The organism is Nocardia sp. NPDC049190 (assembly GCF_040648115.1).
Lineage (GTDB): Bacteria > Actinomycetota > Actinomycetes > Mycobacteriales > Mycobacteriaceae > Nocardia.
This window is the reverse complement of record NZ_JBEZDE010000034.1, coordinates 1-57,126: the sequence shown is the minus strand read 5'-3', so window position 1 is coordinate 57,126 and position 57,126 is coordinate 1. Positions and strand designations below refer to the sequence as shown.

Sequence of the window (57,126 nt, the reverse complement as noted above, 5' to 3'; positions counted from 1 at the left end):
GACCTACTTCCTGGCGACCTCGCAGCAGTGTTGGTAAAGGGGAAGACTGCGATTTGGCCGGCCTGGCACCGGCGCGTCACACTATAGCGTCGCACGCTATAGTGGGGCTATGTCCAGCCGGAGTGATGTGCTGCGCGACGTGATGCGCAAAACGGGCACCACCCAGTCCCAGCTGTCGCGGGTGAGTGGCGTCCGCCAGTCCAGTATCAGCCAGGCCCTGTCCGGCAAGCTGAATCTCAGCGATGAGCAGCTCGATCGGTTGCTGTCCTGCATGGGTTATCGCCTCGAGGTCGTGCGGCGCCCCGTCGTCGCCGAGTTGACCCGCTCCGAGCGCCGCTCATGGCAGTTGCACAGCCGACTTTCGATGCACGTGACCCGGTCGAGCCTCGAGTCGTGGCTGCCACGCGTCGAACGCAATCTGCAGCGGCTTCGTGATGGGGTGTCCGGTCAACCGCATGTGCGCAATCTCGATCGCTGGCAGTCGCTGATCGAGCACCGTGACGTGCTAGGACTCCACCGTGTCCTCACGGGTCTCGACCGCGACTCGATCGAGATGCGCGAGGTTTCCCCGATGGGTGGGCTGCTCCCGCAAGACGAGCGCGCCGATGTACTGAACCTCGCGGGCTGATGCGACGCGATCAAATGGAGCACGCTATCCGCACGGCGTGCCAGATCATCGGCCGACCCGAGGTGATCGTGGTCGGTTCCCAATCGATCCTCGGCACCTTCGACGAAGCTCGGCTTCCCGCGGATGCCACGATGTCGCTGGAGGTCGATATCCTCCCGATCGCAGACGACAACGCCGAGACCGCGCGACTGGCGGACCTCATCGAAGGTGTGGCCGGCGAGTTCTCACCGTTCGAGGACCTGCATGGTTACAGCATCGACGGTGTCGACATGACGACCTCCGCACTGCCGGACGGGTGGCGAAGCCGACTGGTCAAGGTACAGAACGCCAATACGGCCGCACCGTCGGGCAAACCCCAGTTCACCGGTTGGTGCCTGGACAAGGAAGATCTGTGCGTGGCGAAGCTGTGCGCCTTCCGCGAGAAGGACCAGAACTTCGTGGCCGCACTGCTCGATGCGGGGCTTGTCGCTCCGGCTGTGATCGCTGAACGCTTACCCGCCGTTCCGGACACCTACAAACCCGCGGCCGAACGCGCACTCGGGTGGATCAACTCCTGGCGGTAGACGCCGCGGCAGCGTTGGCTGCGTCTGTCAGGGATCGAGGCGCGGATGCTCGCCCTGTGGTCGGGCGCCCGTGGTCGCCGCTCGACAACGCCACGCGGGCAGCAAGGGCTGTTCGATGTGTGATCGTCGAACCGTCGGCGCACATGGTCCCGCGCATCTCCATCAACCGCGAATTCGGTTCGGCCAAAGAAATTTCCATCGTCCCCGACGACGAAGCGAACGCGGCGTTCGGACTCCATCGCGGCATCCGGGGATCGAAGTCCCGGAACCGAACAAAATTTTGTCATAGGCTGAGAACCGTGGCAGGCAAGAGGTCATGGTTGGAATCGGGGCTGGCGATCCTAGGTCCGACCCGCTATCTGCTGCTCGGGGCGGGCGACAAGCTGCCCCCGGTTCCGCCGGGCGAACTGCGCGAACTGGCGAGATGGGTGGTGGCGTGACCGCCCGCGATCCGGTCGGGTCGACGGGGCCGCCACGCGACGACCTCGGCACACCCGTGGATATTTGCACACCGCCACGCCGAGTGGTCTCCCTCGTTCCCTCGCTGACCGAAACAGTGGCCTCGACCTGCCCGGAAATCCTTGTCGCGGCGACGCAGTGGTGCACCCACCCGGCCGAACTGGACGTCGAACGTGTCCGCGGCACCAAGAACCCGAATGTACGGCGCGTCATCGAGCTGGCCCCCGACCTGGTGCTGTGCAACAAGGAGGAGAACCGCCGCATCGACGTCGACCGCCTCCGCGCGGCGGGCATCCCCGTGTGGGTGACCAGGATCGAAACTGTCGAGCAAGCCATGGTCTCGCTCGCTCGGCTCTGCACGGAGGCGCTCGGAGTCGGTGTCCCGTCCTGGCTCACCGCGGCCGAATCCGTCTGGGCTCCAGCACCACCCGTAACGGAACGCGCCGCCGTCATCCCGATTTGGCGCAACCCGTGGATGGTGGTCGGCCGGGACACCTTCACCGGCGATCTCGCCCGCCGCCTCGGCCTACGGCTGGTGCATGCCGATCGCGCGGACCGCTATCCCCGTCTTACCGTGGCGGAGCTGACGGAGGGGGTGGATATCGCGGTGTTGCCCGACGAGCCCTATCGCTTCACCGAGTCCGATGGCCCCGACGCTTTTCCGGGCATTCCGGTCGCCCTGGTGGAGGGTCGCGCGCTCACCTGGTACGGGCCTTCGCTGGCTACGGCCCGCGCCACCCTCACGGCGCAGTTGGCCCGGGCTCGTCGACCCGATCAGCCGAGTTCGTAGTCGAACCAGAGGTGGTGGGCGCCGTCGGCGTCCACACAGAGCCCACGGCCGCTGGTGCCGCCGCTCGGGACGATGGCGCCGAACTCGTCCGTGCGGTCGAGCAGCGGGTGTGGCCGGTCTTACAGCACAGGCAGCTGAGGGGTTTCGGGAAAGACGACGGGCAAGGACGCCAGCGATCGGTGGAACGGTCCCGGTCGCCAGACCAGATCGGACTTCGGCACTGCGAGTCGGATCTCGGGGAGGGCGTCGAGGAGTTGGTCGGCCGCGTCCTGCGCGACCAGGTATGCCACGGACTTGGCGGGGCAGGCGTGCGGTCCGCCGCCCCACGCCAGATGCGAGCGATTACCGATGCGCTCTCCACCGGCGATGGCGGGGTCGTTGTTACATGCGGCGAGGCTGATGAGGACCGGTTGATGTGCGGGCAGCCAGTTATTGTCGATCAGGATCGGCTGTCGCGGGAAGCTTATGCACAAGTTCGCCAGTGGGGGGTCGTTGAAAAGGACTTCATCGAGTGCGTCGCGGGTCGACAGGCTCCCGCCGACGACGGACCCGCCGAACCGTTCGTCGGCGATCACCAGCAGCAGCGTGTTGGCGATCAGATTTTGCAGCGGTTCGATCCCCCCACCATAGAAGTCGAGCAGTTGGAACAGCAGCTCCGTGTCATCGAGACCGGTCGGGTGGCTCGCCATCCATGACGTGACGTCGGCGGCGGGCTCCCGGCGTCGCAGTTGGACCAGCTCCATGAGCGCTCCGCTGATCATCTGGACGCCCTCGGTGGCGTCGACCGTGTTGATGAGGGCGGCCATGCCGGCCGCGATTCTCCCGCCGATGTCCGCCGAGCAGCCGACCAGATGGTTGAGGACCTGGAAGACCACCGGGAAGGCGTACTGCGCTATCAAGTCCGCCGAACCGCTTTCGCAGAAGTCGTTGATCAGCGGGGTAGCGATCTTCTCGACAGTGGAACGCAGGGCGTGGAGGTCGATTTCGGCGACGGCGTCGGTGTAGGCCTGTCGATAGCGATGGTGCGCTTCGCCGGTGTTGCGCCGTGCGTTGGGGCGCCACTCCATGGCCGGCCGGACCGGCGAGTCGGCGGGGATGGTCTCCTGCCACATCCGCGGATCGGCCGGAAAGTGGTCGGGGTCGTTCAAAATTCGGATGGCGGCGTGGTAGCTGATCACCAATGTCGCGGGCACATCCGGCGCCAGCTCGATCGGGACCATCGAGCCGTACTCGGTGCGCATCTCGTCATATACCCGCATCGGGTCGGCCGCGTATTCCGCAGTGTTCAGCGAGAGTCGGGCCTCGCCGGAATCAATGGGCGAGCCGTGCAGGACGGGGCAGGTCGCCGAGGCGGCTGCTTGGTCGTTGGCGGGCTCGGGAGCGTACGGCGTGGTCAAAGATGACCTCCAGACGGTGGAACCAACAGTCGGAGAGATTGATCGGCCGAGGCAGAGGCACGCTCTGGTCGCGGGTCCGCTTCAGGAGTCAAGCGCTGGCAGCGTAGCCCGGGATCGGTCGATACTCAAGTCATGGCTCATCCGGCCGAATCCGATTGGGCGCCATTGCTATCCGCGCTGGTCGATGCCGCGGACATTCCGATCTGGCGCATGCTGCCCGACGAGTCCCACACGGCACAAGGATCCGGTGCTCCTGATCTTTTCCGGGCATCTCGGCAACGGCACAGCCCCGCCCGCTCGGCGTACTCGAGCGGGCGGGGCGGGAATCGGGCTGCTTACGCCGCGGCCCTGCGCTGGAAAGACGCTCGGGCCCAGAAATATCCGAGGACGGCGATGCCGATGCACCAGGCCACGGCGATGACGCCGTTATTGCCGATGTGGCTGCCCATCAGCAGTCCTCGCACGGTCTCGGTGATCGGCGTGAACGGCTGGTACTCGGCGAACTGGCGGACGCCGGTCGGCATGGAGTCGGTCGGCACGAATCCGCTACCGAGAAAAGGCAGCATGATGATGGGCGTCGGCGCGTTGCTCGCGGACTCCGGGTTGCGCGCCGATGCGCCGAATCCGACAGCCAGCCAGATCAACGCGAACGACAGTAGCGCCAGCAGGCCGAGGACGGCGAGCCACTCGACCGCGTCGGCGGTCGGTCGGAATCCGATGGCGAATGCCACTCCGATCATGCATCCCACGCCCGCCATCGCCTGGATCAGTGAGCCGACGACGTGGCCGGTGAGTATCGAGGTCTGGGAGATCGCCATGGTGCGCAACCGGTTGACGATGCCCTTGGTCAGGTCGGTGGTGACGCCGACCGCGGTGGAGGCCACCATCCATGCCGGGATCATGAGCAGCATTCCCGGGGTGAGGTAGTTGACGTACTTGTCGCCGTGTCCGCCGCCGACGCCCGCGTTCAGCGCGTGGCCGAAGAAATAGTTGAATATCAGCAGCAACAGGATCGGCATGATGATGATCGAGAAGACCATCGCGGGATAGCGCCGGGCGTGCAACAGATTTCGCCGCAGCATCGTGAGTGCGTCGTTCGAGGTGTATGCCAAGGTGGTCATCGCAATGCCGCTTCCGTTTCGGTGCCGGTGGTGTGACCGGTGAGCGCGAGAAAGACGTCGTCTAGGTCAGGGGTGTGCACCGACAGTCCGTCGACGGGGATCCGGCCGTGGTCGAGCCGGTCGAGCACGGCGCGTAGCGAGCCGATATCGCCGGTGCTGGGGACCTGCAGGGTCAGGTCGTGGTCGCTGCGCAGCGCGCCGTCCAGAGTGTTCGCGGCCGCGGCGAGCGAACTCGGGTCCGGGAACTGCAGGCGGATGTAGCCGCCGGGCACCAGGCGCTTGAGTTGATCCGGGGTGCCCTCGGCGACGATGCGGCCGTGGTCGAGCACCGCGATCCGATCGGCGAGTTCATCGGCCTCCTCCAGATATTGGGTGGTGAGGAAGACCGTCATGCCTTCGGCGACCAGGCTTCGGATGATGTCCCACACGGCGCGGCGGCTGCGCGGGTCCAGGCCGGTGGTCGGCTCGTCGAGGAAGATGATGCTCGGCTCGCCGAGCAGAGTCATCGCCAGGTCGAGTCGCCTGGTCATACCGCCGGAGAAGGTTTGCGCCAGCTTGTCGCGCGCGTCGACGAGGTCGAGTTTCTCCAGCAGTTCGCCTGCGCGACGCTTGCTCTCCCGCCGGTCCAGGTGGTGCAGGTCGCCCATGAACAGGAGGTTCTCCTCGGCCGTCATGAGTTCGTCGACCGCGGCGAACTGGCCGGTGACGCCGATCGTGGCGCGCACGGCTTCCGGCTGGCGCGTCACGTCGTAACCGGCTACGTGCAGATCGCCGCCGTCGGCGGGGATGAGGGTCGACAGGATCTGCACGGTGGTGGTCTTGCCGGCGCCGTTCGGGCCGAGCAGCGAGAAGATGCTTCCCGCCGGGATGGTGAGATCGATGCTGTCGAGAACGGTCTTGTCGCCGTAGGACTTTCGCAGTCCGCGGACGTCGATCGCGGTGGTGGACACAGCTGTTGCCTTTCGTTGCTGTCGCGGCGATCAGGCCGAGCGACGGACGATGATGTCGCCGGCCGAAGTGCGCGCCCGCACCTCCGCCTTCTCGTCGGAGGGTTCGGGGCGGTCGGCGGTGTCGAGCTCGTTACGCACCGAGCCGAACTTGGTGTGCAGGTCGAGCAGGACCGCGGTGCCGCGGCGGATGCCGACCTCCACCCGGCCGGCGGAGGTCTCCATGGTGAGCGATCCTCGGGTGACCTCGCCGATGCGAATGGAACCCGCGGCCGTCTTGGCGGTGACGCCGGATTGCGTGGCGCCGACGGTGATGTCGCCGTTGGCCGACTTGACGCGCAGTTCACCGGTGATCGTGTCGATCCGGGTGTCACCGTTGGAGTTGTTGATCTCGGCGGAGCCGTCGACGCGCCGGATGCGCACCGCGCCGGAGCCGGTGCCGATCTCGACCCGACCGTTGGCCTGCTCCACGGAGACGGTGCCCATACCGGTGGTCACATCCAATGCGCCCGCCGTGTCGACCTGGATGTCGCCGAAGGAGCTCTTCAACCGGCAATCGCCGAGCCGGCCCGTAGTGTGGATCGCTCCCATTTCCGTGTCGGCCTGGACCCGTGAGCCACTCGGCACCTCGATCACGACCTCGATCGAGCCGTACTTGCGACCGAAGACGACCGCCTGCTTCCACAGCGGTGGGCGCGGCGCCTTCACCCGCAGTTGGCCCGCGGAATAATCCACCAGGGTCTGCTCGGCGGCCTCGACGTCGAGGCGCTGGTTTCGACTGACGGCGCGTACGTCGACCACGGTGGTGGCGCGGTCGCTGGCGACGATTCTGATGTCGCCCACGTAAGCGTCTACGACGACGGAAATAGCTTCGGGAGTATCGAATTCAGGCATGGCGGTGCCCTCCTCTTGGTGATGTGGTGCGAAATCCCCGGTCGGGGCGTGGGTGTGAAAGTCGTGTACTGCGGCGCTATGTCATCGCGCCCAGCCCGTAAAGGTCTGCCCGCCCGCGGTGGTGCGGGACCCTCGGCTCGCGACGGGCGGAAGCGGCCGCGGCTCCAGTGCCGCGGCGGCCGCCCGGACCAGCCACGCGTTGACGGACAGGCCCTCGCGGCCCGCCGCCTCCTCGACGCGCTGCTTGAGCTGATCCGGAAGTCGGACGTTGATCCGCGAGGTGCCACCACTATCATCGAGTGGTGCCAGATTTGGCGCTACTGGTGTCGATGTGGCACCAGCCTCCCAGGGCTGGTCCGCGGGCGGTGGCGTGACGACGAAGGTCGGATCTACGCCTCGCAACCGCACCTCGACCGAGCCGGGCGCGAGGTCGCGGGTGATCTCGTCGGCGGCGTCGGACAATGCGTTGAGCAGGGCCAGCCGCGTCGCCGATCCGAGTGTCGAGGTGAGCCGCTCGGCCAGTTCGCGGGCCTCGTCACCGCCCGCTTCGGCGGCGACGACCAGCTCGTACCGAAGGCTTTCGAGATAAGGTCTGAGATCCATGTGAGCCAGTATGGCACCAATCTGGCTCTAACGCAAACCTTATGTGGCTCAACCCCGCGAGTGTCGAATCGGCAGACGGCCACCACCCGCCTCACGTCGGCTACATGCGGAGGTGTTCCTGCGTTTTCTCGCGAACTCGGTCAATGGTCGCGCTCGTGGGTTCGTCGAGGTTACGTCGTGGGACCTGCACCTCGGTCCGAGTTCTCCGCGATCCGATACACGCGCTGCGCGGTGGTTCGGAAGATCCGCTCGAGTTCGGGCTTGCCACCACCGTGGTCGGTGACCGCCGTGGCCACCGCCTCGATGCTGTTGGCGATGCTGGTGATCGGTTTGTCCACTGGGAAATTCGAGCCCCAGATGAGGCGGTCGGCGCCGAAGACGTCGAGGGCATGCCCGAGTAGCGGACCGATCCGGTCGAGCAGTTCCGGAACCGGCGTCGCGACGCCGCGACGCGGGACCGGATGGCCGAGAATCGGCATCATCAGGCCGCTGACCTTCGCGACGACATTCGGTTGCGCGGCCACCGCGGCGAGGTCGTCGCGCCATCGGACCAGCAGTTGTCTGCGGAGCCCGGGATTGGTTCCGGTGTGTTTGCCGACCGCCCCGAATACGCCCGCGGGGGTGCCGAGATGGTTCAGCACGATCGGCACTTCGGGATACCGCTCGGCGAGCGCGGTGACGTCGGGAATGGCGTGCGAGTACACCCATGCCTCGAACGACAAGCCGCGTTCGGCCAGCTGCGCGAACCCGTTCAAGAATTCCTTGGTGGTGAGCCGGAACTCGATGTCGGTGAACGATCGCACGCCGCGATCGGGGTGGTGGGCCACCCCCGCGCGGATACCGCGCACCAGCGGGGAGGCGGCCAGGTGCGCGTCCAGCAAGGCGGCGAACTCTGGTGCCGCCGGGTCGCCGCCCGCGAGTATCGCCCCGAGCCGCGGCGCGGAGTGCAGCGGGAGGCCGGCCACCCAGGCGGTCTCACCGACCTTGCCGAACGGGCCCTGCTCCGACCATTCGACCTCGATGTGCGCGATCGTCTCGATCGGCGCGTTGCCGGCGTCCGCGCGATAGTCGAACGGCAGATACGGATGCAGATATGGCACCGGATCTCCGGCGAATTCGCGATCCCGTCGCGGCGCGAGCCGCTTCGCGACATCTACCGGCACCGGCAGTAGCCGCAATAGTTTCGCCACCGCGCTGAAATCCCGCGGTGTTGTGAACGGGTCCCACTGATGGATGTGTGCGTCGACGATCCGAATGTCCGAGAGATCCATGTCTGCCGTCCCAACCGCGCCGATGGTCTGCCCGGCGATTGTCACACGCCGCCTCCGGGGCGGCCCTGGAATCAGCGGGAACCGTACGCGGACAGAAAGGTTCGGGTCGCGGCTCGGGCGATGTCGCGGAGTTCGGCCGCGGGGACCGCGCGGGTGCCGAGACGCGAGCGCGCCTCCAGCGGGGCCGTGATCAGCGCGAGCAGTTGCTCGGCGGCTTCGGCCGGGTCGGTGATGCGCAGCGTGCCCGCGAGCGCGAGCCGGGCCAGTCGGTCGGCCATCGCCTCGGCGATGGTGCGCGAGGTGCGGGTCAGGACGGTGTCGACGAGGTCCGGGAACGTTGTGAGCTGGGCATAGGTGAGCGCGCGCAGGGCGCGGGATCGATCGCACGCGCACACCTCGAGCAGTCGGTACGCCACGTCGGTCAGGGCTGCCGCGAGGTCGTCGCCGGGCTCGCGCAGGTCCGCCACGATCGCGAGGGTCTGCGCGGCCACGGCGTCGGCCGCGGCCAGCACCGCGTGCTCGAACAGGGTTTGTTTGTCGGTGAGGTGGTTGTAGACGGTCGGTTTGGCGACCCCCGCCTCGTCGGCGATCTCCTGTACACAGGCCTTGTCGTAGCCGCGCCGGGCGAAAACGGTGAACGCGACGTCCAGAATCGCCTGCCGTTTGTCGATGCGGCCCCGTGACGCCGTTGCTCCCGCCATCTCTGCATGCTAGCTGCCTCGAGAATGAAAACGAACCTGTGAGTTCAATCTTGTGGATATACCGATTAGTTCTCTAGATTGAACTAGTCGGTTCAAATAAAGGAGGAGTTCATGATCGTTCATCTGTTGCGCTTCGGGTTCCGCGACGAGACGACCGAGGAGCAGAAGGCGCAGGTGCTCGCGACGATGCGGCGCACCGCGTCGGTCGAGTCGGTGTCGTTCTCGACCGTCGGCCAGAACCTGGGTGACGCCTCCGACGGGCTGACCCACGCCTACTGTGTGGGCATCGAAGATCTGGCCGCGCTGGAGCGGTACCTGCACGACCCGGTCCACTTGGACGGCGATCCACGGATCATCCCGCACTTCGCCGAGATCGCGATCGGCCCCGACGTCGCCGACGATCCCGATCCCGAGCTACGCGAGAAGATCATGGCGTTGCACGAGGCGAAGCTCGCCAGATACCCGGAGTGGGCACGGCTGATGGACACCATCCCGAAGGTGCGGATCTTCTGACGGCTCAGCCGCTTTCGGGCGTCACACGTTGCGTCGGTACTGTCCGCCGACGGTGAAGAAGGCCTCGGTGACCTGCTGCAACGTACAGACGCGGGCCGCGTCCATCAGCACCTCGAAGATGTTGTCATCGGTGCGGGCGACGGCATCGAGGCGGGCGAGCGCGGCGCCGGCGGCCGCGCGGTGCCGTTGCTGAAACTGCCGGACCCGCGTCAGCTGCGATTGCTTCTCCGCCTCGGTGCCGCGTGCCAACTCCAGCTCCCGATGCGGCTCGCCGTGCGGGTTGCGGAAGGTGTTGACACCGATGATCGGCAGGGAACCGTCGTGCTTGCGGTGTTCGTAGCGCATCGACTCGTCCTGGATCTTGCCGCGCTGGTAGCCGGTCTCCATGGCTCCGAGCACGCCGCCGCGTTCGCTGATCCGGTCGAACTCGACGAGCACGGCCTCCTCGACCAGGTCGGTGAGCTCGTCGACGAGAAAACTGCCCTGCAGCGGATTCTCGTTCATCGCGACACCCCACTCGCGGTTGATGATGAGCTGGATAGCCAGCGCGCGGCGCACCGAATCCTCGGTCGGGGTGGTCACCGCCTCGTCGTAGGCGTTGGTGTGCAGGCTGTTGCAGTTGTCGTAGATCGCGATCAGCGCCTGCAGTGTGGTCCGAATATCGTTGAAGTTCATCTCTTGCGCGTGCAGCGAGCGGCCGGAGGTTTGGATGTGGTACTTCAGCTTCTGCGATCGTTCGGTGGCGCCGTAGCGATCCCGCATGGCTACGGCCCAGATGCGCCGAGCCACCCGCCCGATGACCGAGTACTCGGGGTCCATGCCATTGGAGAAGAAGAACGACAGGTTGGGCGCGAAATCATCGATGTTCATGCCGCGCGCGAGGTAGGCCTCCACATAGGTGAATCCATTGGCCAGGGTGAACGCCAGCTGGCTGATCGGGTTCGCGCCCGCCTCGGCGATGTGGTAGCCGGAGATCGACACCGAGTAGAAATTGCGCACACCGTTACGGACGAACCACTCCTGGATGTCGGCCATCATGCGCAGGCTGAATTCGGTGGAGAAGAGGCAGGTGTTCTGGCCCTGGTCCTCTTTGAGGATGTCGGCCTGCACCGTGCCGCGCACCGTGGCGAGCGTTGTCGCCCGGATGTCCGACGCTTCGGCGTCGGTCGGCGGCCTGCCCTCCGCGGCCGTGAAGCGGTCCAGCGCCTGGTCGATCGCGGTGTTGAGGAAATAGGCCAGAATGGTCGGCGCGGGTCCGTTGATCGTCATCGACACCGAGGTGGTCGGCGCGGACAGGTCGAACCCGTCGTAGAGGGCCTTCATGTCGTCGAGTGAGGCGATCGACACCCCGGACGTGCCGATCTTGCCGTAGATGTCGGGCCGCTCGGCGGGATCGTGACCGTAGAGCGTCACCGAATCGAATGCGGTGGAAAGCCTTTTCGCGTCGGAATGTTCGCTGAGTACTCGGAAGCGGCGGTTGGTGCGGAACGGGTCACCCTCGCCGGCGAACATCCGCGCCGGATCCTCATTGTCCCGTTTGAACAGGAACACTCCTGCCGTGAACGGGAATCGGCCGGGCAGGTGCTCGGCGCGCAGAAAGCGCAGTAGCTCACCGTGATCGGCGAACCGGGGCAGCGCGACCCGCGGAATCGAATTGCCGGACAGCGTCTCCCGCCGCAGCGGGGTGTGGATCTCGCGGTCGCGCACCCGTACCACCTGCTCGTCGCCGCGGTAGGACTCGGCGATCGCCGGCCACTCGGCGAGTAGCGCGGCATTCTCCGGGGTGAGATCGGCTCGGGCGTGGGTGGCCAGTTCGGCGACGGCGGTGTCGTCGGGCAGTTCCGCCGCGACCTGCTCGAGCCGTTGCAGGCGTTGCGCGGCAATGATCTGCCTGGCCGTTTCGGCGTGGTAGGCCCGAACGGTCTCGGCGATCTCGGCGAGGTAGCGCACCCGCGCGGGCGGGATGATCTGGGCGAAACGGGTGGAGGTTCGCGTCTGCACCCTGGGCAGCACGCCGGGCGCCAGTCGCAGACCGCGGTCCGCGAGCACGCTGGTCAGGTGCTGGTAGAGGGCCGTCACCCCGTCGTCGTTGAACGTCGCCGCACTCGTGCCGAAGACGGGCATGTCCTCCGGGGCCGCGCCGAATGCCTCGCGGTTGCGGATCAACTGCCGGGCGACGTCGCGCAGCGCATCCGACGCGCCTCGGCGCTCGAACTTGTTGATCGCCACCACGTCCGCGTAGTCCAGCATGTCGATCTTCTCCAGCTGGGAGGCGGCGCCGAACTCGGGTGTCATGACATACATCGACACGTCGACGTAGTCGGTCACCGCGGCGTCACCTTGGCCGATACCGGGCGTCTCCAGGATCACCAGGTCGTATCCCGCTGCCTTGCAGGCGGTCATGATCAGATCGATATTGTCCGGTAGTTCTCGTCCACCGCGCGTGGCCAGCGAGCGGAAGAAGAGGCGATCGCCGTCGAGTGCGTTCATTCGGATGCGGTCGCCGAGCAGCGCTCCGCCGCCCCGCCGCCGAGTCGGGTCCACCGCGAGAATCGCGACCCGCAGTTCGTCCTGTTGGTCCGTACGCAGGCGGCGCACCAATTCGTCGGTGAGTGACGACTTTCCGGAACCGCCCGTGCCGGTGATGCCGAGCACCGGCACCGTGCGCGCCGTCGCGGCAGCGGCCAGTTTCTGCCGGTCTGCCTCCGGCAGCGTGCCTGCTTGTAAGCAGGTGATGGCGCGGGCCAAGGCCGCGCGTTCGCCGGCGAGCACCGCGTCCAGTACCGGCGGCTCGGCGGCCAGGTCGACGTCGCAGTCGCGAATCAGCTGATTGATCATGCCGGGTAGGCCGAGGCGCTGTCCGTCCTCCGGGGAGAAGATGGTCACGCCGGATTCGGCCAGCCGCGCGATCTCCTCGGCGACGATCACGCCACCACCGCCGCCGAAGATCCGGACGTGTTCGGCCCCGGCCTTCCGGAGCGCGTCGGCCAGATATTCGAAGTACTCGACGTGTCCGCCTTGGTAGGAGCTGATCGCGACGCCTTGCGCGTCTTCGGTGAGCACCGCGTCGACGACGTCGCTGACCGCCCGGTTGTGGCCGAGATGGATCACCTCCGCACCCTGGTTCTGCAGGATGCGGCGCATGATGTTGATCGCGGCGTCGTGCCCGTCGAACAGGGCGGCGGAGGTGACGAAGCGGACGGGGGCGGTGGGCGTGTAGAGCATGCTGCTGTCGGCCACGGGTTCCTCCAGGAGCTCTCTGGACGCCCGATACTAGGACGTCAAACTAATCGTACGGTGATCGCGATCACCCCGCCAGCCGCGGCGGGGCATGGCTCGACCGCCGGGATTCGGCGTCGGATCGACGTCCACGACCGCGGTGAGGTGTGGAACCTGATTTGTGCCGTGCGCGTGGTTGACTCGGACATACTGGGCGCATGGTGAGCGACAACAGGGCGGGGAGCGCGGTCGCGCGACTGGTCGCCGAGGGCGTGCTGTCCCGATCTCAAGCCGATGCGGTGCTCGCGGCGCTGGCGGCCGAGCAGTCGACGGCGCCGACGCGCGGGAAGGTGCTCGCCGAGATCGCCGCGTATCTCGGCGCCGGGTTGCTGTTCGGGGGGATCTTCCTGGTGATGGCCTCGTCGTGGGAGAACCTCGGAAGGCTGGTGCGCGTTGGTGTGCTGGCCCTTGTCGCGGCCGGTCTTCTGTTCGGCGGGGTCGCGCTCGCTGGTGGATTGTCCCGGGCGCGCTCGGGGCCGCGGGGTGCGCACAGCGTGCGCACTCGGCTCGCGACAGTCTTGTTCGCGCTGGCGTCCGTCGCTGTCGCCGGGGCCGTCGGCACTGCGTTGGAGAACGGAAGTGCTGATCTTGCTCTACTTTTCGCGTGCCTCGCGGGCTCGGTGCTGGCGGTGTTCGGTTATCTCGCGGTGCCGTCGGTGCTCGGCATGATCACGTGCGCCTGCTTCGTCCCCGCGGCCCTCGTCGGTCTGCTCACCGACGTGTTCGATCTGGACAACGTGTGGGGCAGCGTGGCCGTGCTGCTGCTGGGCGGGTTGTGGTTCGCGCTGACCAGGGCCGGTGTTCTGGCGGAAACCTGGGCCGGGTACCTGATCGCGATCGTCACCTCCGTCGCGGCCGCGCAGAGTATCGACGGTGTCGGGCGGACGGCGGCCTATCTGCTCACGGCGCTGGTGGCAGTCGTCTGCTTCGCGCTGTATGCGACTGCGCGGTCGGTGGTGCTCGTCATCGGCGGTGGCATGTCGATCGCGCTCGCGGCCGGCCAGGCGGTGTCCGAGTGGACCGACGATGCGCTCGGCGCCGCGGGTGTCGTGGTGGTGATCGGCGCGATCGTGCTCACCTTCGGTGCGGTCCAGCTCACCCGGTCGCAGAAAAAGCTCAGCTAGACGCGTCGCGGCCGAGGTGGGATGAATCACATCCGGACGGCGACGGGTAAATGCTTGGACATCCAACTATAGGATGCCCGTATACCGATCGGCTACGAGACAGGACTGGCATGGTTCGCGAACTCACTCATTTCATCGGCGGCCAGCACGTGTCCGGCACGTCCGGTAACTTCGGCGACGTCTTCGATCCCAACCTCGGCCAGGTGCAGTCGCGGGTGCCGCTGGCGAGCAAGTCCGAGGTCGAGGCGGCCATCGCGAACGCGGAGGCGGCGCAGCCGGCATGGGCCGCGGTCAACCCACAGCGGCGGGCGCGAGTGCTGATGAAGTTCCTGAGCCTGGTGCAGGACGAGATGGATTCGCTCGCGGCGCTACTGTCCTCGGAGCACGGCAAGACCCTCGCCGATGCCAAGGGTGACATCCAGCGCGGGCTCGAGGTCATCGAGTTCGCGATCGGCATCCCGCACCTGCTCAAGGGCGAATACACCGAGAGCGCGGGCACCGGCATCGACGTCTACTCGATGCGGCAGCCGCTCGGCGTCGTCGCCGGCATCACGCCGTTCAACTTCCCGGCCATGATCCCGCTGTGGAAGGCGGGCCCCGCACTGGCCACCGGCAACGCCTTCGTGCTCAAGCCGTCCGAGCGCGATCCGTCGGTGCCGTTGCGACTGGCCGAACTGTTTCTCGAGGCGGGTCTGCCCGCCGGGGTGTTCAACGTGGTCAATGGCGACAAAGTAGCTGTCGACGTGTTGCTGCACGACCCGCGGATCAAGGCCGTCGGCTTCGTCGGCTCCACCCCGATCGCGCAGTACATCTATGAGACGGCGACCGCGAACGGCAAACGCGCTCAGTGCTTCGGCGGCGCGAAGAACCACGCGATCGTGATGCCGGACGCCGACCTCGACGACGTCGCGGACCAGTTGATCGGCGCCGGTTACGGTTCCGCGGGCGAGCGCTGTATGGCCATCTCGGTGGCGGTGCCGGTCGGTGAGCAGACGGCCGACCGTCTGGTCGCCAAGCTGACCGAGCGGGTGCACAAACTGAACGTCGGACGCTCCGACGATCCCGGCGCGGATTTCGGCCCGCTGGTCGGGCAAGACGGCGTGCAACGAGTGCACAACTACGTCCAGATCGGCGTCGATGAGGGGGCCGAGCTGGTGGTCGACGGGCGCGGCTTGGTCGTGCAAGGCGCCGAGGACGGTTACTTCGTCGGCGCGACATTGTTCGACCGGGTCACCCCGGACATGCGGATCTACCGGGAAGAGATCTTCGGTCCGGTGCTCACCGTGGTCCGCGCGCGGGACTACGAAGAGGGCCTACGCCTGGCCGATGAGCACGAGTACGGCAACGGCGTCGCGATCTTCACCCGCGATGGCGATACCGCCCGCGACTTCGCCGCCCGTGTGCAGGTCGGCATGGTCGGCATCAACGTTCCTATTCCGGTGCCGATCGCGTACTACACCTTCGGCGGCTGGAAGCGTTCCGGTTTCGGCGATCTGAACCAGCACGGTCCGGACTCGATCAGGTTCTACACAAAGACCAAGACGGTTACCCAGCGCTGGCCTTCCGGTCTGAAGGAAAGCAACGCATTCGTCATACCCACGATGGAGTGACCGATGTTCCGCCTCGATGCCGACGAGAAGGCGATCTGCGATACCGCGCGCGGGTTCGCCGACGAGTTCCTCGCCCCGAACGCACTGGAATGGGACGAGCACAAGCACTTCCCGGTCGACGTGCTGCGTAAGGCGGGCCCGCTCGGCCTCGGCGGCATCTACGTGCGCGAGGACGTCGGCGGGTCGGGTCTGCGCAGGCTCGACGCCGTGCGGATCTTCGAGCAACTGGCCACCGGCTGCCCGGCGATCGCCGCCTACATCTCCATCCACAACATGGCCACCTGGATGATCGACAGCTATGGCAGCGCTGAACTGCGCGAGCGGTGGCTCCCGGCACTGACCGCGATGGACCTGCTGGCCAGCTACGCGCTGACCGAGCCGGGAGTCGGTTCGGACGCGGCGGCGTTGAGTACCAAAGCCGTGCGCGACGGCGACGATTATGTCCTCAACGGCGTCAAGCAGTTCATCTCCGGCGCAGGCGCCACCGACGTGTACGTCGTCATGGCTCGCACCGGGGAGGCGGGCGCACACGGGGTGTCGGCGTTCCTCGTGCCCGCCGGCACTCCCGGAATCTCCTTCGGCGCCAACGAGCGAAAGATGGGCTGGAATGCCCAACCGACCCGGCAGGTGATCTTCACCGACGCCAGGATTCCGGTGACGAATCTGCTCGGCGCGGAGGGCGACGGCTTCCGCATCGCGATGAACGGGCTCAATGGCGGGCGACTGAATATCGCCGCCTGCTCGGTCGGCGGTGGGCAGGCGGCGCTGGACAAGACGGTGCCGTATCTGGCCGCGCGGCAGGCCTTCGGGAAACCACTGCTGAAGAATCAGGCGCTGCAATTCGAACTCGCCGATATGCGTACCGAATTGGAGGCGGCGCGAACGCTGCTGTGGCGTGCCGCGTCGGCGTTGGATGCCGACGCTTCCGACAAGGTCGAACTGTGCGCCATGGCAAAGCGATTTGCCACCGACGCCGGATTCGAAGTGGCGAACAAAGCGCTTCAGTTGCACGGCGGCTACGGCTACCTGGCCGAATACGGCTTGGAGAAGATCGTCCGGGATCTGCGGGTGCACCAGATTCTCGAGGGCACCAACGAAGTCATGCGGGTGGTCGTCGCCCGCTCGGTGGTAGGAGCGGCATGAGTGGTCGGACCCGGAGGTGGCAGCACAGCGTGGCCATGGCGGGTTCGGCTCGTGCTGGAAGGAACAGAGCATGACCGAACCGGAAGTTCTGATCGAGCGGCGCGATGGGCTCGGCGTCATCATCTTGAACCGGCCGAAGGCGATCAACGCGCTGAATCATCGGATGGCCCTGGCCATCACGGATGCGCTGCGGGCATGGGTGGACGACGATGCGGTACGCACCGTGGTCGTCACCGGTGCCGGTGAGCGTGGACTGTGTGCCGGCGGCGACATCGTCGCGATCCACGCCGATGCGACAGCTGGCGCGACTACCGCTGATTCGGCGACCGGCGAGTTCTGGCGTGACGAGTACGTCCTCAACGCACTGATCGGCCGTTATCCGAAGCCGTATGTGGTGGTGATGGACGGGATCGTGATGGGCGGCGGCGTGGGCCTTTCCGGACACGGCAGCCACCGCATCGTCACCGAGCGGTCCACGATCGGCATGCCGGAGGTCGGCATCGGCTTCGTCCCGGACGTCGGCGGCACCTACCTGCTCGCCCGCACCCCGGGCGAGATCGGTACGCACGTCGCGCTGACCACCGCGCGGATGACCGCGGGCGATGCGATCGCGGCGGGCTTCGCGGACTATTTCATCGCCGCCGAGCATCTGCCGGCGCTGCTGGAGACGCTGCGCACCGAAAGCGCCGAGATCGCGATCGCCAAGTTCGCTACGGACGCCCCGGAATCCGCGCTCGGCGCCGCGCAGGACTGGATCGACGCGTGTTACGGCGCCGACACGGTCGAAGAGATCGTCGCGCGGCTGCAGGGACACGAAGCGCCCGAGGCGCGGGCGGCGGCCGCCGAGATCTTGGCGAAATCGCCGGTGGCGTTGAAGGTCACGTTGCGGTCCTTGCGATCGGCGCGGTCGGCGCCGAGCCTGGAGGCGGTACTCAACGAGGAATACCGCGTCTCCCTCGCGGCGCTGTCCTCGCACGATCTGGTCGAGGGCATCCGCGCTCAGGTGATCGACAAGGATCGCCGCCCGAGCTGGTCGCCTCCGACTCTCGCCGAGGTGTCGGACGCGCAGGTGAACGCGTATTTCACCGAACTGGGCGAACAGGAACTGGGTCTGCGGACCCCGGAGGTGGCGCAATGAGCACGACGATCGGCTTCCTCGGCCTCGGCCACATGGGCGCGCCGATGGCGGCCAATCTGGTACGGGCGGGCTACGAGGTGCTCGCCTTCGATCCGGTGCCCGCGGCGCGGGAACAGGCCGAGCGCGACGGGGCGACGGTGGTCGCCGCGGCTGCGGAGACCGCGAAAGCCGACGTGGTGATCACCATGCTGCCCAACGGCGAACTCGTCCTCGAGGTGTACGCCGAGCTACTTGCCGCCGCGAAGCCGGGCACGCTGTTCATCGACTGCTCGACCATCGATGTGGCCGACGCCAAATCCGCGGCCGAGTTCGCCGTCGCCGCCGGCCATCGTGCGCTGGACGCCCCGGTTTCCGGCGGTGTCGCCGGCGCCGCGGCGGGCACGCTGACCTTCATGGTCGGCGGTGGCGCGGCGGACTTCGCCGACGCGCTGCCGGTGCTCGAGGTGATGGGCGCCAAGGTGGTGCACTGCGGCGGCTCCGGTGTCGGCCAGGCGGCCAAGATCTGCAACAACATGCTGCTCGGCATCTCGATGATCGCGCTGTCGGAATCTCTGGTGCTCGGCGAGAAGCTGGGACTGAGCCATCAGTCGTTCTTCGACGTCGTCTCCACCGCATCCGGCCAGAGCTGGGCGCTGACCACCTACTGCCCGGTCCCCGGACCGGTGCCCGCCAGCCCGGCCAACAACGACTACCAGCCCGGTTTCGCCACCGCGCTGATGACCAAGGACCTCGGTCTGGCCGCGAACGCATTGCGTGCGAACAACGTCGACGGCCAGCTCGGCTTGCTCGCCGCCGAGATCTACACCCGGTTCAACCGGACCGACGCGGGGCGGGATTTCTCGGCTATCGTCACCGATATCCGTGACCGTTCCGACCAGGAGGATGCCTGAAGATGGACGCATCGCGAAGTGATTCCGTGGCGGGTGGCGACCAGGGCGGGCCCGACTTCGAGACGATTGTGCTGGAACGCAAGGGCCGGGTCGGCTGGATCACGCTGAACCGCCCGAAGGCGCTCAACGCGCTGAACGCCCAGGTCCTCGACGAAGTCATCGCCGCGCTCGACGACCTCGAGCGCGACGACGAGATCGGCGCTGTCGTGATCACCGGGTCGCAGCGGGCCTTCGCGGCGGGCGCCGACATCAAGGAGATGCAACCCAAGTCGTACATGGACATGTTCCTCGACGACTACTTCGCCCGCTGGGACCGGCTGGCTCAGTTCCGCAAGCCCACCATCGCCGCGGTCGCCGGGTACGCGCTGGGCGGTGGCTGTGAGTTGGCCATGATCTGCGACATCCTGCTCGCGGCGGATACCGCGAAGTTCGGGCAGCCGGAGATCACCCTGGGCGTCATCCCCGGTATCGGCGGTTCGCAACGCCTGACCCGCGCGATCGGCAAGGCCAAGGCGATGGACCTGGTGCTCACCGGTCGCACTATGGACGCCGAGGAGGCCGAGCGCGCCGGGCTGGTCTCGCGCATCGTGCCCGCCGACGAATTGCTCGACACCGCGCTCCAGGTCGCCGAGACCATCGCGTCGATGTCACTGCCGGTCACGATGGTCGCCAAAGAGGCGGTGAACCGTTCCTTCGAGACCACCCTGGCGGAGGGGTTGCGCTTCGAACGGCGAGTCTTCCACTCGCTCTTCGCGATCGAGGACCAAAAAGAAGGCATGAGCGCCTTTGTCGAGAAGCGACCCGCGAAATTCACCAACCGCTGAGTCCGTCCGCGACCGAGCGGTCTGCGCCGGCGGTTCGTTCGAGGTCGGCTGGCGGCTATCCGAACGGCCCGGCGGGCGGGGCGACGATTTCGACCTGGGTGGGCGCGCGGCCGTCCTGAGGCTGTGTCGTGTTCTTCTGCATGGCGAGCAGTCCGGCGATGGTGGCGCCGAGAGCGACCGTCACCGCGACTGCCGCGATGAGCTTGCGGCGGTCGCCAGGTGCACGAACGACACTGGCGCCGGAGCGGGCCCGGGACATCCGGACGTCGCCGCTGGGCCGTTCGGCGGCCAGCAGGACCGCACCGCGCGCCGAGACGTAGTCCGGGTCGGGGTCGTAGATGATCGGGAGTTCGACCATCGCGGCCAGCTCCTCGCGGATGCTCGGGTTTCGGGTGCAGCCGCCGAGTAGCACTATCGCCTCGGGCTGCACCCCGGACTCCTCGATCATCTGGCGTACGAACGACGCCGAGTGGTGGATGCCCGCCGCGCACAATTCGGCGAGATCGCTGCGGGTCACCACCGCGCGATCACCGGAGCCGACGTCGATCGCCGTGACCACCCGTGCGCTGCTCAGTTTCTCGCGGTGGTGCCGACTGGTCGGCTTGTCCGTGAGCACGCCGTGGCGGGCCAGACGCCAGCGCAGCAGCGTGTCGTAGCCGTCGCCGCCGAGCACCGTGCTGCGCTTGGTGGACAGGATGGTGTCGGTGCGGCAGTTGGCGTGCGTGATGGTCAGCCCGGAGCTGCCCAGGTCGTAGAGCAGCACCGAGCCGCTGTCCGGAAGTTGCCCGGTGAAGCGGAGATAGCGCAGCTGGGCGAGCGGCTCATCGATGATGGTGACCCGATGCCCGCCCGCGCTCGCGCGGATCGCCTCGGCGTGTAGGGGACACCGGCAGGTCACGGCCATCCCGGAGATCAGTTCGTCACGTCGGTCGGCGGCTCCGTTCATTCGACGGATCGCCTCGAAGACCGGCTCGTCGACGGCGCCGCCCGCGCGTCGCGGCACCTGACAGTGATCGATCGGGGGCAGGTGTGGCTGATCGGAATGCGTGAGCATCGCACGAGCGCCGGCAGCGCCCGCCGATACCCCCAAGACCAGCACCATGGACTCTATGGTGGACCCTTTCGCCCCCGCTGCCAAGATGGCGGGCCGGCAATTCGCTAGTCGGATGCCAGACCGGCGCCGGCAGGTCGGTCCGGGCGCGGATCCAACCGACCGGTTCCGTTACTTCACTCGGTATTGATCGCCGCCCAGCGCGCCGTTGCGGCACCGGTATCGAAGTCGCCCGCGGCGTGCCGGAATTCGGCGAGCAATTGCAGCAAAGTGTGTAGTCGGTCCGGTGCGAGGCCCGGCAGCGCGAAGACCTTCGCATTCAAATCCTCGGTCGCCTTCGCTACCAATTCTCTTCCCGCGTCGGTGATCTCGATCAACGTCGCGCGCCGGTCGCTGGGATGCGGGACCCGCTCGACCAGCTTCGCCGCCTGCAAGCGATCGACGGTGTTGGTCACGCTGGTGGGATGTACCTGTAACCGTGCGCTGGCCTTCGCCATCGGCAGCGCGCCGGTTTTGCTGAAGTTGAGCAGCATGAGCAATTCGTACCGCGAGAAGGTCAGCCCGGTCGGTTTCAATGCCTCGTCGACCCGCGCCATCACGATTTGCTGGGCCCGCACCAAGGAGGTCACCGCAGCCATTCCGTCGGCGACGTCCCCCCAGCCGTGGCCGACCCACTGACGGTGGGCCTCCTCGATCGGGTCGTGCGGAAGTGGGCGTGGCCGAGACATTCCCCGATCATTCCATGCGGGTGCGCGGGTCGCGGACAGGCGATGCGACTTCGGATCAAGGTGAGCGCAAGGCTGGGTGGCGCCTGCCGCTACGGGCAGTATCACTGGCGAGGCGGGCGTGGCTGAGTGGTTGAGGCAGCGGTCTGCAAAGCCGTTTACGCGGGTTCGATTCCCGCCGCTCGCTCGACAACGACCCGGTGGGTTCGGTGACACCTGGTATGGCGAACGTCAGGGCGCGTCCGTTCGGGTCGGGTGCGGGTCACGATCACCGAAGTGTCGGTGATCGTGACTACCGCACGATCCCTTGCCGATATCGAATCGGGTTGTGCCCGAGAATGTTCAGCGCGACCGTCCGAACACATCGAGTGCATTGCGGCGGCGGTCGGCCGCAGCCATGCGCAGGCGGGTTCGGTCAGTTCAGGCCCTGCTGCGCGGAGCAGACCTTCCACCTGCCGTTTTCCTTCTTCAAGTGTTCGGTGGTGCTGGTATCGATATCGGGCTGTTCGCCGGGAATCACGACGGTGAGCTTGCCGGTGATCTCGGCGGTCGCGCGGTCGCCGATGACAACGATGTCCTCGATCTTATCGATGGTGACCGAAACGGTCGCGGTATCGAATTCCTGCTTCTGCGCCTCGGTCATCGCGCCGAACTCGGCGTGGTCGGCCGCACACGCCCGCTCCGCCGCGGCACGGAAGCCTTCCGAGCCGAGTATGTCGTAGAAGTCGCGGATCGCCACCTCGATTTTCTTCTCGTCCGAGGCCAGCGGGCCGATACCGTGGGAGGTCAGGACGGCGCCGGCGATCACCGCGCCGGACAGGACGAGTGCCATGATCGCCGCCGATCCGACGATCACGCCGATCCTGCTCTTCTTCGGCGGATGCGGTGGATGTCCGCCGGGTGGCCCCTGCGGTGGATAACCGGGCGGCGGGAACCCGTGGGGTAGGTACCCCTCTTGTGGCGGGTAGCCGGGGCCCATGGGTGACGGATAGTCGGGGGGCTGCTGTTGTGCGTCGAGTCGATCGTGTGGCGGTTGCCCGCCCGGCGGATATGTCATCGCTTCGCCTCCGGTCTACCCCCTGGTAGCTCTGAAACGTTACGGCACTGGCTTGCCCGCGTTGCCGCGAACGAAACACCGACGACGGGGTGTCGTCGCAGGTCGGTGGGAGATCGACAGCTGAATCAGGTCGGCTTGCGCACCGAGATCGGCGCTCGCCCGGTCTGGTGCCGGTACTGATGGATCACCTGCTGGCCCCGGATGCCGACTCCCGGCCCCGGCTGGGTGGGATACGACCGGATGTGATTGTGATCCGCGCCCCGGAGGCCGTGGCAGGGGAATAGTGCGGGCGTCATCATGCGCGGCGACCGCCCCGGAATTCGACCGATCGGCTGCTCCGCCGACGATGGCGCTGTATGGTCCGCCGGCGCGACAGTGTCCGGTTCGCTGACGGCTGTCCGGATCCGCCTGTGCGCGCGTCGACGCCGCGCGCGACGCGCCCGGGAATCCTGGCGCTGGTCGAAGTCGATAGCCGAGTCGCCGCGCGGATGCGGCCGCGATATGAGCTATTACTGTGAATTTGCTTCCCTGGCATCTCTTCGCGGATGACCTGATGGATGCGCAGTAGATGGATTTGCCGGGGTGGGTCGCCACTGCCGGAAGTATTGTCCGGTTGGTTGCCGGCCCGGTTGTCGTGGTGGTGGGCCGGTGATACGTTGCCGGGCATGGGATTTCAGTTGCCGCATCCCGAGGTGCTGTGGGCGCGCATGACCGTCTTCGACGTGATCACCTCCGCGACCCACGCCGACGAGGACTATCGCGTCGGGAGCGGAGAGGGGATCGGGCAGTCGGCCACAGTGGTGGGTGGTCGGCTGAGCTACGACGACCGCGAGGGTAATTGGTACACGCTGATCAGATATTCCGGTGACCGCGCGCTGCTGTTCGGTACCGACGAGGACAACAAGGTCGCGGGCACTGCCTACGATCCGCTGGCGACCGCGCCCGCGTGGGTGCGCTCGGTGGAGCTGACGGCGTACCGTCCGCGTACCACCGACGGGCCCATCTCCTTCGTGCGTTGGTGGGAATACGGTCAATGGCATCACACGCCGACCGACCTCGATGACGGCCTCGAGATGAGTCTGAGCGCCGCGGCCGACCGCGCCGACTTCACCGGCAACATCATGAGCGCGGCGATCCACGCGAAGTGGGTGGAGATGGACTACGAGGCAGGCAAGTTGACCAGCCTCACGGTCGATCCCAATGCCCTCAACGCCCTGTGTGACGCCACCGAAACCGGAACCGTCAGCAAGGCTCACCTCTACTTCCTCTCCCCGGACCTGACCGCCGCCGCCTTCGCCTACCTGTCCAGTGCCGGGGTTCTGACAGGTACCGAAAAACCCACCGAACCCCTTTCGTAACCCACAGTCCGACAACTAAGGCCCCGACCTCCGGTCGGGGCCTTTTCGCATTTGCCCGACACTCGCTCTGTGCGGAGCGCATGACCGCGGGAGCCTGGCACTTTGTCCCGGTCATCGGCCACTCGGCAGGGCTATCGCTGGTAGCCGGAGGCCGCCGATCGGTCTGCGGCCTGCCTTGGATGCGCCATGAACGGGTCGATCGCGCGTTGCGTTTGGGTCCCCCGCACGGATCCCCAGTGTTGAGAAGGCATTACGGCATGGTGGCGGCAGGATGGTTGCCAGCAGATGGCCAGATAGAAAGACGGCTCCGATGGTCGATATCACCGCCAGTTTGTCCGATGATGTGTATCTCGCTGCGCCACAACGGGCCCACGCCCTTGTTCGTGCGGGTGCTCACGTGGGGTTTGCTGAACTTTTCGCCCAGCGTGCCGCGATCGCACCGGATCTCGTGGCGGTCGATTTCACCGGGCCGACCGGTGCGACGACCCAGACATACCGGGAGCTGGAGCTGCTGACCAGCGGCATGGCGGCCCGGCTGGTCGCCGATGGTCTCGCGCCGGGCGACCGGGTGCTGGTCTTACTGCGCAGTCCGCGGTTTCTGGCGGCGGCGGCCCTGGCGGTGTGGCGAGCGGGCGGTGTCTATGTCCCGGTCGATTCGCGCGCGCCGGACGTGCGGATCGCCGACATCGCCACGCAGACCGCCCCCCGCGTCGTGATCTGTGACGTCGACCCGCCGGCGGGAATTGTCCCGAAGGGCACGGGGGTGCTGCGGGTAGATCTCGCCGAGGCGGATGCGGCGTCCGCGGGGCCGACCGTCCCGCGCAGGCCGGAGGACCCGGCGTATGTCATCTTCACCTCTGGTTCCACCGGCCAGCCGAAAGGTGTCGTGGTCGCGCACCGAGGTTTGACGAATCTGGTGACGGCACAACGGATTGTCTTCGACACCCAACCCGGCGATCGCGTGCTGCAATTCGCGTCGTCGGCGTTCGACGCATCGATCGCCGAGTTGACGTTGGCATTGGCCAACGGTTCAACCCTTGTCTGTGCGGATCGGGACTTGATCATGCCGGGCGAACCGCTCGCGGAATTCCTCCGCGCACAGCAGGTCAGCCATGCGATTCTGGTGCCGACCGCGCTGGCCCAGCTGCCTCCGGGCGACTATCCGCGCCTGACGCTGCTCGGGTCGGCCGGTGAAGCGTGCCCGCCGTCGCTGGCCGAACGTTGGCGCCGAGAGGTGCGCCTCTACAACCTCTACGGCCCGACCGAATGCTCGGTCTGGAGCACCTATCAGCAGGTCACCGCGAGCCTGGAGGAACGTGTGCCGATCGGCGGCCCGATCCCGAACGCCACGACATGGGTGTTGGACGAGCAACTTCGGCCGGTCCCGGACGGTGTGCCGGGGGAGTTGTACCTCGGCGGAGTCGGCGTCGCGATCGGATATCTGGGTCGACCCGACCTGACCGCCGCGCGATTCGTCTCGGCGCCTGGCGATCCCGGAGCGCGGGTGTACCGCACCGGTGACGCGGTGCGACGCCTGCCCGACGGCGGGCTCGAATTCCTCGGCCGTACCGACAACCAGGTGAAACTGCGGGGACTCCGGATCGAACTGGAAGAGATCGAAGCCCGCCTGCTCGGTCTCGCCGGCGTTCGTCAGGCGGCCGCGTTCCTCGACGAGGGCGAAGGCCCGGCGGCGGATACCGCCGCCCTGGTTGCCGTCGTGGTGGGTGACGGGCAGATCGACCTCGACGAGTTGCGCGGTCTGCTCAGGCAGACGCTGCCCGACTACATGGTCCCGCGACTCGTCGCGCTGCCCATGCTGCCGGAGTCGTTGGTCGGCAAAGTCGACCGCGCGGCGCTGCGATCGATGGTCGCTGAACACGAATCGGCTGTCTCCTCCGTTGCGCCACCGCCCGCCGATCCGGTGGAGCAGGACATCGCGGTGTTCGTCGCCGCCCTGCTCGGCATACCGGCCATCGGCCCGTCGGACGACTTCTACGAGAAGGGCGGCCACTCGCTGTTGGTGACCCGGTTGATGGCGCACATCCGCGACGGGTACGGCGTGGACATCCCGCTCGGCGCGTTCTACGCGGACCCCACCGTGCGTACGCTGGCCGCGTTCGTCACCGACGACCAGCGCGAGCGGTCCGCCTGATGGCCGTCACCCAGCGCTCGTCGTTGATCGGACTGTTCAAACCCGCTGCTCGGTCCGATCCGTACGCGCTGTATCGGCGCCTGCGGGAAGCGGAACCGGTCTACTGGGACAATGCCCTGCAGAGCTGGGTAGTGCTGCGGCATGCCGACATCGTCGCGTTGACCAAAGAGGAGCGACTGTCCGAAGATCGCGTCACCCCATTCTTCGACCAGCTTCCGGCCGACAAGCAGAAGTCGATGCGACCGCTGGTCGCAGCGCTGTCGGACATGATGCTGTTCAACGATCCACCTCGGCATACGCGGCTGCGCGGACAATTCCGCAAGGCCTTCACGCCCCGATTCGTGGCCCGGCTCGACGGCGACATCGCGGAGCGAGTCGCGACGCTGCTGGACGCCGTGGCCGAGAAACCGGTCTTCGATCTGGTCGCCGACGTCTCCGCGCCGCTGTCGTCCGGAGTGATCGCGGGCATGCTCGGCCTCCCGGCGCACGCCACGAACCTCCTGGCGGGCTGGACGAGCCTGCTGCACGAGTTCTTCATGCAGTCCGAGCGGGAAGTCGACCGGGTGGTGCGGCTACGCGCGGTGTTCGACACCGAGATCGAAGGCAGGCGGGCCTGTCCGGCGCACGACCTGCTCGGCGCCATGGCCGAAGCGATGGCGACCGGAGCCACCCTCACCGAGGACGAGATGTACGCGGCTTTTCTGCTGCTGATCGATGCGGGCCAGGTGACGACGACGCATTTCGCGGCCAACGCGGTGCGGGCGCTGATGCTGCACCGCGAGCAGTGGGAACTGCTGCGCGCCCGGCCCGAATTGGTTCCCGGCGCGGTGCTGGAATTGCTGCGCTGGGACAGCTCCATCCAGTTCACCAACCGGGTCGCCACGATCGATCTCGAGGTCGGCGGCCGGACGATCCCGGCGGGCTCGTCGGTCACGCTGGTTCTGGGCTCCGGAAACCGCGACCCAGAGGTTTTCGCCGACCCCGACACCCTCGACGTGACCCGTGACGCGCGCGAACAGCTGTCGCTCGGCCACGGTGCGCATTACTGTCTCGGCGGAGGTTTGGCCAGGCGGGAGATCGAGATCCTGCTGCTCGGTCTGCTGACCCGGTTCCCCGAATCGACCCTCGTGGACACGAATTTCACCTGGGAGGACAGCATCAACTTCCGCTTTCTCACGGGCTTGCCGGTCAGTCCGGGGCCTGGATCGCGGATCTCGGCGGCGACACCGACCTGACCAGCAGCACGTCATCGCCGCGCCGCACGACTCCGACCAGCCGTGCCTGCCCTTGGGCGGCATTCGAACCTGCGGCCTCCTGTCGGCAGGACGTGCGACCCGCGCGACCGATCAGGATGAATACGCCGCTCCGTCTACATTCACATGAAGCTCACTGTTCAGACGTTCCTGACCCTCGACGGCGTGATGCAGGCCCCCGGCGGACCCGAGGAAGATCCCAGCGACGCCTTCACCCACGGCGGCTGGCAGGCTCCGTTCGCGGATCAGGCCGTCGGCGAGTTCGTCACCGAACTCACCAGCCACGCCAGCGCGTTTTTGCTCGGTCGCCGGACGTTCGATATCTTCCGCGGCTACTGGCCTGATCAGACCGACCCCGACAACCCCATTGCCACGGCGATCAACTCGCTGCCCAAGTATGTCGTGTCCAACTCGCTCAGCGAGGCCGATGCCACGTGGCGCGGCGAGCACCCTGACACCGCTCGTCTGCTGACGAGCGGTGTCAGCGTGCTGGCCGCGGCGGTGCAGGCGCTGAAGGAGGTACCCGGCGACGAACTGCAGATCTGGGGAAGCGGCGAACTGCTCCGGACGCTGTTGCGGCACGAACTCGTCGACCGCTTCCGCCTGATGACGTTTCCGCTGGTGCTCGGCTCCGGTCGCCGCTTGTTCGACGACGGAGTCCTCCCGGCGACGATGCGCCCTGTCGACCTCACCGTGACCGATCTCGGCATCGTCCTCGGCACCTACGAACCAGCCGGGCCGGTTCGCCACGGCGAGATGTAACCGGTTGGGTATGGCCGTGCCGGCAGAGATTCGCGGGGTATTCACGGTCACTCGGCTGATTCGACTCTCGGCACGAAAAGGCCACCTACCAGATGTTTGGGTGGGTGGCCGTCGCGTGTCCTCCGCAGGATTCGAACCAGCGGCCTTCGGGCAGGTTCGGGGGTGGCTACCCAGGCGGATAGCTCTTGACCGGGTCGATTGGAGTGCCAGCGGCGTCACGCACCTCGTAAACCCCGAACCGTGAGGTGCCACCGGATTCATCGACGCGCATCTTGTCGAGTGTGTTGCCGGTGAATCCGTGTACCGTCAGGCTGACGCCGACCTCGTTGTGCAGATGGTCGGCTATCGTCCGCGCCGCAGGGCCCGCCGCCGTAGCGCACGGCAGCAGTAGCGCGTGTTCTGATCTCGCTTCATCGACGGCCTGGAGAAACACGTCGTCGGAGCCCACTTTTCGGCTGAACCTGGCGTTCGTCACGCGGAGGATCCGCCAAGCGGGGTTCTCTGAATCGGGGCCCACCAGCACGTTGAAGATGGTGCCGCCGTGCGCTTGGATATATATCGGATCAGTCCATGGTGCGGGTCGGGGATCGTCGAACGTCGACGTCGGTGCGTATCCGGCTTCCTCGAGCTTGGGCTTGAGCAGATAGAACTCTCGGTCGCTGGTTCGATCGCGCATCCACGCCCAGCGTGCCATCCGAGTGATTTCCTTGGGCTCCCTCGGAAAATGCACACCGATCAGCCGTCCGTCGCTGCCGACCAAGGGCACGCTCAGCACGGCGCGTCGATCGACGGACACGCTGGCTCCAGTGTCGATGTCGATGCCGGATATTGTGTGAGCCCCCCGCAGATCCCCGCGGACGGACTCGGTGGCCACAGTGCGGAGTCCGTTTCCGGCCTCTCGAATGCGACCCGCGACCGTTTGCGCGAGTTCCTCGGAGAGGTGCTGCAGTTCCCGTACGACGACCTCGAATCCATACGAGAAGTCGCGGCTCACATCTCCGAATTCTCCTGCATCTCCAATCGTGGGACGGTCTTCTGTCCGCGTGGCTGGGTCGGTGGGGGCGAGGACCTCGATGCAGCTGGGGCACCGCTCGCAACCGCAGCCGGTCGTTCAGGGCGCAAGCATCTGGATGATCTCGTGGCATCGCTGAAGAAGGACGGCGGCACGACCGAGAAGAGCGACGTCCGGGGTCCGTGGGCTGCTCGGTCGTCGAAGTGGACCGTCGAGACGTTCTCGATAATCCTCGACTGCGCGATCGGACGGGAGCTGTTGTCGCACAACGTATCTCGTTTGACAAAATCGAGAGGGGGAATGAATGGGAGCCGAAGTCGTAAGCGCCGGCCGAAGTATTCAAGTTGCTCGTCGGCCTCGAAACGGATCGGGACGGGCACCTGCGGTGCCTGGCTCTGCCGGGCCTGTGTCATGTCGAGATGGGCGGATTGCGCTGGAGCGGCGTCGACTTCAAGAGCAGCAAGATCATCGCTGTGCACATCGGTCGGGCTCGTCACACCGGCGGGACCGTGATGCACGTGCGCACGGTGCCGCTTGTAGTGATCGCTGCCTGGTGGGGTCACGCGGCTGCGCGTGTGACGGCGAGGATCTACACCTATTCGCAGGACGATGCCCTGCGCGAGGCGGGCGCGGACTTTGGGCGAGGTTGTGTCATCTCGTGTCATCGACGCGAGCTGAGGTTGCGCACAACAAAGGCCCCCGACCATAAACGAGCTGGTCAGGGGCCTTTGTCGTGCGTGCCCTCGGCAGGATTCGAACCTGCGGCCTTCTGCTCCGGAGGCAGACGCTCTATCCCCTGAGCTACGAGGGCGGGATAGATCTCGGTCGGGGCCGGATGGCGGTCCGATCGGGCTGGGTCAGCCTATCGCATCGGTCGCCGTCCGCCAAAAAGTGCGTTGAACCGGGCGGTTTCGGGTTCAGCCAACCGGGATGGGGGTGGCGCCCCGCGCGGTGAGCATCCTTGTCATCAGGTCGGATTCGCCGCGCTGGGTCGTGGCCATGGTTTCGGCGAGGGCGGTGACCGCAGTGGTTTCGGCGTGCCGGGCGGCGAAGTCGATCATCGAGAGCCCGCCCTGATGGTGGCGCAGCATCAGCTGCAGGAACAGAGTGTCGAGGGTGGGGCCGGTGGCTTGGCGCAGCGCCGCCAGGTCGGCGGGAGTGGCCATGCCGGGCATGGCGGTCATCGGTCCGGACATCTCGTGGTCGGGGGAGCTCGCGCCGGAATGGACGTGACCGCCGGAGGGCTCGATCATCCAGCCCATGTACCCGTCCACGCTCTGTGCGGGTTTGCCCCACAGCTGCAGCCAGCCCTGCAGACGGCCGATCTGACTCTGCTGAGTGGTGAGGATGTCGTAGGCGAGCCGGCGTACGTCGTTATCGGTGGATCGGATCAGTGCCACGCCCGCCATCTCCACCGCCTGGGCGTGATGAGCCGACATGTCCTGGCTGAAGCCGACGTCGACGGGGCCGGGATCCGGCCCGGGCGAGTCGCTCAACGGAATACGCGCGAGCACGCCGACCGCGAAGCCGATGAGGATGGCGCCGATCGCGCCGAGGATCAACAACGCGGTCCGCTGGCGGCGGAACTGTCCGGCGAGACCGGGTATGGACTCGCCGGATTCCACGGCTCCGGTTTCGGTCGGCACTAGCGTCCCGCGCCCGGTGCGGGCGGGAGGGGCGCGGGTTGCGCAGGCGCCGGTGCCCCGGGCAGGCCGGGCAGGCCGGGAAGACCGGGCACGCCGGGCACACCCGGCAGACCGCCGGGCATACCGCCACCGAGTTCGGACGCGTCCGGCTGCAGGCCCTTGCCGTCCATCGGCACCGCGTCGGGTCCGGGCGGCGTCGGGTCGAACGGCGGCGGGTTGTCGGTGTCGAAGGCGATGGTCGAGCAGTCGGCGCCGACCTCGGGGTAGGAGTACGAGTTCAGCCGCAGCGCGGTGATGAATTGCCCGACTCGCTTGTCGTCGGGACTGTCCAACTTCAGCTGGTGGCCCCACGCCTGCAGCGCCACCGCGGAATCCTGGCCGGGGTAGGGCGACATCATCGTGTACGGCTTGCCGTCGACCTTCGCCTTCAACGTCGCGATCCCGTCGGCGTTCACCTTGTCGGGGTTGTAGGTGATCCAGACCGCGCCGTGCTCGAGCGAGTGCACCGCGTTCTCCACCCGGATCGGCTTGCCGTAGACCACGCCGGTGCAGGTCGCCCAGGACTGGTCATGGGGGCCGCCGAACGGCGGTGCCTGGTCGTAGGCCACCCGCTGGTTCGGGCCGATGTGCAGCCCCGCTGGGTACTCCTTCTTCACCACGCCCGCGATGTCGCTCGACGGGTCCTTCTTCTCCGCGCTGGGTGTGTACTTGTCGAGTTCGGCATGCTCGCGGTACTGGGGGACCAGGTTGTAAGCCAACCCGCCGATCAATGCGATGATTGCTACGGCCGCACCGATGGCCAGCCAGGGGATCTGGTGACTTTTCTTCGGAAGTTGCCCTTGTCTGCCCGTTTTGCGGGGAGTCGACAACTTCGCTGCGGACTTGGCCGCCTTGGCCGATTTGGCGCTGGGACTGCTCGGCATCGCTCGTTGTGCTCTTTCGACGTGGTGGATCCGCTGGCTGCGCAGTGCCCACTCACGGTGCACACCCGCTCAGACCATAGGATAGAGACTCGTGACTCCAGCTGACCTTGCAGATCTCCTTCACGCGACCGCGGCGAAGGTGCTTGTCGAACGTGGACTGGACCCTGCGGTTCTGCCCGGCGAGGTCACCGTGGAGCGTCCCCGTAACCCGGATCATGGCGACTATGCCACGAATGTCGCGATGCAGGTGGCCAAGCGCGCCGGTGTGAATCCGCGCGAGCTGGCGACCTGGCTCGCCGACGCGCTGTCCGATGCCGATGGCGTGTCGTCCGCCGAGGTTGCCGGGCCCGGCTTCCTGAACATCCGCCTGGCCGCCTCGGCGCAGGGCGCGATCCTCGAGCGGGTGCTCGGCGCGGGCGCCGCGTACGGCACCGCGGCGACGCTGCGGGACACCCGGATCAACCTGGAATTCGTCTCGGCCAACCCGACCGGTCCGGTGCACCTCGGTGGCACCCGTTGGGCCGCGGTAGGCGACGCGCTCGGCCGGATCCTGGTCGCGCAGGGCGCTGATGTGGTCCGCGAGTACTACTTCAACGATCACGGCGCACAGATCGATCGGTTCGCCGCCTCGCTGGCCGCCGCCGCGACAGGAGCGCCGACCCCGGAGAACGGGTACGCGGGCGTCTACATCGGCGAGATCGCCGAGCAGATCGTGGCCGCCCACCCCGACGTACTCAGCGAGCCGGAGGCCCAGCGCCTCGAGCTGTTCCGGGCCGAGGGCGTCGAGCTGATGTTCGGGCACATCAAGAAGTCGCTGCACGAGTTCGGCACCGACTTCGACGTGTACTTCAACGAGAGCTCGCTGTTCGCGTCCGGCGCGGTCGAGCAGGCCGTGGCGAAGCTGAAGGACTCCGGCGACCTGTACGAGAAGGACGGCGCCTGGTGGATCGCCAGTTCGGAGTACGGCGACGACCAGGACCGGGTGGTCATCAAGAGCGACGGCAAGGCCGCCTACATCGCGGGTGACATCGCCTACTTTCAGAACAAGCGGGCGCGCGGCTTCGATCTGTGCATCTACATGCTCGGCGCCGACCACCACGGTTACATCGGCAGGCTGAAGGCCGCCGCCGCGGCGTTCGGTGACAACCCGGACACCGTCGAGGTGTTGATCGGGCAGATGGTGAACCTGCTGAGGGACGGCGTCGCGGTCAAGATGAGCAAACGCGCCGGCACCGTGGTGACGCTCGACGACCTGGTCGAGGCGATCGGCGTCGACGCGGCCCGGTACTCGCTGGTGCGCTCGTCGGTGAACTCGAGTATCGACATCGACCTGAACCTGTGGGCCAGTCAGAGCAATGAGAATCCGGTCTACTACGTCCAATACGCGCACGCGCGCACCGCGTCCATCGCACGCAACGCCGCCGAGTTCGAATACGACGCGGTGACGCCGGATCTCGCGCTGTTGACGGCCGACGAGGAGGGCGAACTGATCCGCACCCTCGGCGAGTACCCGCGCGTCGTGGCCAGCGCCGCGAGCCTGCGTGAGCCGCACCGGGTGGCCCGCTACCTGGAGGAACTGGCAGGCGCCTACCACCGATTCCAGACCAACAAGAATCTGCGTGTCCTTCCGCTGGGCGAAGAGCCCGTCGCACCGATGAACGCCGCCCGGCTGGTACTGGTCAACGCCACGCGTCAGGTCCTGGCCAATGGGCTCGGCCTGCTCGGTGTCAGTGCGCCGGAGCGGATGTGAACGGGCCGACGATGTTTCGGTCGACCAGTGTGAGGAAGGAAGCGCTAGTGCGCGAGTGCAGCGAGCGAATCATGGACCGGACTCCCGGCGTGGTCGTGCCGGAGCCGACTGTCAGCGAGGCGCGGGCATGAGCGCGCACCCCGCCGGCCCTCGGCATGCCGAGATCCCACACGCGCCGAATCTGCCGGAGCGTCCGAGCGACTCGAAGCAGATGATCGACCTACCCGCGAATGTGTGGCCGCGCAACGCCTCGCGCGCCGCCGACGGCGTGGTCCGACTCGCCGGGGTGCCGGTATCCGACCTGGCCGCCGAGTACGGCACGCCGCTGTTCGTGGTCGACGAGGACGATTTTCGATCCCGCTGCCGCGACATGGTCCGTGCCTTCGGTGCCGACACGCGAGTCCATTACGCGTCCAAGGCCTTCCTGTGCGGTGAGATCGCCCGCTGGATCCGCGATGAAGGCCTATCGCTCGACGTGTGCTCCGGCGGAGAACTCGCCGTTGCGTTGCACGCGGGCTTTCCGGCTGAGCGAATCGCCTTGCACGGCAACAATAAATCGGTAGCCGAACTGGAATCCGCGGTGTCCGCCGGTGTCGGCCACGTCGTGGTCGACTCGCTGATCGAGATCGAGCGCCTGGAAGCCATCGCCGGTCGATCAGGTGTGGTGCAGGACGTACTGGTCCGGGTCACGGTCGGCGTGGAGGCTCATACACACGAATATATTTCGACCGCACACGAGGACCAGAAGTTCGGCTTCTCGATCGCGGGCGGCGATGCGATGGAGGCGATCGCGCGCGTATTCGACGCCGACAACCTGCGTCTGGTCGGTCTGCACAGCCACATCGGCTCGCAGATCTTCGAGATCGACGGCTTCGAGATCGCCGCGCACCGTATGCTCGGCCTGCTGCGCGAGGCCATCGACAAATTCGGCGTCGAGCGGACCGCGCGGATCGCCACGCTGGACCTCGGCGGCGGACTCGGGATTTCCTATCTACCATCGGACAATCCGCCACCGCTGGACGAGTTCGCCGCGAAACTGCGCAAGCTGGTCGCGGCGGAAGCGCGGCGTGCGGGTCTGCCGGAGCCGATAGTCGCGGTGGAGCCCGGTCGTGCCATCGCGGGACCGGGAACGGTGACGCTGTACGAGGTGGGTACCACCAAGGACGTGTCGCTGGACGGCGGTCTGCGCCGGCGCTACGTGAGTGTCGACGGCGGCATGAGTGACAATATCCGTCCCGCGCTGTATCAGGCGGACTACGACTGTCGGCTGGTGTCTCGGTCATCGGAGGCCGCGCCGGTGGTCGCGCGTGTCGTGGGAAAGCACTGCGAGAGTGGCGATATCGTCATTCGCGATACCTGGATGCCCGCTGATGTCGGTCCCGGCGACTTGATCGCCGTCGCGGCCACCGGCGCGTACTGCTATTCGATGTCCAGCCGATACAACCAGCTGACCCGTCCCGCCGTGGTCGCCGTGCGTGACGGTCGGCCGCGACTCATCCTGCGCCGGGAGACGGTCGCGGACTTGCTCAGCTTGGAGGTGGAATCGTGACGGTGAACGCGAAGAACGGTGTCTGGGGGGCCGATCGTCCGATCGGCGTCGCGGTGCTCGGTATGGGCAATGTCGGCACCGAGGTGGTGCGCATCCTGCGTGACCACGCCGCGGACCTACGTTCCCGCGTGGGCGCCCCGGTGGTGCTGCGCGGTGTCGCGGTGCGCAACCTGGACACCGACCGCGGCATCCCCGCGGAACTGTTGACCACCGACGCGGATGCTCTCGTCGCCCGCGACGATGTCGACCTGGTTGTCGAGGTGATCGGCGGCATCGATCCGCCGCGCCGGCTGATCCTGGCCGCGCTGAACGCCGGCAAATCGGTGGTGACCGCCAACAAGGCGCTGCTCGCCGATTACACCGGCGAACTCGCCGCGGCCGCCGAGCGCAGCAGGGCCGACTTGTACTTCGAGGCCGCTGTCGCGGGCGCCATTCCCGTGGTGCGCCCGCTGATCCAGTCCCTGGCCGGTGACCGGGTGAACCGGGTCGTCGGCATCGTCAACGGCACCACCAACTTCATCCTCTCCGCGATGGACGAGACCGGCGCCGACTACTCGGCCACGCTGGCCGAGGCCACCCGCCTCGGTTACGCGGAGGCCGATCCGACAGCCGACGTGGAGGGCTACGACGCCGCGGCCAAGGCGGCGATCCTGGCATCGCTGGCGTTCCATACCCGGGTCACCGCAGCCGACGTGTTCCGCGAGGGCATCTCGCAGATCTCCGCGGAGGACTTGGAGACCGCCTCGGCGCTGGACTGCACGGTGAAGCTGTTGGCGATCTGCGAGCGTGTCGACGCGGGTCCCGGCGAGCCGGGCCCGGAGGACGGCGGCAAGGAGCGCATCTCGGTGCGCGTCTACCCGGCCCTCATCCCGCGTAAACACCCACTGGCCGCGGTGAACGGCGCCTTCAACGCGGTCGTCGTCGAGGCGGACAACGCCGGACGGCTGATGTTCTACGGGCAGGGCGCGGGTGGCGCGCCGACCGCCTCCGCGGTGCTCGGCGATCTGGTGATGGCAGCCCGCAACAAGTTCTACGGTGGCCGCGCGCCGGGCGAATCGGTTTATGCTGAGCTACCGATCGCGCCGATCGGCGATACGCCCACCCGTTATCACGTGAACCTGCAGGTCGAGGACCGTCCTGGGGTCCTGGCGAAGGTAGCGGGCGAATTCGCCAAACACGAGGTGAGCATCTCGACCGTCCGTCAAGAAGGGCACGGCACGGGAGCGCGCCTGGTCGTGGTGACCCACCACGCCGTGGAATCGGCGCTCGCGGACACCGTGGCCGCTCTGGCGGAAATGGCATCCGTCACATCCGTGACCAGCGTTCTGAGATTGGAAGGCACCGAAGAATGAGCACAGTGTCGCGCAGCGACGCCATGAGGGGCGGTGTCCGGGAGACGGGTGAGCGTACGGCTGGCGTCGCGCCGCAGGTAGGAGTGCACTCCCGCTGGCCGGGCCTGATCGCGGCCTATCGCGACCGGCTCGCCGGCGCGGCGGACTGGGAGCCGGTCACCCTGTACGAGGGCGGCACGCCGCTGGTGCCCGCGCCGCACCTGTCCGAGCTGACCGGGTGCGAGGTGTATCTGAAGGTCGAGGGCTTGAACCCGACCGGCTCGTTCAAGGACCGCGGCATGACCATGGCGATGACCGACGCCAAGTATCGCGGGCAGCGCGCAGTCTTGTGCGCGTCCACCGGCAACACCTCGGCATCGGCCGCGGCGTATGCCACTCGTGCGGGGATGAGCTGCGCCGTGCTGATCCCGCAGGGCAAGATCGCGATGGGCAAGCTGGCCCAGGCCGTCATGCTCGGCGCGAAGATCATCCAAATACAGGGCAATTTCGATGACTGTCTGGAGCTCGCGCGCAAGGTCACCGCGGACTTCCCCAGCATCGGCCTGGTGAACTCGGTGAACCCGGCACGCATCGAGGGCCAGAAGACCGCGTCCTTCGAGATCTGCGACGTGCTCGGCAAGGCGCCGGACGTGCACGCGCTTCCGGTCGGAAACGCGGGCAACATCACCGCGTACTGGCGTGGCTACCGCGAGTACTACGCCGACGGCGTCACCACCCAATTGCCGCGCATGCTCGGTGTGCAGGCGGCCGGTGCCGCGCCACTGGTGAACGGCGCTCCGGTGAAGGACCCGGAAACCATCGCGACGGCTATCCGGATCGGCGCGCCCGCGTCCTGGAACGGCGCGGTGGAGGCCAAGCAGCAGTCCGGCGGCGCGTTCCGCGCCGCCACCGACGAAGAGATCCTCGCGGCCTACCACCTGGTCGCGGCCACCGAGGGCGTGTTCGTCGAGCCCGCGTCGGCCGCCAGCGTGGCGGGCGTGCTCGCCGCACGCAAGGAAGGCTGGCTGGATTCCGGTCTCACCGTGGTGTGCACCGTGACCGGTAACGGACTCAAGGATCCGGATACCGCGTTGTCGGGAATGCCGCAGGTGCAAGCGATTTCGGTAGACCCGGTCGCGGTGGCCGCCGAACTGGAGTTGACCTGAGTTGAATTCGCGCGACAGTCAGCTGATGAGCGCTACGCTGCCCGCCGGTCTCACTGTGACCGCGCGGGTCCCCGCGTCCAGCGCGAACCTCGGTCCCGGGTTCGATTCGCTGGGTGTGGCATTGGGGATCTACGACGAGATCGAGGTGCGCACAACCGATTCCGGGCTCGCTATTCGGGTCGAGGGCGAGAGCGCCGACGATGTGCCATGGGGCCCTTCGCATCTCGTGGTCCGCGCGATCGAACGCGGTCTGGAGGCCGCCGGGGTGTGGGCCGATGGTCTCGATGTGGTGTGCCGCAACGTGATTCCACACTCTCGTGGCCTGGGTTCGTCGGCTTCCGCGGTGGTCGGCGGCCTGGCCGCGGGGTGCGCTCTCGCGGCGAAACTGGACCCGGAACTGGCCCTCTCGGCCGATCGATTGGTGCAGCTCGCCTCGGAGTTCGAGGGTCACCCGGACAACGCGGCGGCCAGCGTCCTCGGTGGGATCGTGGTGTCCTGGACCGAGTCGGATCGCGCCGCGGACCGCGGGAGCGAGGGTGCTCCGGTGGCCGAGTACCAGGGCCGTGTCTACCGTGCCGTCCGCCTCGAGCCGCATCCCGCGTTGCGTCCGGTCGTGCTGATCCCGGAGGAGCGCTCATCCACCGCGCACACTCGTGGCCTGTTGCCCGAGGTCGTGCCGCACGGCGACGCCGCGTTCAACGTCAGCCGCGCCGCGCTCGCGGTGGTGGCGCTGACCCAGCGCCCCGACCTACTGATGCCCGCTACCGCCGACCGCCTGCATCAGGCCCAGCGGGCTCCGGCGCTACCCCTGACCACCACCTGGATCGCCCGCCTGCGGGCGGCGGGGATCGCCGCGACCGTTTCCGGCGCGGGTCCGACCGTGCTGGTCCTCGGTACCAGCGAATTCCCTGCAGAACTGCGCGAACTCGCGGCCGCGGAAGGGCTGCGCGTGGTCGAGCCCGGACTCGCCGAGGGCGTCCAGGTCGACTGACGGCGCGTCCGCCTTGCCGATATTCGCAATGGGCAGCTATCCTGAGCGGGTCCGTACATCGTGCGCAATCAGACGCCGGTGCTTCATCAGGGCAATCGCTCCAGCAGGCTCCAGGCTCGAGCCTCCAGGCCATGGGGGTGCTGCGTAGCTGCGCAACTGGAATGATCTCTCCCCACCTTTTCACCATTGGTGGAGAAGCCGCCGGTCCGGCGGGGCAGGTGATACGGCACAGAGCGCCCGGACGGACGCATCCGAGTCCGGCAGAATGCCCGGGCTGCGGGACGAACCCTCGAAACAGCACACGGCAATCGAGGGAAGGAAAGGATATCCGTGACAGATACGGACCTGCTCGCGACACCCGGGGTGGAATCCAACCCGACGGGCGACCGCGAAAGTGAATCCGGACAGATTTCGACAATGAGCGAAAAAACCGACGTCGCACGATCGGGGCTGACTGGAATGTTGTTGCCGCAGTTGCGCGCGCTGGCGGGGGAGCTCGGTATCCGAGGAACCTCCGGAATGCGCAAGGGCGATTTGATCGCCGCTATCAAGGAAAACCAAGCCGGAAAACCGGCGAAGGCGGAAAAGCCCGCCAAGGGCGAGGTCGTGTCCACGGTTACCGCCACCAACGATGCCCCCGCCCCGTCGGCGGCTCCCAAGTCGGCGTCGGCCAAGGCCGAGCAGGTGACCCTCGACGTGACGTCCTCGGCTGCGGCCGGGGGTAGCGCGGCTTCCGCACCGGCGAAGGCGACTCCCGCCGAGTCCGCGCCTGCGGCCACGACCGCGAACGCCACCGACCAGGCGTCTGCCGCAACCGACACCGCCGAGGATTCCGGCCGCGAGGGCGGCCAGCGTGGTCGCGGTCGGCAGCGTCGTGGGCGTGACCAGGCGCGATCCGGCGGCGAGACCGCGACGGTCGAGACGCGTGGTGACGAGTCGAAGCAGGACGCCGAACAGGGCGGCGAGCGCCGTCGGGAACGCAACCAGGGCGACCGCGGTCAGGGTGAGCGCAACCAGAACCAGAACGGCAATCGTGGCGGGGAAGGTCGTGGCGGGGAAGGTCGTGGCGGGGACAGCCGTGGCGGCGATGGTCGTGGTGGCGATGGTCGTGGCGGGGACAGCCGTGGCGGCGACGAGGAAGAGGGCGGTCGCGGTCGTCGCGGACGCCGTTTCCGTGAGCGTCGTCGTGGCCGTGATCGCGAGGGCGGCGGCGGTGGCGGCGAAGCCCGCGATCTGGAGATCCGTGACGATGACGTGCTGCAGCCGGTCGCGGGAATCCTCGACGTGCTGGACAACTACGCTTTCGTCCGCACCTCGGGTTACCTGGCCGGACCGAACGACGTCTACGTGTCGATGAACCTGGTGCGGAAGAACGGGCTGCGCCGCGGTGACGCGATCACCGGCGCGGTGCGCGCGCCGCGCGATGGTGAGCAGAGCAACCAGCGACAGAAGTTCGATCCGTTGGTGCGGCTGGACACGGTCAACGGCGGCGATGTCGAGGCGGCCAAGCGTCGTCCCGATTTCAACAAGTTGACCCCCCTGTACCCGAACCAGCGCCTTCGTCTCGAGACCCAGCAGAACAAGCTGACCACCCGGGTGATCGACCTGATCATGCCGATCGGTAAGGGCCAGCGGGCGCTGATCGTTTCGCCGCCCAAGGCGGGTAAGACGACGATCATGCAGGACATCGCGAATGCGATCGCGACCAACGACCCCGAGTGCTATCTCATGGTCGTCCTGGTGGACGAGCGTCCGGAAGAGGTCACCGACATGCAGCGCTCGGTGAAGGGTGAGGTCATCGCCTCGACCTTCGACCGTCCGCCGTCGGACCACACCTCGGTCGCCGAACTCGCCATCGAGCGTGCCAAGCGCCTGGTCGAGATGGGCAAAGATGTTGTGGTGCTGCTCGACTCGATCACTCGCCTGGGTCGCGCGTACAACAACTCCTCGCCCGCTTCGGGCCGAATCCTCTCCGGTGGTGTCGATTCCACTGCCCTGTACCCGCCCAAGCGGTTCCTCGGCGCGGCACGCAATATCGAGAACGGCGGCTCGCTGACGATCATCGCTACCGCGATGGTGGAGACCGGCTCGACCGGTGACACGGTGATCTTCGAGGAGTTCAAGGGAACCGGCAACGCGGAGCTCAAACTGGACCGCAAGATCGCGGAGCGGCGGGTATTCCCCGCGGTGGACGTCAATCCGTCCGGTACCCGTAAAGACGAGCTACTGCTCAGCCCCGACGAGGCCGCGGTGCTGCACAAACTGCGCCGAGTACTGTCGGGTCTGGACTCGCACCAGGCCATCGATCTGTTGATCGACCGGCTCAAGAAGTCCAAGAACAACCTCGAGTTCCTGATGCAGGTGAGCAAGACCGCGCCAGGCGCGCTCGACGAGTAGATTCGCGAGTTGCTTCGCCGAAAGGGCCCCGCGCAGGCGGGGCCCTTTCGGCGTCTGCGGGCTGAAGAACATGCTGCCGATCACGGCCGCGCAGCCGATCAGGAACCCGATGATCACAGTGCAGTTCGAGACCGCGGAGCCGGCGACCGCTTGCACAGGTACCGCGCTCGCGGGCATGGCGGCGCCGGTGGATTCCGGGTGCGCACTCCACCCCACCGCGACAGCGAGAATCAGTAGCACGTACGTCGCGGTCGCGATTCGAGTGATCACAGTGTTCTCCTTTGTGTCGTTCTCCTTTGTGTCCAGGCACGCCGGTGTCGGCCACACCCAGCCAGGGCGGTGCACGCAGCAGTGCACCTCCCCGAGCGGCGGACTGCCCACTCTCAGGGTTCCTGAGCCGACGTCGATTGGCGTGCCCGAAATTCCGGGGGCGGCGAACAGAGGGAGTGTCCGGGCGGGAACAAACCACGCGCCAGGGGCGTTTTGGGAGCGTAACGGCGGTTCTGGCATACTGAACGGTCGTTGCGTCTGCTCAGCTGAGCAGACCTCCCGCCTAGTCGGTTCCGGTTCACGTTCTCGCGATATCGCGCGAGCGACCCGGCGACCACAATTGAGAGGACATCCATGAAGGCAGGAATTCACCCGACGTATGTCGACACCACGGTCGTCTGTGGTTGCGGCAACACCTTCCAGACTCGCAGCACCAAGGAGTCCGGACACATCACGGTCGAGGTCTGCTCGCAGTGCCACCCGTTCTACACCGGCAAGCAGAAGATCCTCGACACCGGTGGTCGCGTGGCTCGCTTCGAGGCGCGCTACGGCAAGCGTGCCGGCAAGAAAGCCGACGCCAAGTAGCTTCCTCGCCGACGCCCGGTCCTGCAGCGCAGGCCGGGCGTCGGTGTTTTGTATGGACAGGTACCAGGAGAAGGAAGCACCGTGACGCAACCGTCCGCCATCGACGACATTCTGGCCGAGTACGCCGGCCTGGAGATGCAGTTGGCCGATCCGTCGCTGCACAACGATGCGGGCGCCGCACGTCGGGTCGGCAAGCGCTTCGCCGAGCTGGCGCCGATCATGTCCACCTACAACAAACTCGCCGCGGCCCGTGACGATCTGTCCGCCGCGCGGGAACTCGCCGCCGACGATTCCGCTTTCGCCGCCGAGGTCCCCGATTTGGCGCGTCAGGTCGACGAGTTGGAGCAGATACTCGCCGACCTGCTCGCCCCGCGGGATCCGCACGACGGCGACGACGTCGTGCTCGAAGTGAAGTCCGGCGAGGGCGGCGAGGAATCCGCGCTGTTCGCCTCCGACCTGGCCCGGATGTATGTGCGCTATGCCGAGCGGCGCGGCTGGAAGGTCGAGATTCTCGATGTCGCCCTGTCCGACCTGGGTGGATACAAAGAGGCGACGCTGTCGATCAAGAGTCGCGACGCCGCCCGCGACGGCGTGTGGTCGAGGTTCAAATTCGAAGGCGGCGTGCACCGGGTGCAGCGTGTCCCGGTGACCGAATCGCAGGGCCGCATCCATACCTCGGCCGCGGGCGTACTCATCTACCCAGAGCCCGACGAGGTCGCCGAGGTGCAGATCGACGAGTCCGATCTGCGCATCGATGTCTACCGTTCCTCCGGCAAAGGCGGCCAGGGTGTCAACACCACGGACTCCGCGGTGCGCATCACCCATCTGCCCACCGGCATCGTGGTGACCTGTCAGAACGAACGCTCCCAACTCCAGAACAAGGCCCGTGCCATGCAGGTGCTCGCGGCCAGGTTGCAGGCGCTCGCCGAGGAACAGGCAGACCAGGAGGCCGCGGCGGGCCGGGCCAGCCAGATCCGCACCGTGGACCGCTCCGAGCGGATCCGCACCTACAACTTCCCGGAGAATCGGATCACCGATCACCGGATCGGCTTCAAGGCGCACAACCTGGACGCCGTGCTCGACGGCGATCTGGACGCGCTGCTGGACGCCCTGGGGAAAGCGGATCGCGAAGCCCGCATGGCGGCGGAATAACCGGGTTTCGGGCAGAGTCGGTGCCATGTCCATGACCCGAGTCGCACTGCGCCCCGCCATCAATGACGCTGTCGAGACATTGACTACGGCGGGGGTGCACAGTCCACGGGCCGACGCCGAGCATTTGGCGGCGCATGTGCTCGGCGTCGAACGCACCAGACTCGCGCTGACCCCGCTCGTGACGTCCGACGAGCTGGCCGAGTACCGCGATCTGGTCGCTCGCCGTGCGCAGCGTATTCCGTTGCAGCACTTGACCGGAACGGCCGCGATGGGCCGGATAGATCTCGCGGTCGGCCCCGGTGTCTTCGTGCCGCGTCCGGAAACCGAGCTGGTGTTCGCGTGGGGGCTTGCACAGCTGGAGGCATTGCCGCACGACCATGCCCCGATCGTGGTCGATCTGTGCACCGGGTCGGGAGCGCTCGCGCTGGCCATCGTGCACGCGCGTCCCGACGCCGACGTGCACGCGATCGAACTCGATCCGGCTGCGCTGGCATGGGCTCGGCGTAACGCCGACGACCGCATCGCGGCCGGCGACACCCCGATCACGCTCCATGCCGACGATGCCACCGATCCCGAACTGCTCACCGACCTGAACGGTCGGGTGGACGTGCTGGTTTCCAATCCGCCCTACGTCCCGAAGGACGCTGTGCTCGACCCCGAAGTGGCCGAGCACGACCCGCGCATCGCCCTGTTCGGCGGTCCGGACGGGCTGGACGTCATCCGCGCGATGATCCCGAACATCGCTCGCCTGCTGCGCCCCGGCGGCCATGTCGCGATCGAGCACGACGACTCCAACGGCTCGGATCTGGCCGCTCTCTTGACCGGATACGGCGCTTTCGCCGACATCGTCGAGCACCCGGATCTCGCGGGTAAACCTCGCTTCGTCGCTGCCACCCGCACCTGAGGTCACCGCACTATTACGGCCTGGATTCTCGGCAAGGCGGTACACCATGCCAGGATGGGTGCCGTGAGTACCGTCTACGACTGCGCGGATTCCGACTCTCGCGCTGCCGGACTGTCTGCAGCCACCAGCGCCCTGAAATCCGGGCGTCTGGTCGTGTTGCCCACCGACACCCTGTACGGCCTGGGCGCCGACGCCTTCGACGCCACCGCGGTCGGGTCGTTACTCGCGGCCAAACGCCGTGGCAGAGACATGCCGGTGCCGGTACTGGTCGGTTCCTGGCACACCATCGACGGCCTGGTTTTCTCGGTACGCCCACAGGCGCGTGAGCTGATTCGTGCGTTTTGGCCCGGTGGCCTGAGTCTTGTTGTGCAGCAAGCTCCTTCGCTGGCGTGGGATCTCGGGGACACGCGCGGGACGGTGATGTTGCGGATGCCGCTGCACCCGGTCGCGCTGGAGCTGTTGCGCGAGGTCGGTCCGCTCGCGGTGTCCAGCGCCAACGTCTCGGGACAGGCGCCGGCACGGACCGCGACCGAGGCTCGCGACCAGCTCGGTGAGCTGGTCGGCGTCTACCTCGACGGCGGCCCCGCCGAGCACGCCGTCGCCTCGACCATTGTCGATCTGACCGCCGACCAGCCGCGGATTCTGCGCGAGGGCGCGGTCTCGGTCGCCGACATCGCGGAGGTGCTCGGCATGTCGCCGGAGGCATTGACCGGTCCTGCGACCCAGCAGCGGCTCGGATGAACGGGCGCAACCGCGGATGATGGGTTCGAGCGCTGTTGTTCCGCTGCGTGAGCTGTTGGTCGTGCTTCTCATCTCCTCGGTGGTGACGTTCCTGGCCACCGGCGGGGTGCGGGTACTGGCGATCGGTTTCGGCGCGGTCGCGGTGCCGCGCGATCGGGACGTGCACGTCAAACCGATTCCTCGAATGGGCGGCGTCGGGATGTATATCGGGGTGGCCGCGGCGGTGCTGTTCGCCCATCAGCTGCCGGCCCTACGCAGCGGGTTCGACTACAAGCCGAACATCCCGATCGCGGTGCTGGTCGCGAGCACGCTGATCGTGCTCGTCGGCATCGTCGACGATCGTTGGGGGCTCGATGCGCTGACGAAGTTCGCCGGGCAGGTGACGGCGGCGGGCGTGATGGCGGTGATGGGACTGGGCTGGTATGTCGTCTACAACCCGTTCAGCAACACCACGGTGGTGTTGGACGGATTGCAGGGTGGGCTTGTCACGGTCGCGGTGACGGTCACCTTGGTCAACGCCATGAATTTCGTCGACGGGCTGGACGGTCTCGCGGCGGGTCTCGGAGTGATCGCGGCGCTCGCGGTGTTCGCCTTCTGCCTCGGATTGATGAACGAGCAGGGCGGTTCGGTCGACACCTACCCTCCTGCGCTGCTCGCCGCGGCGCTCGCGGGCGCCTGCCTCGGATTTCTGCCGCACAATTTCCAGCCGGCCCGGATATTCATGGGCGACTCCGGCTCGATGTTGATCGGCCTGATGCTTGCCGCGGTGTCGACCGGCGCTTCCGGCAGAATCCCGTTGCAGGGCTACGGTCCGCGTGACATCGTCGGTCTGCTGTCGCCGCTGCTGCTGGTCGGTGCGGTGATGTTCATTCCGGTGCTCGATCTGCTGCTGGCCATTGTGCGCCGGGTGCGCGCAGGGGTGAGTTTCTCGACTCCGGACAAAATGCACTTGCATCACCGCTTGTTGCAGATCGGACATTCACACCGTCGCGTCGTGCTGCTGATCTATTTGTGGGTCGGGGTATTGGCGTTCGGTGCGGTGGGCACCTCGCTGATGGACCGTAGGCTGGTTGTCCTGCTGATGGCGGGCGGGTTGGTCTTCGCCTTGGTGATCACCGCGATTCCGGGGCTGCGTCGTGGGGAGCCGGCGGGCGGCCGGACGCCGTCCGGGTAAAGTCGGCGGCCGTGAGCCCTACTCCCACCCCCGTCCCCGGTCCCGACGCGCCGCTGCGAGCGGCCCTGCGCTACGGCCTGATCGGACTGGGCGTGCTGGTGGTCCTGGCTGTGGCGCTCGGCGCAGTGGTTTCGGGGATGCCCGGGGTGTGGGGCGCCCTACTCGGCGCCGCGATCGGCGGCGGGTTCATCCTCACCACCGCCGCTGTCGTCTTGTTCGGCGCGAAACTTCCGCCGAGCACCGCCGGTCTGGTCATGCTGGTCAGTTGGGTCGGCAAGATGCTGGTCGCGCTGGTGGTCGTCGCGATCCTGATGCGGTTCGCGTTCTACGACCGGGTCGTGCTGTTCCTCACGGTGGTCGGGGCTTTGGTGATCGTGCTCGGTGCGGAGACATACGGAGTCCTGCGTCAGAAGGTTCCGTACGTGACAACCACCGAGACCGGGCGCGCGTCGGATACCGGCGAGTAGCGACCCCACCCACCTACACGCTGTCGTAGATAGGTTGGTAAAGTCTTGGTAAGCAGGCAACCAAGCGAGGGGGATCGTCCAGATCCTTCTCGAGGGTCGCTATGCTTACTGCCGTGCCGGGCTCCGAGGGGTTCCGGTTCTGCATGTCGACGATGTCGCCGACACACGTACAGACGCCTGGTGGAACCCAACCGCCGCACAGCTGCTGACGAATTTCGAGCCGACCTGAGTCGACCCAAATTGATCGTCAATGTCCGATCGAACCGCGGGAATGACCGTTACCCGCGGCCCGAACACGGGAGAGAACGCTGAGCGTCACCACTCTGGCGGGCGAGTTCCACGCGCCGTCGCTTACCGACTTCTTCCCTCCAGCTGTGCTGTTCGAGGGAACGCCGTTCGAACTCGATCGCTTGATGCTGATCCGCATCGTCATGACGGCGGTCCTGGTCCTGGTCATGGTGTTGGCCTTCCGTTCACCCAAGATCGTTCCGCGCGGTCTGCAGAATGTCGCCGAAACCGGCCTGGTCTTTGTCAAGGAGCAGATCTGCGAGGAGGTATTGGGCAAGGAAACGGGCCGCAAGTTCCTCCCGCTGATCGCGTCGATCTTCTTCACGGTCCTTTTTCTGAACTTCTCCGGCGTCATCCCGGGGTTGAACATCTCGTCGAATGCCCGAATCGGCATGCCGCTGGTGCTCGCCGTCATCGCGTACCTGGCGTTCAATTACGTCGGTATCCGCAAGTACGGATTCCTCACCTACATGCGCAGCAGCATCGTCGTTCCGAATGTTCCCCCCGCACTGCACGTATTGCTGATTCCGATCGAGTTCGTCTCGACCTTCATCCTGCGCCCGTTCACGCTGACCGTCCGACTCATGGCGAACATGCTCGCCGGGCACATCATGCTGGTGCTGTTCTTCAGCGCGACCTGGTTCTTCCTCTTCGACGCCGCCGCATGGATGAAGGTGTTCTCGCCGTTCTCGCTGCTCGCGGGGCTCGGATTCACGCTGTTCGAGCTGTTGGTCATCTTCCTGCAGGCCTATGTGTTTGCGCTGCTGACCGCCGTCTACATCGGACTCGCGCAGCACGCGGACGATCACTGACCTGACCGACACAACTACCGGAAAACTGCTACACCTCGCCGACCGGCGGGTGAGCAACAGAAAGGGAATGGAAGACTCATGAGCCTCGCTTACCTGGCCCAGGAAGCCGCGACGACCCCCGACAAGTTCAAGGGTTTCGGTGCCATCGGCTACGGTCTCGCCGCGATCGGCCCCGGTATCGGCGTCGGCATCGTCGTCGGGAAGGCGATCGAGGGCATCGCTCGTCAGCCTGAGCTGCAGGGCACGATCCGGACCAACATGTTCCTCGGTATCGCGTTCACCGAGGCGCTCGCCCTGATCGGCCTCGTCGCCGGCTTCATTTTCTGATTCCGATGTACGAGTCGGTTTTGCTCGCGGCGGAGGGAGAGGAAGTGAATCCTCTCATCCCCGAAACGTATGACATCGTCTGGTCGGTCGTCTGCGTCGTCATCATCGGGATCCTGTTCTACAAGTACGTGATCCCGCGCCTGATGAAGACGCTCGATGAGCGTTCCGACAAGATCGAGGGCGGCATTGCTCGCGCCGAGGCCGCGCAGGAAGAAGCTCAGCTCACCCTGCAGCAGTACCAGCAGCAGCTCGCCGAGGCCCGGCTCGAGGCCGCACGCATCCGAGAGGACGCACGCACCCAGGGCCAGGAAATCCTCGCGCAGATGCGCACGGACGCCCAGGCCGAGGCCGACCGCATCGTCGCGGCGGGCCACACCCAGCTGGAAGCCCAGCGCCAGCAGATCCTGACCGAGCTGCGCTCCGAGGTCGGCCGCACGGCCGTCGATCTGGCCGAAAAGATTATCGGACAGTCGGTTTCGGACGAAGCCAAGCAGGCGGCATCGATCGAGCGGTTCCTGACCGAACTCGACGAGACCGATGCGGGCATCGGGGTCGGAAGGTAACCATGTCTGAACGGGTCAGCGGCCGGAGGCGGCAGCGGAGCATAACTACGCAGGCCGCCCCGGTCAGGCAGGGGCCAACACAGTGAAAGTGAGAAGCATGTACGCAGCGAGCCGCGAGGCCGGCTCCCGGTCGCGGGAGGCGCTTCGGGCCGCTCTGACCGGAAGCGACAGTGTTGCGGCCACGACGGGGTCGGAACTGTTCGCCGTTGTCGCCGTGCTGGACGACCAGCGTTCGCTGCGTGTGGCGCTCGCGGACGTGTCGGTGCCGGGTTCTGCCCGTGCGGAGCTCAGCGAGCGGGTCTTCGGCGGCAAGGTCAGCGCTGCCACGCTGGCGGTGCTGACCACCGCGGTGGCCCAGGACTGGTCGCGCACCCCCGACCTGGTCGAGATCTTGGTGCTACTCGGCCAGGAGGCGTTGCTGGAATCGGCGGCCGTCAGCGGACGGCTCGACGCGGTCGAGGACGAGCTGTTCCGGCTCGGCCGGATCATCAGCGACAACCCCGAGTTGGAGCAGGCACTGTCGGATCGGGCCAAGGCGGCCGCGGCGAAACGCGATCTCATCGCCCGCCTGCTGACGGGCAAGACGGAGCCCATCACCCTGACCCTGGCGGAGCAGGTGGTGACCAGGCAGCAGTCGAGCATCGGCGCCGCCTTCGACGAGCTGGCCGACCTGGCCGCGGGTCGTCGCGATCAGATCGTCGCGCATGTGCGCGCCGCGATCGCGCTCACCCAGCAGCAGCGCAACCGGCTGGCCACCTCGCTGCAGCGTATTTACGGCAGGGCGACCACGGTGCACATCCAGGTCGACCCGAGTTTGCTGAGCGGACTCGTCGTACGCGTCGGGGACGATGTGATCGACGGCAGCGCAATCGGCCGACTGGAAAAGCTGCGCCGGGCCCTGACCTAGCGCGCTAACACCACCCCCGACATTCCAGACCCAGACAGCGAGAGCAGGAAGAACATGGCGGAGCTGACGATCTCCTCCGACGAGATCCGTAGCGCGATCGAGAGCTACACCCAGAGCTACACCCCCGAGACCTCCATCGAAGAAGTCGGTGTGGTCACCGACACCAGCGACGGCATCGCGCACGTCAGCGGTCTGCCGTCGGCGATGGCCAACGAGCTGCTCGAGTTCCCGGGTGGCGTGCTCGGCGTCGCGCTGAACCTCGAGGACCGCGCGATCGGTGCGGTCATCCTCGGTGAGTTCGCCGAGATCGAGGAGGGTCAGCAGGTCCGCCGGACCGGTGACGTGCTCTCGGTGCCGGTCGGCGACAAGTTCCTCGGCCGCGTCGTGAACCCGCTCGGCCAGCCGATCGACGGCCTCGGCGCGATCGAGGCCGACGAGCAGCGTGTGTTGGAGTTGCAGGCCGCGACGGTGCTGGAGCGCCAGCCGGTCGAGGAGCCGATGGCCACCGGCATCACCGCCATCGACGCGCTGACCGCGATCGGCCGTGGCCAGCGTCAGTTGATCATCGGCGACCGCAAGACCGGCAAGACCGCGGTCTGCATCGACGCGATCCTGGCGCAGAAGGCGAACTGGGAGTCGGGCGACCCGAAGAAGCAGATGCGCTGCATCTACGTCGCCATCGGCCAGAAGGGTTCGACCATCGCGGGCGTCAAGACCGCGCTGGAGGCGCACGGTGCGATGGAGTACACCACCATCGTCGCGGCCCCTGCCTCGGACTCCGCCGGTTTCAAGTGGCTGGCGCCCTACACCGGTTCGGCTCTCGGTCAGCACTGGATGTACCAGGGCAAGCACGTCCTCATCGTGTTCGACGACTTGACCAAGCAGGCCGAGGCCTACCGCGCCATCTCGCTGCTGCTGCGTCGTCCGCCGGGCCGTGAGGCGTACCCGGGTGACGTCTTCTACCTGCACTCCCGTCTGCTCGAGCGTTGCGCGAAGCTGTCCGACGAGATGGGCGCCGGCTCGATGACCGGTCTGCCGATCATCGAGACCAAGGCCAACGACATCTCGGCGTTCATTCCGACCAACGTCATCTCCATCACCGATGGCCAGGTCTTCCTCGAGTCCGACCTGTTCAACAAGGGCGTCCGCCCGGCGATCAACGTCGGCACCTCGGTCTCCCGTGTCGGTGGCGCGGCCCAGACCAAGGGCATGAAGAAGGTGGCGGGCTCGCTGCGTCTGGAAATGGCGCAATACCGCGAGCTGGAGGCATTCTCCGCCTTCGCCTCCGACCTCGACGCGGCGTCGCTGGCGCAGCTCGAGCGCGGCGCCCGCTGGGTGGAACTGCTCAAGCAGGACCAGTACTCGCCGGTGCCGGTCGAGGACCAGATCGTCTCGATCTACCTGGTCGACGGCGGCTACTTCGACTCGGTTCCGGTCGCCGATATCCGCCGCTTCAACGCTGAGTTGCTGGAGGATCTGCACCGCACCGCCGCCGACGCCTTCAAGGCCATCGCGGGCGGCAAGGTGCTCGACGGCGACGCGGCCGACGCGATCAAGGCAGGCACCGAGAAGTTCAAGCAGGGCTTCCTCGCCTCCGACGGCAGCCGTGTGGTGAACGAAGAAGAAGCCGGTGAACTCGACCACGAAGAGGTCGAGTCGCTGTCGGTCACCCGCAAGCACGTCGAGAAGTAACGCGGGTCTGCGATGTGCTATTCGATCCCGCCTACCGCCGCGAATGAAGGGAGTGTGAACCGCTGATGGCAAGTTTGCGTGAATTGCGCTCCCGTATTCGTGGTGTGAATTCGATCAAGAAGATCACCAAGGCCCAAGAGCTGATCGCGACCTCGCGCATCTCGAAGGCTCAGGCCAGGGTTGCGGCGGCCAAGCCGTACGCGGAGGAGATCACCAAGGTCCTCAGTGAGCTCGCGGGTGCGTCGAAGAATCTTTCGCACCCGCTGCTGACCGAGCGTCCCAATCCTCGCCGTGCCGCCGTCCTGGTGATCACCAGTGACAGCGGCATGTGTGGCGGCTACAACTCGAACGTGTTCAAACGCGCGGAAGAGCTGATGACCACCCTGCGTGACGAGGGCAAGGATCCGGTGCTGTACGTCATGGGCAACAAAGGCCTGACGTACTACACCTTCCGCAACCGCCCGTTCGTGTCCGCGTGGACCGGGTTCTCGCAGCAGCCGAAGTACACCGACGCTTCGGCGGCCTGCCACCATCTCGTCGACGCGTTCATGGCCGGCGCCGACGGTTCGGTGGCCGCCCCGGACGGGACGGGCGACATCGCCGGTGTCGACGAACTGCACGTCGTGTACACCCGGTTCGTGTCGATGCTGACCCAGGTCCCTGAGGTGCGCCGGCTCGCGCCGATCCAGGTGAGTTTCGTCGACGAGAAGTTCGATCTGGGCGAGGACAGCCTCTCGGATTCCACGACCGCGGATGTGCACGCACAGTACGAATTCGAGCCCGACGCCGATGTACTGCTGGCGGCGCTGCTGCCGAAGTACGTCAACACGCGTATCTACGCGTCGTTGCTCGAGGCAGCGGCATCCGAGTCCGCGGCTCGGCGCACCGCAATGAAGGCGGCCACCGATAACGCCAACGAACTGGCCAGTGTGCTCACCCGCCAGGCGAACTCGGTACGTCAGGCCCAGATCACGCAGGAAATCAGCGAAATCGTCGGCGGCGTGAACGCGCTGGCGTCGAGCTCGGACCGAGACTGAGCGGCCCCGGCATGAGAGACGGGCCCGGAGGCGGAAGCGTGCGTGACCACGAAGGGCCCCGCGAATGCCGTGATGGACACGGCATGAGAGACGGGCCCGGAGGCGGAAGCGTGCGTAGCCACGAAGGGCACCGCGAACCCCGTCAAGAACACGGCCTGAGGCACGGGGCCGGATGCGGAAGCGTGCGAAACCACGAAGGCCCCCCGAAGGCCGCACATCGACACGGAGAGAACCAACACCAATGACCGCAGCTGTCACTCAAGACAACACGAACCGGACCGGCGCCGCCGCGGGCCGCGTCGTCCGGGTCATCGGCCCCGTCGTGGACGTCGAGTTCCCGCGCGGAGCCATCCCTGAGCTGTTCAACGCTCTGCACGCCGAGATCACGCTGACCTCGGTGGCCAAAACCCTGACCCTCGAGGTCGCCCAGCACCTCGGTGACAACATCGTGCGCACCATCTCGATGCAGCCGACCGACGGCCTGGTCCGTGGCGCCACCGTGACCGACACCGGCAAGCCGATCTCGGTGCCGGTCGGTGACGTCGTCAAGGGTCACGTCTTCAACGCGCTCGGCGACTGCCTGGACACTCCCGGCCTCGGTCGCGACGGCGAGCAGTGGGGCATCCACCGCAAGCCGCCGTCATTCGACCAGCTCGAGGGCAAGACCGAGATCCTGGAGACAGGTATCAAGGTTATCGATCTGCTCACCCCATACGTGAAGGGCGGCAAGATCGGTCTGTTCGGTGGCGCCGGTGTCGGCAAGACCGTTCTGATCCAGGAGATGATCACCCGCATCGCGAGGGAGTTCTCCGGCACCTCCGTGTTCGCCGGTGTCGGCGAGCGCACGCGTGAGGGCACCGACCTTCGGCTGGAAATGGAGGAAATGGGCGTCCTGCCGGACACCGCCCTCGTCTTCGGCCAGATGGACGAGCCGCCGGGCACCCGTATGCGTGTCGCTCTCTCGGCCCTCACCATGGCCGAGTACTTCCGCGACGTGCAGCACCAGGACGTGCTGCTGTTCATCGACAACATCTTCCGGTTCACCCAGGCCGGCTCCGAGGTGTCGACCCTGCTCGGCCGGATGCCCTCGGCCGTCGGTTACCAGCCGACGCTGGCCGATGAAATGGGTGAGCTGCAGGAGCGCATCACCTCGACCCGCGGTCGGTCGATCACCTCGCTGCAGGCCATCTACGTGCCCGCCGACGACTACACCGACCCGGCCCCGGCGACCACCTTCGCGCACCTCGATGCGACGACCGAGCTCTCCCGCCCGATTTCGCAGAAGGGTATCTACCCGGCTGTCGACCCGCTGACCTCGACCTCCCGCATCCTGGAAGCCTCGATCGTCGGCGAGCGACACTTCCGCGTGGCCAACGAGGTGAAGCGGATCCTGCAGAAGTACAAGGAACTGCAGGACATCATCGCCATCCTCGGTATGGACGAGTTGTCGGAGGAGGACAAGGTCCTCGTCGGCCGTGCCCGTCGTCTGGAGAAGTTCCTCGGCCAGAACTTCATCGTGGCCGAGAAGTTCACCGGCCAGGTGGGTTCGGTCGTGCCGCTGGAGCAGACCATCGACGACTTCGACCGGGTCTGCAAGGGCGAGTTCGACCACTACCCGGAGCAAGCCTTCAACAGCTGCGGTGGTCTCGACGATGTCGAGGCGGCCGCGAAGAAGATCCTCGGAAAGTAGTCACCGATGGCGGAAATGTCAGTTGATCTCGTCGCGGTCGAGCGACTGCTCTGGTCCGGCCAGGCATCGTTCGTCAGCGCGCAGACCACCGAGGGCCAGATCGGCATCATGCCGGGGCACGAGCCCTTGCTCGGCCAGCTGGTCGAAGGGGGCACCGTCGCCATCGTGGACACCGACGGTGAGCGGATCGTCGCCGCGGTGCACGGTGGCTTCTTCTCGGTGACCGCGAACTCGGTCCGGGTGCTGGCCGAGTCCGCGGAGTTCGCCGATGAGGTGGACGTCGAGGCGGCCCGCCGGGTGCTGGCCGACTCCGACGCCAGCGAAGAGCAGCTGAAGGCAGCTCAGGCCCGGGTGCGCGCGGTCGAGCAGACGGCGAAGGCATAAGCAACAACCTGTCATTGAGCACGACGGCTGTCGGCGGTGGAGATCTCTTCACCGCCGACAGCCGCTTTGTAGCCGAGTTCGGCGAGTCCGCCGATCGCGGTATTGCCGGGCACGCGGCCGTCGGACATGGTCGGGCCGTTTGTAAACTCGGGGCCGTGGTTGAATGACCCCGGGGTGTCGACGACACCACGGTGGAACGAAGGGACGAACAGATTGCAGACCGGGATGGTTCTCTTGATCATTCTGGTGCTCACGCTCGTGTTCCTCGCGCTCGCCTCGACCTATCGTCTGATCATGTTGCGTCGCGGCGGAACAGCCGCGATTCTGCGGGTGTTGCCTGCCCGCGGTGGCCAGGGTTGGCGGCACGGACTGATCCGTTACGACGAGGACCGGCTCGTTTTCTTCAAACTCACCAGCCTCAAACTCGGACCCGATTCGATGATTCGCCGCCAAGGCGTCGAGATAGGTGACCGCCGCGGACCGCGCGGCGACGAATACGACATCATGACCGACGACATCGCGGTGATCGCTGTGTCGGATCGCACAGGTGGCTTCGAGTTGGCCCTCGATCGCGACTCGTTGACCGCGTTTCTCTCCTGGGTGGAATCCCGCCCTTCTGACCGGACCCGCCGGATGCCAGGTCTCTGAACGCATAAGGTTGTCCTGTGAGCGTGCATCTGACGCGGATCTATACGCGGACCGGCGATGACGGGACAACGGGGTTGAGCGACTTCTCCCGGGTCGCCAAAACCGATCAACGGTTGGTCGCGTACGCGGACTGCGATGAGACGAACGCGGCCATCGGTGTCGCGATCGCACTCGGGCAACCGGGGGAGACGATGCTCGCGGTGCTTCGTCGGGTCCAGAACGATCTGTTCGACGCAGGCGCGGACCTGTCCACACCGATAGTGACCGCGCCCAAATATCCGCCGCTGCGCGTCACCCAGCCCTACATCGACCGCCTCGAGACTTGGTGTGACGCGTTCAATGCCGAACTGCCTGCGCTGAATTCGTTCATCCTGCCCGGCGGGACGCCGCTCGCGGCCCTGCTGCACACCGCGCGCACCGTTGCCCGCCGCGCGGAACGTTCCGCATGGGCGGCGATCGAAGCACACCCGGAGGACATCAACGTGCTGCCTGCCAAATACCTCAATCGCCTGTCCGACCTGCTGTTCATCCTGAGCCGAGTGGCCAATCCCGGCGGCGATATCCTCTGGAAGCCGGGTGGCGAAGAGCCGAGTGCCTGATCGGGTAGCGCCGCACGCGCGTACAAGCGAAATCACCGGGTATGCCAGGGACATGACGGGATCGCACCGTCCGCCGCAAGACGCCCACCTCGCGGCTCCCACCGATCGACAGAAATGCGGAGAGGCGAGGGGAGTCGTGAAGAGGCGGCACCAGAGTGCGCCGCCGCAACTATCCTTGCACCAACAGTGCGCCGAATACGCGGAGAGGCGGCATGGAACGGTTTTTGGTTACCGGCGGGAATCGACTCGTCGGTGAGGTCACGGTGGGGGGCGCCAAGAACAGCGTCCTCAAGTTGATGGCCGCTGCGTTGCTGGCCGAAGGCACCACCACGATCACGAACTGCCCGGACATCCTCGATGTGCCGCTGATGGCCGACGTGCTGCGCGGCCTCGGTTGTGATGTTGCGATCGACGGCGGGGTGGTCGCCATAACAACCCCCGCCGAACCGAAGTACCACGCGGACTTCCCCGCGGTCACCCAATTCCGCGCATCGGTCTGTGTGCTCGGTCCGCTCATGGCGCGGTGTAAGCGCGCGGTGGTCGCACTGCCCGGCGGTGACGCGATCGGTTCGCGCCCGCTCGACATGCACCAGGCCGGACTGCGACTGCTCGGAGCGACCAGCGAGATCGAGCACGGCTGCGTGGTCGCGCGGGCCGACGAACTGCAAGGCGCCAAGATCCGCCTGGACTTCCCTTCCGTGGGTGCGACCGAGAACATCCTCATGGCCGCGGTCCTCGCCGAGGGCGAGACGGTGATCGACAACGCCGCGCGCGAACCCGACATCGTCGACCTGTGCCACATGCTCGTTCGGATGGGGGCGCGGATCAGTGGCGCCGGCACCTCGGTGCTCACCATCCAAGGCGTCGAGCGGCTCTCACCCACGACCCACCGTGTCATCGGCGACCGCATCGTGGCGGCTACCTGGGGAATTGCCGCAGCGATGACGATGGGCGATGTCCGCGTGACCGGTGTCAACCCCAAGCACCTTTCGCTGGTGCTGGATAAGTTGCGTTCTGCGGGTGCGCGGATCTCGTTCGAACAGGATGGCTTTCGAGTTGTTCAGGCGGAGCGTCCGCGCGCGGTGAACTTCGCGACGCTGCCGTTCCCGGGTTTCCCGACCGACCTCCAGCCGATGGCGATCGGCCTCGCGGCCATCGCCGACGGCACCTCGATGATCACCGAGAACATCTTCGAGGCGCGGTTTCGGTTCGTGGAGGAGATGATCCGGCTCGGCGCCGACGCGCGGACCGATGGGCACCACGCGGTGGTGCGCGGCATTCCGCGACTGTCCAGCGCGCCGGTGTGGTCGTCCGATATCCGGGCGGGCGCCGGTCTTGTGCTCGCCGGTCTGGTCGCGGATGGGACGACCGAGGTGCACGACGTCTTCCACATCGATCGCGGCTACCCGAAGTTTGTCGAGCAGCTGCAGGCATTGGGCGGACAGGTGGTACGGGTCGGCGCCTCGGAGTGATCACGAGTCGACACGGTTGCGTCGCGAGTTTCCACGTGTCGCGGAAAATGGCCTTGACCAGGCGATTTGACATCGTTCACACAGACACGTAACTTTATTCGAGTCAGAGCGACACGGACACCGACCCGGGGCCGAGAAGCTGAGCGGAAACGCTAAGCGAGAGGCTAGGGAAACGAGGTAGGACGAGGAGCGCCTGGCGTTCACACTAGTTCGATCGCGATTCGGATTTGCATCCGGGTTTGCGGCTGGGCTAAGCTGTAAAAGTTGCCTCACCGATCAATCAGATTCAATCTGCGCGATGGTGTGTGCGTGTGTTCTTTGAGAACTCAATAGTGTGTCGATGAATGTCAGTGCCAAATTTTTTTTGGTTCCGGCCTTTCGCTCCCCGTGTGGAGG

The 57,126-nt window shown here is 66.6% G+C and carries 53 protein-coding genes and 2 tRNA genes; 39 read left to right on the top strand and 16 right to left on the bottom strand.

Features of this window, described 5'->3' with window-relative positions:
* Positions 1 to 109 precede the first annotated feature (109 nt).
* From AB0B25_RS25150 to AB0B25_RS25135, 4 genes are all read left to right on the top strand, one after another.
* Positions 110 to 628, top strand: a complete 519-nt coding sequence (locus tag AB0B25_RS25150) for a helix-turn-helix transcriptional regulator (protein ID WP_357184014.1) — start codon at positions 110 to 112, stop codon at positions 626 to 628.
* Complete coding sequence (locus AB0B25_RS25145) at positions 628 to 1,191, top strand: DUF6036 family nucleotidyltransferase (protein WP_357184012.1); 564 nt, start codon at positions 628 to 630, stop codon at positions 1,189 to 1,191. Before AB0B25_RS25150 ends, AB0B25_RS25145 begins: the two co-directional genes overlap by 1 nt.
* 299 nt (positions 1,192 to 1,490) lie before the next feature.
* Positions 1,491 to 1,631 carry a hypothetical protein gene (locus tag AB0B25_RS25140; RefSeq protein ID WP_357184009.1) on the top strand — a complete coding sequence of 47 codons (141 nt, stop codon included), beginning with the start codon at positions 1,491 to 1,493 and terminating at the stop codon, positions 1,629 to 1,631.
* Complete coding sequence (locus tag AB0B25_RS25135; RefSeq protein WP_357184007.1) at positions 1,628 to 2,440, top strand: helical backbone metal receptor; 813 nt, start codon at positions 1,628 to 1,630, stop codon at positions 2,438 to 2,440. The genes AB0B25_RS25140 and AB0B25_RS25135 overlap by 4 nt, the downstream gene beginning before the upstream one ends.
* A gap of 119 nt (positions 2,441 to 2,559) precedes the next feature.
* Here the strand turns inward: AB0B25_RS25135 and AB0B25_RS25130 are convergent, their stop codons facing one another.
* From AB0B25_RS25130 to AB0B25_RS25100, 7 genes are all read right to left on the bottom strand, one after another.
* Positions 2,560 to 3,837 (bottom strand): cytochrome P450, encoded by a 1,278-nt coding sequence (locus AB0B25_RS25130; protein WP_357184004.1) that lies wholly within the window; start codon positions 3,835 to 3,837, stop codon positions 2,560 to 2,562.
* 335 nt (positions 3,838 to 4,172) lie between these two features.
* A complete protein-coding gene (locus AB0B25_RS25125; RefSeq protein WP_357184001.1) occupies positions 4,173 to 4,958 on the bottom strand; it encodes an ABC transporter permease in 786 nt (261 codons plus the stop codon).
* Positions 4,955 to 5,908, bottom strand: a complete 954-nt coding sequence (locus AB0B25_RS25120) for an ATP-binding cassette domain-containing protein (protein WP_357183998.1) — start codon at positions 5,906 to 5,908, stop codon at positions 4,955 to 4,957. Before AB0B25_RS25120 ends, AB0B25_RS25125 begins: the two co-directional genes overlap by 4 nt.
* A 30-nt stretch (positions 5,909 to 5,938) precedes the next feature.
* Positions 5,939 to 6,799 carry a DUF4097 family beta strand repeat-containing protein gene (locus tag AB0B25_RS25115; protein ID WP_357183996.1) on the bottom strand — a complete coding sequence of 287 codons (861 nt, stop codon included), beginning with the start codon at positions 6,797 to 6,799 and terminating at the stop codon, positions 5,939 to 5,941.
* Positions 6,800 to 6,880: 81 nt separating this feature from the next.
* A complete protein-coding gene (locus tag AB0B25_RS25110; protein ID WP_357183993.1) occupies positions 6,881 to 7,402 on the bottom strand; it encodes a hypothetical protein in 522 nt (173 codons plus the stop codon).
* Positions 7,403 to 7,572: 170 nt separating this feature from the next.
* Positions 7,573 to 8,673 carry an amidohydrolase family protein gene (locus AB0B25_RS25105; protein ID WP_357183990.1) on the bottom strand — a complete coding sequence of 367 codons (1,101 nt, stop codon included), beginning with the start codon at positions 8,671 to 8,673 and terminating at the stop codon, positions 7,573 to 7,575.
* 71 nt (positions 8,674 to 8,744) lie between these two features.
* Positions 8,745 to 9,374 (bottom strand): TetR/AcrR family transcriptional regulator, encoded by a 630-nt coding sequence (locus AB0B25_RS25100; protein ID WP_357183988.1) that lies wholly within the window; start codon positions 9,372 to 9,374, stop codon positions 8,745 to 8,747.
* Positions 9,375 to 9,485: 111 nt separating this feature from the next.
* Here AB0B25_RS25100 and AB0B25_RS25095 point away from each other — a divergent pair, with 111 nt between their 5' ends.
* Positions 9,486 to 9,887 carry a Dabb family protein gene (locus AB0B25_RS25095; RefSeq protein ID WP_357183985.1) on the top strand — a complete coding sequence of 134 codons (402 nt, stop codon included), beginning with the start codon at positions 9,486 to 9,488 and terminating at the stop codon, positions 9,885 to 9,887.
* A gap of 21 nt (positions 9,888 to 9,908) precedes the next feature.
* Here the strand turns inward: AB0B25_RS25095 and icmF are convergent, their stop codons facing one another.
* Positions 9,909 to 13,112, bottom strand: coding sequence for a fused isobutyryl-CoA mutase/GTPase IcmF (gene icmF / locus AB0B25_RS25090; protein ID WP_357184062.1), 3,204 nt, complete (start codon positions 13,110 to 13,112; stop codon positions 9,909 to 9,911).
* A gap of 212 nt (positions 13,113 to 13,324) precedes the next feature.
* On the opposite strand from icmF, the gene AB0B25_RS25085 reads away from it, so the two are divergent.
* The 6 genes from AB0B25_RS25085 (at position 13,325) to AB0B25_RS25060 (ending at position 19,895) form a co-directional block, all read left to right on the top strand.
* Complete coding sequence (locus AB0B25_RS25085; protein WP_357183982.1) at positions 13,325 to 14,290, top strand: DUF2157 domain-containing protein; 966 nt, start codon at positions 13,325 to 13,327, stop codon at positions 14,288 to 14,290.
* Positions 14,291 to 14,400: 110 nt separating this feature from the next.
* Positions 14,401 to 15,900: a CoA-acylating methylmalonate-semialdehyde dehydrogenase gene (locus tag AB0B25_RS25080; RefSeq protein WP_357183980.1), complete on the top strand. Its 1,500-nt coding sequence runs from the start codon at positions 14,401 to 14,403 to the stop codon at positions 15,898 to 15,900.
* A 3-nt stretch (positions 15,901 to 15,903) separates the two neighbouring features.
* The gene (locus AB0B25_RS25075; RefSeq protein ID WP_357183978.1) at positions 15,904 to 17,043 is read left to right on the top strand and encodes an acyl-CoA dehydrogenase family protein; all 1,140 of its coding nucleotides are present in this window, start codon (positions 15,904 to 15,906) and stop codon (positions 17,041 to 17,043) included.
* A 70-nt stretch (positions 17,044 to 17,113) separates the two neighbouring features.
* Positions 17,114 to 18,181, top strand: coding sequence for an enoyl-CoA hydratase/isomerase family protein (locus AB0B25_RS25070; protein WP_357183975.1), 1,068 nt, complete (start codon positions 17,114 to 17,116; stop codon positions 18,179 to 18,181).
* Positions 18,178 to 19,071 (top strand): 3-hydroxyisobutyrate dehydrogenase, encoded by an 894-nt coding sequence (mmsB, locus tag AB0B25_RS25065; protein ID WP_357183972.1) that lies wholly within the window; start codon positions 18,178 to 18,180, stop codon positions 19,069 to 19,071. The genes AB0B25_RS25070 and mmsB overlap by 4 nt, the downstream gene beginning before the upstream one ends.
* A gap of 2 nt (positions 19,072 to 19,073) precedes the next feature.
* Positions 19,074 to 19,895 (top strand): enoyl-CoA hydratase, encoded by an 822-nt coding sequence (locus AB0B25_RS25060; protein WP_357183969.1) that lies wholly within the window; start codon positions 19,074 to 19,076, stop codon positions 19,893 to 19,895.
* 55 nt (positions 19,896 to 19,950) lie between these two features.
* Here the strand turns inward: AB0B25_RS25060 and AB0B25_RS25055 are convergent, their stop codons facing one another.
* Both AB0B25_RS25055 and AB0B25_RS25050 read right to left on the bottom strand, forming a co-directional pair.
* A complete protein-coding gene (locus AB0B25_RS25055) occupies positions 19,951 to 20,997 on the bottom strand; it encodes an Hsp70 family protein (RefSeq protein WP_357183966.1) in 1,047 nt (348 codons plus the stop codon).
* 125 nt (positions 20,998 to 21,122) lie between these two features.
* On the bottom strand, positions 21,123 to 21,674 hold the full coding sequence (locus AB0B25_RS25050; RefSeq protein WP_357183963.1) for a MarR family transcriptional regulator: 552 nt from the start codon (positions 21,672 to 21,674) through the stop codon (positions 21,123 to 21,125).
* A gap of 112 nt (positions 21,675 to 21,786) precedes the next feature.
* Here AB0B25_RS25050 and AB0B25_RS25045 point away from each other — a divergent pair.
* Positions 21,787 to 21,858: transfer RNA gene (locus AB0B25_RS25045), tRNA-Cys, on the top strand.
* Positions 21,859 to 22,086: 228 nt separating this feature from the next.
* Here the strand turns inward: AB0B25_RS25045 and AB0B25_RS25040 are convergent.
* Positions 22,087 to 22,728 carry a hypothetical protein gene (locus AB0B25_RS25040; RefSeq protein ID WP_357183960.1) on the bottom strand — a complete coding sequence of 214 codons (642 nt, stop codon included), beginning with the start codon at positions 22,726 to 22,728 and terminating at the stop codon, positions 22,087 to 22,089.
* A gap of 665 nt (positions 22,729 to 23,393) precedes the next feature.
* On the opposite strand from AB0B25_RS25040, the gene AB0B25_RS25035 reads away from it, so the two are divergent.
* From AB0B25_RS25035 to AB0B25_RS25020, 4 genes are all read left to right on the top strand, one after another.
* A complete protein-coding gene (locus AB0B25_RS25035; RefSeq protein ID WP_357183957.1) occupies positions 23,394 to 24,086 on the top strand; it encodes a hypothetical protein in 693 nt (230 codons plus the stop codon).
* Between the two features lie 397 nt (positions 24,087 to 24,483).
* On the top strand, positions 24,484 to 26,238 hold the full coding sequence (locus tag AB0B25_RS25030; protein WP_357183955.1) for a non-ribosomal peptide synthetase: 1,755 nt from the start codon (positions 24,484 to 24,486) through the stop codon (positions 26,236 to 26,238).
* The gene (locus AB0B25_RS25025; RefSeq protein ID WP_357183952.1) at positions 26,238 to 27,473 is read left to right on the top strand and encodes a cytochrome P450; all 1,236 of its coding nucleotides are present in this window, start codon (positions 26,238 to 26,240) and stop codon (positions 27,471 to 27,473) included. The genes AB0B25_RS25030 and AB0B25_RS25025 overlap by 1 nt, the downstream gene beginning before the upstream one ends.
* 144 nt (positions 27,474 to 27,617) lie before the next feature.
* Positions 27,618 to 28,253 (top strand): dihydrofolate reductase family protein, encoded by a 636-nt coding sequence (locus AB0B25_RS25020; RefSeq protein ID WP_357183949.1) that lies wholly within the window; start codon positions 27,618 to 27,620, stop codon positions 28,251 to 28,253.
* Between the two features lie 166 nt (positions 28,254 to 28,419).
* On the opposite strand, the gene AB0B25_RS25015 is transcribed toward AB0B25_RS25020, so the two are convergent.
* The 4 genes from AB0B25_RS25015 to AB0B25_RS25000 all read right to left on the bottom strand — a co-directional run bounded on the left by AB0B25_RS25015 (position 28,420) and on the right by AB0B25_RS25000 (position 31,834).
* Positions 28,420 to 29,247: a hypothetical protein gene (locus AB0B25_RS25015; RefSeq protein WP_357183947.1), complete on the bottom strand. Its 828-nt coding sequence runs from the start codon at positions 29,245 to 29,247 to the stop codon at positions 28,420 to 28,422.
* Positions 29,248 to 30,003: 756 nt separating this feature from the next.
* Positions 30,004 to 30,076: transfer RNA gene (locus tag AB0B25_RS25010), tRNA-Arg, on the bottom strand.
* A gap of 106 nt (positions 30,077 to 30,182) precedes the next feature.
* Positions 30,183 to 30,890: a DUF305 domain-containing protein gene (locus tag AB0B25_RS25005; RefSeq protein ID WP_357184061.1), complete on the bottom strand. Its 708-nt coding sequence runs from the start codon at positions 30,888 to 30,890 to the stop codon at positions 30,183 to 30,185.
* Between the two features lie 20 nt (positions 30,891 to 30,910).
* Positions 30,911 to 31,834: a DUF3105 domain-containing protein gene (locus tag AB0B25_RS25000; RefSeq protein WP_357183945.1), complete on the bottom strand. Its 924-nt coding sequence runs from the start codon at positions 31,832 to 31,834 to the stop codon at positions 30,911 to 30,913.
* 91 nt (positions 31,835 to 31,925) lie between these two features.
* On the opposite strand from AB0B25_RS25000, the gene argS reads away from it, so the two are divergent.
* The 20 genes from argS to AB0B25_RS24900 all read left to right on the top strand — a co-directional run bounded on the left by argS (position 31,926) and on the right by AB0B25_RS24900 (position 54,011).
* Entirely contained in the window at positions 31,926 to 33,584 is a 1,659-nt protein-coding gene (argS, locus tag AB0B25_RS24995) for an arginine--tRNA ligase (RefSeq protein ID WP_357183943.1), read from the top strand.
* 127 nt (positions 33,585 to 33,711) lie between these two features.
* Positions 33,712 to 35,133, top strand: a complete 1,422-nt coding sequence (lysA, locus tag AB0B25_RS24990) for a diaminopimelate decarboxylase (protein ID WP_357183942.1) — start codon at positions 33,712 to 33,714, stop codon at positions 35,131 to 35,133.
* Positions 35,130 to 36,485 (top strand): homoserine dehydrogenase, encoded by a 1,356-nt coding sequence (locus tag AB0B25_RS24985; RefSeq protein WP_357183939.1) that lies wholly within the window; start codon positions 35,130 to 35,132, stop codon positions 36,483 to 36,485. The genes lysA and AB0B25_RS24985 overlap by 4 nt, the downstream gene beginning before the upstream one ends.
* 23 nt (positions 36,486 to 36,508) lie before the next feature.
* The gene (gene thrC / locus AB0B25_RS24980) at positions 36,509 to 37,630 is read left to right on the top strand and encodes a threonine synthase (protein ID WP_357184058.1); all 1,122 of its coding nucleotides are present in this window, start codon (positions 36,509 to 36,511) and stop codon (positions 37,628 to 37,630) included.
* Positions 37,631 to 37,655: 25 nt separating this feature from the next.
* Positions 37,656 to 38,621, top strand: coding sequence for a homoserine kinase (gene thrB / locus AB0B25_RS24975; protein WP_357183936.1), 966 nt, complete (start codon positions 37,656 to 37,658; stop codon positions 38,619 to 38,621).
* Positions 38,622 to 39,038: 417 nt separating this feature from the next.
* Entirely contained in the window at positions 39,039 to 41,018 is a 1,980-nt protein-coding gene (rho, locus tag AB0B25_RS24970) for a transcription termination factor Rho (protein WP_357183933.1), read from the top strand.
* 624 nt (positions 41,019 to 41,642) lie between these two features.
* Positions 41,643 to 41,873: a 50S ribosomal protein L31 gene (gene rpmE, locus AB0B25_RS24965; RefSeq protein WP_039796334.1), complete on the top strand. Its 231-nt coding sequence runs from the start codon at positions 41,643 to 41,645 to the stop codon at positions 41,871 to 41,873.
* A gap of 81 nt (positions 41,874 to 41,954) precedes the next feature.
* Positions 41,955 to 43,025, top strand: coding sequence for a peptide chain release factor 1 (prfA, locus tag AB0B25_RS24960; RefSeq protein ID WP_357183930.1), 1,071 nt, complete (start codon positions 41,955 to 41,957; stop codon positions 43,023 to 43,025).
* A 31-nt stretch (positions 43,026 to 43,056) separates the two neighbouring features.
* On the top strand, positions 43,057 to 43,929 hold the full coding sequence (gene prmC / locus AB0B25_RS24955) for a peptide chain release factor N(5)-glutamine methyltransferase (RefSeq protein ID WP_357184055.1): 873 nt from the start codon (positions 43,057 to 43,059) through the stop codon (positions 43,927 to 43,929).
* Positions 43,930 to 43,992: 63 nt separating this feature from the next.
* A complete protein-coding gene (locus tag AB0B25_RS24950) occupies positions 43,993 to 44,670 on the top strand; it encodes an L-threonylcarbamoyladenylate synthase (RefSeq protein WP_357184052.1) in 678 nt (225 codons plus the stop codon).
* Positions 44,671 to 44,686: 16 nt separating this feature from the next.
* Entirely contained in the window at positions 44,687 to 45,844 is a 1,158-nt protein-coding gene (locus tag AB0B25_RS24945; protein WP_357183928.1) for an MraY family glycosyltransferase, read from the top strand.
* Between the two features lie 11 nt (positions 45,845 to 45,855).
* Positions 45,856 to 46,311, top strand: a complete 456-nt coding sequence (locus AB0B25_RS24940; protein ID WP_357183925.1) for a hypothetical protein — start codon at positions 45,856 to 45,858, stop codon at positions 46,309 to 46,311.
* Between the two features lie 374 nt (positions 46,312 to 46,685).
* Complete coding sequence (gene atpB, locus AB0B25_RS24935; protein ID WP_357183922.1) at positions 46,686 to 47,411, top strand: F0F1 ATP synthase subunit A; 726 nt, start codon at positions 46,686 to 46,688, stop codon at positions 47,409 to 47,411.
* 78 nt (positions 47,412 to 47,489) lie between these two features.
* Positions 47,490 to 47,738, top strand: coding sequence for an ATP synthase F0 subunit C (locus tag AB0B25_RS24930; RefSeq protein WP_327113151.1), 249 nt, complete (start codon positions 47,490 to 47,492; stop codon positions 47,736 to 47,738).
* 5 nt (positions 47,739 to 47,743) lie between these two features.
* Positions 47,744 to 48,301: a F0F1 ATP synthase subunit B gene (locus AB0B25_RS24925; protein WP_357183919.1), complete on the top strand. Its 558-nt coding sequence runs from the start codon at positions 47,744 to 47,746 to the stop codon at positions 48,299 to 48,301.
* Positions 48,302 to 48,398: 97 nt separating this feature from the next.
* Positions 48,399 to 49,208 (top strand): F0F1 ATP synthase subunit delta, encoded by an 810-nt coding sequence (locus AB0B25_RS24920; protein ID WP_357183917.1) that lies wholly within the window; start codon positions 48,399 to 48,401, stop codon positions 49,206 to 49,208.
* A gap of 54 nt (positions 49,209 to 49,262) precedes the next feature.
* Positions 49,263 to 50,900: a F0F1 ATP synthase subunit alpha gene (gene atpA, locus AB0B25_RS24915; RefSeq protein ID WP_357183914.1), complete on the top strand. Its 1,638-nt coding sequence runs from the start codon at positions 49,263 to 49,265 to the stop codon at positions 50,898 to 50,900.
* A 65-nt stretch (positions 50,901 to 50,965) separates the two neighbouring features.
* The gene (locus AB0B25_RS24910) at positions 50,966 to 51,937 is read left to right on the top strand and encodes a F0F1 ATP synthase subunit gamma (protein WP_357183911.1); all 972 of its coding nucleotides are present in this window, start codon (positions 50,966 to 50,968) and stop codon (positions 51,935 to 51,937) included.
* Positions 51,938 to 52,178: 241 nt separating this feature from the next.
* Entirely contained in the window at positions 52,179 to 53,627 is a 1,449-nt protein-coding gene (gene atpD / locus AB0B25_RS24905; RefSeq protein ID WP_357183908.1) for a F0F1 ATP synthase subunit beta, read from the top strand.
* A 6-nt stretch (positions 53,628 to 53,633) separates the two neighbouring features.
* Positions 53,634 to 54,011 carry a F0F1 ATP synthase subunit epsilon gene (locus tag AB0B25_RS24900; protein ID WP_357183905.1) on the top strand — a complete coding sequence of 126 codons (378 nt, stop codon included), beginning with the start codon at positions 53,634 to 53,636 and terminating at the stop codon, positions 54,009 to 54,011.
* A gap of 11 nt (positions 54,012 to 54,022) precedes the next feature.
* Here the strand turns inward: AB0B25_RS24900 and AB0B25_RS24895 are convergent, their stop codons facing one another.
* The gene (locus AB0B25_RS24895) at positions 54,023 to 54,265 is read right to left on the bottom strand and encodes a hypothetical protein (RefSeq protein ID WP_357183902.1); all 243 of its coding nucleotides are present in this window, start codon (positions 54,263 to 54,265) and stop codon (positions 54,023 to 54,025) included.
* Between AB0B25_RS24895 and AB0B25_RS24890 the strand changes: the two genes are divergently transcribed.
* The 3 genes from AB0B25_RS24890 (at position 54,237) to murA (ending at position 56,730) form a co-directional block, all read left to right on the top strand.
* Positions 54,237 to 54,659 (top strand): DUF2550 domain-containing protein, encoded by a 423-nt coding sequence (locus tag AB0B25_RS24890; RefSeq protein WP_357078310.1) that lies wholly within the window; start codon positions 54,237 to 54,239, stop codon positions 54,657 to 54,659. The genes AB0B25_RS24895 and AB0B25_RS24890 overlap by 29 nt on opposite strands.
* A gap of 17 nt (positions 54,660 to 54,676) precedes the next feature.
* A complete protein-coding gene (locus AB0B25_RS24885) occupies positions 54,677 to 55,258 on the top strand; it encodes a cob(I)yrinic acid a,c-diamide adenosyltransferase (RefSeq protein WP_357183899.1) in 582 nt (193 codons plus the stop codon).
* Between the two features lie 212 nt (positions 55,259 to 55,470).
* Positions 55,471 to 56,730, top strand: coding sequence for a UDP-N-acetylglucosamine 1-carboxyvinyltransferase (murA, locus tag AB0B25_RS24880; RefSeq protein ID WP_357183897.1), 1,260 nt, complete (start codon positions 55,471 to 55,473; stop codon positions 56,728 to 56,730).
* Positions 56,731 to 57,126: the final 396 nt, after the last annotated feature.

Coding starts and splice junctions, on each gene's coding strand:
- AB0B25_RS25150 (WP_357184014.1), top strand. CDS start 110: ATGTCCAGCCGGAGTGATGTGCTGCGCGACGTGATGCGCAAAACGGGC.
- AB0B25_RS25145 (WP_357184012.1), top strand. CDS start 628: ATGCGACGCGATCAAATGGAGCACGCTATCCGCACGGCGTGCCAGATC.
- AB0B25_RS25125 (WP_357184001.1), bottom strand. CDS start 4,958: ATGACCACCTTGGCATACACCTCGAACGACGCACTCACGATGCTGCGG.
- AB0B25_RS25115 (WP_357183996.1), bottom strand. CDS start 6,799: ATGCCTGAATTCGATACTCCCGAAGCTATTTCCGTCGTCGTAGACGCT.
- AB0B25_RS25110 (WP_357183993.1), bottom strand. CDS start 7,402: ATGGATCTCAGACCTTATCTCGAAAGCCTTCGGTACGAGCTGGTCGTC.
- AB0B25_RS25105 (WP_357183990.1), bottom strand. CDS start 8,673: ATGGATCTCTCGGACATTCGGATCGTCGACGCACACATCCATCAGTGG.
- AB0B25_RS25100 (WP_357183988.1), bottom strand. CDS start 9,374: ATGGCGGGAGCAACGGCGTCACGGGGCCGCATCGACAAACGGCAGGCG.
- AB0B25_RS25095 (WP_357183985.1), top strand. CDS start 9,486: ATGATCGTTCATCTGTTGCGCTTCGGGTTCCGCGACGAGACGACCGAG.
- icmF (WP_357184062.1), bottom strand. CDS start 13,112: ATGCTCTACACGCCCACCGCCCCCGTCCGCTTCGTCACCTCCGCCGCC.
- AB0B25_RS25085 (WP_357183982.1), top strand. CDS start 13,325: ATGGTGAGCGACAACAGGGCGGGGAGCGCGGTCGCGCGACTGGTCGCC.
- AB0B25_RS25080 (WP_357183980.1), top strand. CDS start 14,401: ATGGTTCGCGAACTCACTCATTTCATCGGCGGCCAGCACGTGTCCGGC.
- AB0B25_RS25075 (WP_357183978.1), top strand. CDS start 15,904: ATGTTCCGCCTCGATGCCGACGAGAAGGCGATCTGCGATACCGCGCGC.
- AB0B25_RS25070 (WP_357183975.1), top strand. CDS start 17,114: ATGACCGAACCGGAAGTTCTGATCGAGCGGCGCGATGGGCTCGGCGTC.
- mmsB (WP_357183972.1), top strand. CDS start 18,178: ATGAGCACGACGATCGGCTTCCTCGGCCTCGGCCACATGGGCGCGCCG.
- AB0B25_RS25060 (WP_357183969.1), top strand. CDS start 19,074: ATGGACGCATCGCGAAGTGATTCCGTGGCGGGTGGCGACCAGGGCGGG.
- AB0B25_RS25055 (WP_357183966.1), bottom strand. CDS start 20,997: ATGGTGCTGGTCTTGGGGGTATCGGCGGGCGCTGCCGGCGCTCGTGCG.
- AB0B25_RS25050 (WP_357183963.1), bottom strand. CDS start 21,674: ATGTCTCGGCCACGCCCACTTCCGCACGACCCGATCGAGGAGGCCCAC.
- AB0B25_RS25040 (WP_357183960.1), bottom strand. CDS start 22,728: ATGACATATCCGCCGGGCGGGCAACCGCCACACGATCGACTCGACGCA.
- AB0B25_RS25035 (WP_357183957.1), top strand. CDS start 23,394: ATGGGATTTCAGTTGCCGCATCCCGAGGTGCTGTGGGCGCGCATGACC.
- AB0B25_RS25025 (WP_357183952.1), top strand. CDS start 26,238: ATGGCCGTCACCCAGCGCTCGTCGTTGATCGGACTGTTCAAACCCGCT.
- AB0B25_RS25020 (WP_357183949.1), top strand. CDS start 27,618: ATGAAGCTCACTGTTCAGACGTTCCTGACCCTCGACGGCGTGATGCAG.
- AB0B25_RS25000 (WP_357183945.1), bottom strand. CDS start 31,834: ATGCCGAGCAGTCCCAGCGCCAAATCGGCCAAGGCGGCCAAGTCCGCA.
- lysA (WP_357183942.1), top strand. CDS start 33,712: ATGAGCGCGCACCCCGCCGGCCCTCGGCATGCCGAGATCCCACACGCG.
- thrC (WP_357184058.1), top strand. CDS start 36,509: ATGAGGGGCGGTGTCCGGGAGACGGGTGAGCGTACGGCTGGCGTCGCG.
- thrB (WP_357183936.1), top strand. CDS start 37,656: ATGAGCGCTACGCTGCCCGCCGGTCTCACTGTGACCGCGCGGGTCCCC.
- rho (WP_357183933.1), top strand. CDS start 39,039: ATGAGCGAAAAAACCGACGTCGCACGATCGGGGCTGACTGGAATGTTG.
- rpmE (WP_039796334.1), top strand. CDS start 41,643: ATGAAGGCAGGAATTCACCCGACGTATGTCGACACCACGGTCGTCTGT.
- prmC (WP_357184055.1), top strand. CDS start 43,057: ATGACCCGAGTCGCACTGCGCCCCGCCATCAATGACGCTGTCGAGACA.
- AB0B25_RS24945 (WP_357183928.1), top strand. CDS start 44,687: ATGATGGGTTCGAGCGCTGTTGTTCCGCTGCGTGAGCTGTTGGTCGTG.
- AB0B25_RS24930 (WP_327113151.1), top strand. CDS start 47,490: ATGAGCCTCGCTTACCTGGCCCAGGAAGCCGCGACGACCCCCGACAAG.
- AB0B25_RS24925 (WP_357183919.1), top strand. CDS start 47,744: ATGTACGAGTCGGTTTTGCTCGCGGCGGAGGGAGAGGAAGTGAATCCT.
- AB0B25_RS24920 (WP_357183917.1), top strand. CDS start 48,399: ATGTACGCAGCGAGCCGCGAGGCCGGCTCCCGGTCGCGGGAGGCGCTT.
- atpA (WP_357183914.1), top strand. CDS start 49,263: ATGGCGGAGCTGACGATCTCCTCCGACGAGATCCGTAGCGCGATCGAG.
- AB0B25_RS24910 (WP_357183911.1), top strand. CDS start 50,966: ATGGCAAGTTTGCGTGAATTGCGCTCCCGTATTCGTGGTGTGAATTCG.
- atpD (WP_357183908.1), top strand. CDS start 52,179: ATGACCGCAGCTGTCACTCAAGACAACACGAACCGGACCGGCGCCGCC.
- AB0B25_RS24900 (WP_357183905.1), top strand. CDS start 53,634: ATGGCGGAAATGTCAGTTGATCTCGTCGCGGTCGAGCGACTGCTCTGG.
- AB0B25_RS24890 (WP_357078310.1), top strand. CDS start 54,237: ATGGTTCTCTTGATCATTCTGGTGCTCACGCTCGTGTTCCTCGCGCTC.
- murA (WP_357183897.1), top strand. CDS start 55,471: ATGGAACGGTTTTTGGTTACCGGCGGGAATCGACTCGTCGGTGAGGTC.